Origin of the sequence: Prosthecobacter algae, assembly GCF_039542385.1 — a bacterium.
Classification (GTDB): domain Bacteria; phylum Verrucomicrobiota; class Verrucomicrobiia; order Verrucomicrobiales; family Verrucomicrobiaceae; genus Prosthecobacter; species Prosthecobacter algae.
In genome coordinates this window covers 1-57,671 of the sequence record NZ_BAABIA010000001.1, presented here as the reverse complement: position 1 = coordinate 57,671, position 57,671 = coordinate 1, and the positions used below count along the sequence as shown (strand labels likewise).

Here is a 57,671-nt window from a genome sequence, read left to right as displayed (position 1 = left end):
AGAGCGCGGGTGTGGTTCAGCGATTTGCCAAGCAGGGTGCTCAGCTTCAGCGCGGCCTCTTGCTCACGGGCTCCATTGGCAGCCAAGGTGCGGGCGAGAACGTCGGCCATCATCCACGCCCCGGCCAGTTGCTGCCCCAGGTCATCATGCAAATCCTGACCGATGCGGCGCTGCTCACGCTCGCTGATGCGCAAGATTTCCTCCTCGAGCTGCCGCCTCGCGGCGATCTGGCCGCGCAGCTCTGCCGTGCGTTCTTCCACCCGGCGCTCCAGTTCTGCATTCAAACGCAGGATGGTTTGCTCCGCCTGTTTACGCTCGGTGATGTCGCGTGAGATCTTCGAGAACCCGGCCAGGCGGCCATGGGCATCGCGGATGGGAGAGATGGTCAGCGAGACATCCAGAATGGCTCCATTTTTATGACGGCGCTGCGTTTCGTAGTGATCAATGCGGAGCCCGCGCTCGATCATGCGCTTAAAGACCGCCTCGTCATCTTCGGCCTGGGGTGGCCGCAGGAAGGACATGGTCCGGCCCACCGCCTCTTCCTGGGTATAACCAAAGATGCGCTCTGCACCGGCATTCCAGGTATCAATTTCACCGTCCAGATTCATGGTGATGATGGAGTCGTCTGTGGTCTCCACCACCGCCGCCATGCGTCGGTTCATGGCCTCCGCAGCCTCACGTTCCGTGATGTCACGGGCGATGCCACCGATCTGGTGCGGGCGGCCATTTTTTCGCGAAAGAATGATCCCACGGTCTGCCAGCCAGCGCACTTTGCCATCCTTGCCCTGCACGCGGTAATGCACCTCGTAATGATCCGTTTTGCCCGTGAACCAACGCCGCAAAGCGGCACGCACCGCCTTTTGATCATCGGGATAAATGGATTCTTCCCAGAGCTGAGGCTGCTCTCGAAGCTCCGCCAGACTCACACCCCAGACACGCTCAAAAGCCGGGCTGACATACGAAAAACGCGGCGGGTCCACCTCACGAAACCAAAGCACATCCCCGATGTTTTCCACCAGAAGCCGGAAATGCTCTTCATAAGAATCGGTGACGATTTCAGGTAGGCTTTCGCGCTTGGGTAGGCGCGGAGACTTGGTGGCAGCTCGCTTCTTCATAGAAAGCGAAAACTAACCACCGGAGGCTCCGCATGCCAGCGCGGTTTCCCACCATGAGCTTTTTTCTTATATCCGACTCAATAACGCTCATTCGTCCGGCTTGAGAGGCCGCTCCATGAAGCGGACGGGTTTCTCATAGATCGCCAGCACGATGCACCCGGCCTCACTCACCACGCTGTGATACGTGCCAGGGGGATGGATGCGCAGAGAGCCTGCATGAATGATGCCATTTTGATCCCGCTGGCTACCGGCCAGGACCAAGATGTGCTCCCAGCCTTCATGCAAATGCATGGGCACACGTGCTTCTTTGCGGAAACGAATGAGCGCCGCCGTAGGGCCCGTGATGCCATCTCCATAGAAGCGATAGATATCTACCCCGTCACGAAAATAACTCCAGGGAATGTCCTCCTCCTGAGCTAAAATATTGAAGATGTCCTTCAGCTCAAAGTGAGGAAAACTGAAGCTAGGCGGGGGAGAGGGATCGTCTGGATTCACAATGGAAGACTCGGTAAAAAAAGCCGGGATGCCTGCGATTAAAAACTGGGGAAGATCGGTGACTAGAGATGGTTTAAGAAGTGATCGCTCGGATGAAGGCAGCGGAGTCGCTCACGGCTCCAAACACACCGCCCTGCATTTTGATCATTTTCAGCGCAGCAAGATGGTTGCCATGATCGGTGGCGCCGGTGCAGTCAGACAGCATGAGGCATTCAAAGCCACGATCATTCGCCTCACGCATGGTGGTGTGCACGCAGACATCCGTGGTGATGCCTGCGAGGACGATGTTTTGGATGCCCTTTTGCCGCAGGAGCATGTCGAGATCCGTGCCGTAAAAGGAGCCTTTACCCGGCTTATCAATGATGGCCTCTCCTGGCAGAGGGTAGAGCTCCGGGATGATGTCCCACCCTGGTTCCCCACGTGTGAGGATGCGCCCACAGGGCCCGGCATCGCCTATGCCTGCTCCGATACGCTGGCTACGCCATCGTTTGTTAGCCGGGAGGTCTGAGAGATCTGGCCGGTGCCCCTCACGGGTGTGCATCACGTGGTAACCCTGAGCACGCGTAGCCTCAAAGACGCGCTTGATGGGCTCGATGGGCGCGCGGGTGAGGCTGAGGTCGTAACCCATTTTGTCCACGTAGCCACCGGGGCCACAAAAGTCGGTCTGCATGTCAATGACCAGAAACGCGGTATTCGCGGGCCGCAGGTCACCATTGTAGGGCCAGGGATAAGGATCAGCTTCGACGTAAGGCATGAGAAGGATTGTTTTGAAAAATTCTGTAGCAAAGAGTGAACCAAGTTCGGGTGGCCCTGCGGTTAACCAGACCGCAGAACCACCCGACTCTCTCACCAACACCTGAAGAAATCAGTCGGCGGCCATGGGAAGATGCCCGTGCAGTTCTTCCTCCTCGGCAGGTTTAGGAGCCACCACGGCGTATTTGGCGCAGCCCGCCAGCACCAGGCCCACCAGGACGTAGCTGCAAGCGATCACGGGGGATTCACCGATGCCTATCTTCTCCCCATGCATGAGGCCGAAGAAGGTGAGCAAGGCCCCAGTCAGGGCGAAGTAGGACCCAATGGCGAACTTCCGATCAATGACGAACACCGCGATGGCAGGGAGGATCACCCCACTCAAAATCGCTCCCCCGCCCAGCACCTCCAGGCCGTGATAGAGCACACCCACTTGGCCTAACTTATCCAGCCCCACCGCTGCTGCATTGGTGCCGGCTGCGCCTAGGGAATTATCAATGAGCAACTTGCCCCAGGCCGCCAAGTGAGGTGTGAGGGCCAGAATGACCGCAGGCGCATGGCTCTTCGGCGTTTCCTGGAAGGCCTGCGCCCCAATCAACATGCCGATGTAAAGTAAGATGGGTGAGATGGCCACGATGGGGATCAATGATGACATCAGCGAGATGATGCCAAAGGTGCAGAAGATAATGACCACCACCCCCGTGGCTGCCGAGTAGCCGATGCGCCCGCCCATGGACTTCCAACCCGGATGACCGATGTAAACGGCATTGATGAAGGGGTTGCCCAAACTGCAACCGATGAGGCTGATGACACCGTCTGCGGTCAGCACTCGTGTGGTGGGGAAATCATCGCCCGCCACCGCAGCGCTTTCCACATTGTCTAGGGCCTCGACCAAATCATAGATCCCAAAAGGAATGGCCGTGACGAGGATCACCCCGAGAAACTCAAAGCCGGAAAAGATGTGGCCAAAGGCAGGCAGCGGAATCGAGAAACCAAAGTTGCTAAAAGAACCCGTCAACTTGGCCAGAGTCATGTCACCATAATTCAGACCGAAGAGATTCGACCCCCAAGCGATGACGCTGCCCACGGCAATGGCGATCAGACCCGCCGGGATGCCTTTGTAATAACGCACGCCGCCGAACCAGCTCAGCAAAATGATGGCGAAGCAGACCACCCCAATGACAGGCGTGGTGAACATTTCCAAAGCAGGGCGCATGGAGATGAAGCTGATGGAAACCCCCGCAAGCGTGCCGAGCAAGGCGGCCCGTGGAGTAATCTTGCGAATGACTGGCGCGATGAATCCACCAATCATCAAGACGAAACTTTGGATAAAAACCCAGGTCAACCCAGCTTCCCAACCTTTGATCGGATCTCCCGTCTGCAAAGAAATGGGCAGCATGATGACAAACACCACCACAAACATGTGCGGCACACTGGTGCCCGAAGGCAGCGCACAGACATCATTGCGCCCGGTCTTCAGCGCCAGCTTGTAGGCTAGCCAGGCGTAGTAAAGCGTGCTGAGACAGAGCATGAGACCGGTGGCGGGCAGGATGCGGCCAAAGACGATTTCATCCGGCATCTTCAGCACAAAACGCAGCAGCGCTGTGAGGGTGAGCAAGTTGACAAGGATATTGGTCCCGAAGCCGAAAAAGGCATTCCAGTCTCCCGGGGTCCAGATTTTAGGTTTGTTATCAGAGGCAGTCATGGCAGAAGCAGAGGTGTTTGCGATCCATTGATTTCATCAGTAGTTAGGCCACAGCGGGAATGATCTTGGAAGAGTCTGAGACCCAGCCAAAGATCCCCCCTTGGGCTTTGATCATTTTCAGCCCCATCTCCTGAAAGATGGGGAAGTAGGAGGCCACACAGTCCTCCGGCACGAGACATTCGTAACCGCGGTCATTGGCCTCGCGCACGGTCGTATTCACACAGACCTCCGTGGTGACCCCTGTTACGACCAACTGGGTGATGCCCAGATTTTGCAAAATGGCATGAAGGTCCGTGGCGAAGAAGGCCCCTTTCCCCGGTTTATCTATGACCGGCTCCCCCCGGAGCGGATAGAGCTCAGGGATGATGTCATGTCCTTCTTCACCACGGATGAGGATGCGCCCCATGGGCCCTGTATCGCCGATGGTCTTCGCCCCGTGACCGCGGACTTTTTTAGCAGGTGGCAGATCCGCCAGATCCGGGCGGTGCCCCTCACGGGTGTGCAGGACCTGCAACCCCGCTGCCCGCCACGCCGAAAGCAGCTTTTGGTTAGGCACGATGGCTTGACGGAGCTGGGAAACATCATTGCCCAACATCTCGCCAAAGCCGCCGGGCTCCAAAAAGTCACGCTGCATGTCAATGATGAGCAGGGCACATTTAGCAGGCAGCAACTCAAAGACGTAAGGCTCTGCCTCGATGTGGATGGAGTCATTCATAGCAATGATCATGGGTTTCCGGTCAGAGGGCTTCAGCGCGGATAGCGTGCCGGGTTTTAAAAGAAGATGGAAACACCGCCGTGAAACTGCACGAGGTCACGCTTCCGGCTGCCATCGGCCCCCAGCACCTGGTTGCCATCCAAGAGACCGGGATTATTCAGGTGGTAGTATTTCACGCCGGCGTAGACGGACCAGAAGCCCATGCTTTTTGGCACGAAGGTCAGCGGCACTGTGGCCACCGCCCCTGTGCGAATCAACGCCACACCGGAACCACCGCCGGTGCCGTCGAACTGCTGGTAAAAGTCATTGTCCGAGTAATTCAGGAAAGTTGGAAACTCGAACTTCACCTTCTTCAGGTCAATCGTGGGTGTCATGCCGACGGTGAAGTAGTGGCTCTCGCTGGAAGTGGCGGGATTGAAGGCCACTGTGGCTTTGTTCTTCAACTCTTTCCAAAAGGCGATGTAGGGATTGATGGAGAAGACCTTGTTACCCGTGTAGGCAGCGTCGTTGAAGGACAGCTTCAGTTCCAGATGTTGCGAGGTCGGGAAGGCTGACACCATGCTCTCGAAGGCGGTGTAGTTGACATCGAACTGCCAGTATTTGGCGAATTTGAAAGCGAGTCCGGCGATGGGGTCGAACTCGTTCCAGTTGCCTTCATCCGGGCCGGACTCACGGCTGTGGATGGAACTCCACACGCCTGTGGTGAGAGTGACGTCATTGAGAAAGCCATCTGGATTCGAATACAGATTCCAAAACACCAAGAACAGCGGCTGCACGATGAGGCCCTGATTCTCCACATTCAGACCACGCGGCGTGATGTAGTGATCTGAAAAATCCACCTTCAGCAAGGCATGCACCCACTGGGAGGGAGGAGGCTCAACGATGGGGGAGATGACGGCTTTGTCGCCCGCTTGAAGCGAGCTTGGAGTGAGGGCCAAACAGGCTCCGAATGCGAGGAGCGCAAGGGTGCTCTTGAAGGGATGTGGGAGGGATGTTTTCATGGGAGTCGGGATGCTTCCGGTGAAGCAATGACTCCTCATGGCATTTGCGATGCCAACGCCACTCAACGATCCTTAACCCACTTAAAACCAACGCTTTACAAAATCACACCGCTTACTCTCAGCGTCCAAGGTTGAGGGTATCTGTTGCGCGGCGCAACACGTGCAACGCAACACCCAGCCTCCTCAAACCCGCGTAAGCTGACGGCGCAGGGAGATCTCAATGACGGTGATCAAAACGGCCAAGGTCATGAAGATGACCATGGCATTGATCCACAGGGTATCGAAGTCTGTACCGAAGTAGCGTTTCACCGTGCCGAAGAACACATTGGGCTGGATTTTACGACGGTAATCCGTGCGCTCCATTTCTGCTTTGGTGACGAGGTCCAGCACCTTGCGGTTCACATAGATCTCTTCCGCACTGATGCCGTCTTCCTGCTCCAGAGCGCTTTGCAGCAGCTTGGGCGTGACTCTGCCGCGCATGGTGGCATCGCGAATCTCACGCAGTTTGGCTGCTGCCTCGCGCTCCGTTTTCGCATAGAGACCTGAGACCACCGCCAGACCTTGTTTGGCCGCATCCAGATCACGCTGCTGGTCCGACGTCATCTTGATGTCCTTCGGCAGATTCACCAATTCCTGAATACGCGCCTCGAGCTGGTCTTGCGCAGCCGTGAGGGGATTCAATTTTGCCTGAGAAATCAGCATGGCCTCATAGCTCCAGCGCAGGGGCATGAACTGGCAGATGAAGGGGACCTTGAGCTTGCTCGGCTCGCTCTCCTCCGTCACACCGGCTTTGTCCAACCAGCGCTGCATGGAGTAAACGAAATCGAGGTTCTTGTTCATCTCCTCATACTTGATAAGTGCCCCGCCGAGAATGATCTGCGGGATGAGGATGAGCGGGATGGCATTGATGGCGGTGCGGTTATCCGTCACCACGCTGGAGATGAGCAGGCCTAGACAGATGCCGGTAAGTGCGGTGACAAACATCCACCAGAGATGGACAAAAAACATGTCTCGTATCTCCAGCACGTTGTTGCCGATGAGCAGGTAAATGAAGCACTGAATGAGCGCAAAGGTGCTCAATGAAATGATCTTGCCACTGAGGTAATAGAACGTGCGCAGGTTATGGTTACGCTCTCGACTCAGGGTGTGACGGTCACGAATGATCTCATCCGCACTGTTCGTTAGGCCCAGGAACATGGCCACCACCAGACTCATGAAGAGGTACGTGGGGATGTGGAAGGCGGTGGCGTAGGTGTAACTTTCCTCCTCGCTGTATTTCAGCACGCTGGAAATGAGGAAGCCCAGCAGAGGTGCCTCAAGCAAGGTGGTGAGCAGGTTGGTGCGATTGCGCAGTTTGCTCAGAAAGGCGCGCTTCAGCAGGGTGTAAAAGAGGATACTCTCTTCCCGCAGTGTGTGTTTGGGAGGTTTGGGCATGGCCCGTGAGCGGCCCGTGGTGTGGGTATCTTCTCGTGGACGGGCGATGAGATTTGTGCTGCCAGGGAAGGCCTGTGCCTTCGCCATGCTCTCCAGCATGAGGTGGCTCTGGTAGCGGTCGCGCCAGAAATTCGGCGGGAAACGCCGGGCGGCGACGAGGTGGCCATCGGCACTGCGTTCCTGGATGATGTCACCGCTGATATCGCGCAGAGGCGTCTCCAAAACATCGAATACAAAGTCAGGCGTCAAGTTGCCCGGCATCTCGGCTTCGCGCTGGCCAGTCTCGTCGTTGTAGGCCTTCCAGAAATACTCGATCATGCCCTGCGGCGTGCCGAAGTAGGCTAGCTTCCCGCCTTTATCCAGCAGCAGGGCTTTATCAAACATCTGGAGCAGCCTCATGCTGGGCTGGTGGATGGAGGTGAGAACGATCTTGTTACGCGCCAGGCTGCGGATGATCTCCAGCACGTGCTCACTGTCCTTCGAAGACAGGCCGGAGGTGGGCTCATCGAAGAGATAAACATCGGAGATGCCGATCATGTCCAAGCCGGCATTCAGACGTTTGCGCTCACCGCCCGAGAGGTACTTTTGCTGCGGGGTACCAGCGAGGCGTTTTCGCATGTCTGCCAGGCCTAATTCGGCCAGCTTGGCCTCCACGCGTTTGCGCCGCTCTTCTGTCTTCAAATGCGGGCAGCGGACGGCAACGGAGAAGTCCAGGTTTTCCTGCACCTTCAGCAGTGGGTCAAAGGCATCCTCCTGCGGGATGTAGGCGATGTAGGGGGTGAGATTGTGGAGATTGTTATACAGCGAGAGGCTGTTCATCAGCACTTCCCCACCCCGAGTTTTAAGCTGCCCGCCGAGCACGCGCAGCAGGGTGCTTTTGCCACAGCCGCTGGGGCCCATGACGCAGATCATTTCCCCACGACGAGCGATGAAGCTGATGCCGTCCAGGGCGGTATCGCGCCCGTCAAAGCGGTGGGCCAGTTCGCGCACTTCCATCTGGCGGATAGTATTGCGCTCTTCCTCGATGATGCGGTCGCTGAAATGACAGCGCAGAAACTGCCCTTCCCCCAGCGTGATGGTATCGCCATCGCTGAGCATGATGCGGTCACGAACGGGAATCTGGCCGACGTAGATGGGGCGGGAACTGCGCAGCACCTCCAGCTCGCCCGTTTTCTGGGAGTAGTTGCACTCGATGCGCAGGAGGATTTCCCCCTCGGTGTCTTCAGAGAGGAGAATGTCTCCTTCATCCAGGAGCTCCGGTTTGTTAGAAACCAGGTACGTATTGCGGCTGCCTTCCAGGCGGAACTGACCGCCAAATTCCTGGGCGCGCACTCGCAGATCCCGCAGGGAGATTTCGATCTCGCCCTGGGCGATAATGCTGTCTTCAATGGAGGCCTCGACAATGGTGCCCTCTTTAAGAGCCACGCCATTGATCGTCGCATCCGTACTGCGCAGGGCCTCCACCGTCACGCCGAGACCGAAACTGACGCGCAGATTCGTCCCACGTCCGCGCTGCTGGGCGATTTCGGCATCGCCTGTCTCAGTGAGGGTAAGGTAGAGCTGAGAGCCGGTGACCGTCTTCTTCGAATTGAAGTATGAAATGAGGTCGTTGTAATCCAGCGTCACGTCCTCTAGCACCACGCGCTCGCCCGGATAGAGGCGGGAGAAATCCCCCGGTGGCTGGCGGCGGCTGCGCACCAGGATGGGGATGCCGCCAGTGTTCTTCAGCAGCACCAAATTTTGAAAGCGGAAGGCGACGACGGAGCAGTCGGCGGAAAGTGACCGCAGCAACACATCGCAAGCATCACCCGAGCCCACTCGCAGCGTTTCCAAAGGCTGGCCACTTTTGCTGGCGAAGTCCTCTTCGGTCGGCTTGTCTCCGGCATTGAGCTGATAGACGATGTCAATGGCCTGGGCGGCAATGCCCAGATTGGTCATGAAGAGGTAGAACTCCACCATCTGCCGCTGATTTGTCAGCGAGCTGGAGATGAGGAGGTAGAGCTGCACACAGAGCAGGATCTTTTGCTCCATGGTCAGCTCATTGCTCAGTTCCTTCGCCCGCTGGGCCAGGTCCTGAGGCTGCTGCAAGGCCTCAAAATAAAGGCGGCGCATGTCCGCATAGATGGCCCCGCTGTAATCATAACGCAGGTAGCCCAGGGAGGACTCGATTTCCTCCTCCTCCACCTCGCCATCCAGTTTGGAAAAGCCTGCAAAGACCTCGATCAACACGGGCAGCATGGAATTGCGCGTGGAGGTGGTGAGGATGGAGCTATCCTCCCCCTTCCACAGTTGCCACCAGTGCTTGGGCTTCAGCCAACTCAACGGCTCCTGCGGCGCATTCTCAGGCCGCCGGTGCAGGGGTGGTCGGGACATTTGGGCAGTGCTCATGCAGAGGAATGCCCTGGGTGACTCTCCCAGGGCGCGCGACTATCGGCGGTCTGAGTCACGTAGCAACCCAGACTGCGGAAGAAAGCATGGAATGAAACAGGAGGCAGAAATCAGGCCAGACGGCTGTCGATGTCCTTCTCCAGCCAGGTCCACATGCTCTCCAGCGAGGCGGAGACGCGGGTCTTCGCCGCAGCCAGTTCATCCGCGGTGAGCTTTTGCCCAGCCGCAGGCACCTGACGGCCAAACATGTAGTATTTGATCTTCGGCTCCGTGCCGGAGGGACGCACGGCAAAGCTGCGGCCATCGGCTAGGTCCACAAAGAGCATCTTCTCCTTGGAAACCACTTCGCCTTCTTCGTCGCTGATCTCGTCCTTGCGGAAATCGCGCACATTGACCACGGCGCTGCCGTCCACTTCCGTGGGAGGATTCGAGCCGTAAGTGTCTGCCAGTTTGGCGATCTGGGCAGCACCGCTGGCACCTTCAAAGACTTTGCTCTGGTTTACTTCCAGGAAGTAACCCACCTCGCTGTACACCTCGTCCAGCAGCTCCACCACGGTCAGGCCACGGGAGGCCGCGTAGGCAGCCAGTTCGGCGAACATGACCACCGCGCCGTTGCCATCCTTGTCGCGGCTGAAGTCATCGCCCATGTAGCCGTAGCTTTCCTCACCGCCGAAGACGAGGAACTTGCTGTATTGGAGACGAGCGGCGCGGGATTCTGCGGCGGGCAGGTCGCGATATTTCGCCAGGATTTCCGCTGGCAGCGCGGCTTCGTATTTCGCCAGCTTGGCGCTGATCCATTTAAAACCGGTCAGGGTATTGATGCACTGCACGCCATACTTGGCGGCGATGGTGTCCTGCATCGGGCTGGTGACGTAGGTCTTGAGGAAGACAGCGTTTTTACGCGTTTCGTCGTTGAGGATGCCGAGATCCGTCATCGTCTTCAGGCGATACCAGCCCATGAGGGAACCGGTCTGGTTGCCAGTGAGCAGCACCATTTCACCCTGCGCATTGCGCACACCCACGCCCATGCGGTCGCAATCGGGGTCTGTGCCGATGACGATGTCTGCGCCTTCTTTGTTCGCGAGATCCACAGCCATTTTCAAAGCTGGGGCATTCTCTGGATTCGGCGATTTCACGGTCGGGAAGCGGCCATCGCGCACGTCCTGCTCAGGCACGGTGAAGAAATTGAAGCCGAGACGCTTCAGCAGCACGGGCACCAGCACGCCACCTGCTCCGTGAAGGGCGGTGTAAACGATCTTGAGGTTTTTGGCCTTCTCGTTCTTCAGCAGCTCCGGCTGCAGCATCATGGTCTCCACACGTTTGAGGTAGATCTCATCCAGCTCTTCGCCCAGCATCGTCAGTTTGCCCTGCTGATCTTCCGGCAGCGGATTGTAGGCCTCATCCACGATGGCATTCACTTCCTTGATGATGCCGGTGGCATGGGGTTCCACAATGCCTGCGCCATCGCTGTAATTGACTTTGAAACCGTTGTCGTGGGCTGGGTTATGAGAGGCCGTGATCATCACGCCGGCATCGGCTCGCAGGTGGCGGACAGCGAAGGACATTTCTGGCGTGGCGCGGCAACCATCAAAAAGATAAACATCCGCCCCGTTGTCCATCGCGATCTGAGCACACTTCTGGGCGAACTCGGCGGAGAAATGGCGAGTGTCATGGCTGAACACGATACTCGGCTTGCCCGTCAGGCCTGCGGTAGCGCGGTAGGTCTTCGCATAGGCGACGAGGCCACGTGTGGCACGGCCCACGTTGTAGTAGTTCATCGAGTTCGTGCCCACACAGGGATGATCTGGGCGCTGATCTGCGGCCGCGTTGCCGCGCTCCGCGATCGTCACCACTTTACCCACCGTACGTCCACGCAGACCACCGGTGCCAAATTTGAGAGCTTGGAAAAAGCGATCGTTCAGCTCATCCCACTGGCCCGAGTTCGCCAGCTCTTCGATGCTGGAGCGATAGACCGGATTCTCACTGGCAGAGAGAAGCGCCTGGATGTTTTCAAGGCTGGATGGCAGGAGCTTGCCGGATTCGGCGGCGGACTGGAGAGTGGCTTCAAGGGACATGGTGTGGCGAGAATAGCGGGAAGCCCTCGTTTGGCAATGCGTTGCAGTGGTGAATTTACCTGCTGTGCAAAGTCGGGTGGAGGATACAGCCAATTCAGGCTTGGCAGGCGATTCGCCCCCGCTCACAATCCAGGTGAATCATCACCCTCATGCCAGCCACCCTTACCACCCGCGCAGCGACTGAAGCCGATGTGCCCACCATCCTGGCGCTGATCCACGAACTGGCCGAGTATGAAAAACTGACTCACGAGGTGGTGGCCACGGTGGAGAGCCTGCTGGAAACGCTCTTTTGCCCGAACCCCTGTGCCGAGGCGCTGATGGGCTGCGTGGATGGGAAAGCCGTGGGCTTTGCGCTGTATTTCCAAAACTACTCTACCTTCCTCGCTAGGCCAGGCCTGCACCTGGAAGATCTTTATGTGCAGCCTGCGCATCGTGGCTGTGGCCTGGGCAAGGCGCTGATCACCGCCGTGGCCCGCATCGCCTATGAGCGGGGCTGTGGGCGTTATGAATGGACGGTGCTGGACTGGAACACGCCTGCCATCCGCTTTTACGAAAGCCTGGGCGCTGAGATGAAAAGCGACTGGCGCATCATGCGCGTGACAGGCCCCGCGCTGACCGCCATGGCGAAACTTTCCACCTAACAGAAAGCATGACCTGGATCGACTGCGGCCCTCAGCACCTGGAAGCCATCCGCGCCATCTTCAATGAGGCCATCGCCAACTCGACGGCTCTTTATGAGGATGAACCGAGATCGGTGGCCTTCATGGAAGCGTGGTTCGCCGCCAAACAAAAAGCTGGTTTCCCTGTGATGGGCCTGATCAATGACGAAGGGGTGCTGATGGGCTTCGCCAGCTACGGGCCCTTTCGCTCGCATCCGGGTTACCGCTTCACGGTGGAGCATTCCATCTACCTGGATGTACGCTTTCGTGGCCAGGGTTTGGGCACGCTTTTTTTAGAGCGTCTCGTGACCACTGCGCAAGACCAGGGGCACCACCTCATGATCGGCGTCATTGATGCCGACAACGTCGCTAGCATCCGCCTGCATCAGCGCCACGGCTTCACCCCCTGCGCCCACATCCGCGAAGCCGGATACAAATTTGGCCGCTGGCTGGATGTGGTGATGTACAGTATCCATCTCTCTCCGAGAGATGGGCTTGGGGGATCGAGAAAAGGGTGAGCGTTGAGGGGACGAAGATGAAGATTGGAATTAGGGACGTCGCCCTGGATCGCATCACTCGGAGAGTGATGACTACTGTACGGGACCCAGGCTCTGAAGATAGGCCATGAGGTGGATGACTTGCTCTTCGCCCAGGGCGGTGAGCAGACCTTCGGGCATGAGGCTCATGGAAAGCTGCTGCTGCTCGGTGATATCGCCGCGCTCCAGCGTCAGTCTTTCGGCGGGAGTCTGGACGGTGACGGTCTTCGGATTTTGCTCGGGGATCACGCCGGTGATGGTGCGCCCATCCTTCAGCTTGAAGACGGTCATACGATAGTCCGCCGGCACGATGGCGCTGGGATCCAGGATGTTTTCGAGGAGGTAGGTCAACTTGTGACGATCTCCACCGGTGAGGTCGGGGCCGATCATGCCACCTTCGCCGTAAAGCTTGTGACAGGCGGCACAGGCGGCCATGAAGACCATCTTGCCTTTAGGAGCTTCACCTTTGGCTAGGGCGGCCGGGGTCAAGGCGGCGGTCCACTTGGCCATCTCGGCTTTCTTGGCCTCTGGGGTATCGCGCAGCTCGCCCCAGACTTCGGTCAGCCTTTTGGTTAGGGCTTCATTCTTCAAGCTGACGATGGCACGGGCTTGATAAGGTGAAATGACGGAGGCGGGGACCTTCCCGGCTTTGAGGGTGTCCAGCAAGGCATGGGCATAAGCGGGACGGCTGATGAGTGTATTCACCGTGGCCGTCTGCTGCTCCAAACTGCGACCGGGCCAGGGCTGAAGCAGGGCCTTCGGAATGCTCGGGTCATCATAGGCAGCCAGGGCACTACGGGCTTCGGTACCGATGACTTTGTCATTCACCAGACCGCGAATGAGGGGCAGTAGCTCGGGCTTCGCACTGCGGGTGAGGCTGGCGAAGGCATTGCGACGCGCGGAGGCATCGCCTTCCGTGTCTTTGATGATGGGGATGAGTTCCTCCATCGGGCGACCGCCGCCAAAGACGGTGGAGAGTTGCTGGGCCGACTTTTGCGACTCATCCGCAGTCAGGGTTTTCGCCACTTCATCCCAGCCCTTCGGTTTAGGGGCTTTGTTCCAGCCATTCAGCGCGGCAGACATGCCATCGAGAATGTCTTTTTGCAGCTCGGGCTGTTTGCCAAGCAGGGCCACCAAGGCTTCCACCGCCGCAGGCTGTTTTTCGATTTCTTCCGTGATGCGACGGGCCACCAAACGGCGCACCGTCGGGATCTTGGCGCTGGCGATGAGTTCCACGCCGCGCATCGGATCGGCCGCCACGGCAGGCTCGATGCCATACCAGATCATGAGCGGCTGCTGGCGATCATTGGCGTCTTCAGCATGTTGAGCAAGAGCGGTGGCGATGGGCCAGCGGTCTGCCAATTCACGACGCTGCATGGAGGAGGCCAGACGAAGTCTGTCCAGGCCATCTTTGCTTTCAGCAGCACTCAATGCCGGCAAGGCAGTAGGCTGTGGCCCCGAGGCGTTTTCATACGCTTTGAGCAATGCCGTCCTTGTCTGCCAGTTATTCTTGGAGGAATCCCCTTTGTCTTTCCCGTCATACACAATCTTGTAAATGCGTCCGCTCGTCCGATGCACGCCGTCGTTGTCGTGGCACTCACCGGAGTCACTCCAGTCGGAGACGAAGACGTTGCCATCGGGGCCGGTGATGAGGTCGAGGCCACGGAACCAGGGGTCTTTGGCCTGCATGAAATCAGGGGCGTGTTTGCCGACGTAACCGCAGCCTTCGCGCTCCAGGGTGTCCACATTGATTCGGCGTCCGTGGAGGTTGCAGGTGAGCATCTTGCCATGGTACTCTTTCGGCCAGGTGCCGCCCTGATAGATGAGCATGCCGACGTGGGCATGGCCGCCGCCGAGTTCCAGGGTCTTGTTACTGATGCCGTTGCGGATGTCGCTCCATTTTTCAGCACCGGTGTCCCAATGGAAATGGTCGGCCGTCTGCTCGATCACTTCATAAACATGCGGGTTCAGGTGGGTGCCGAACATGCGGCGATAGTAGGCCCCTGGAATCACATGCCAGAGGTGGCCGATGACGGTATTGATCATGAACAGCTCCCCTTCCGCGTTCCAGTCATGGCCCCAGGAATTGGTGCCGCCATGGGCCACGGTCTCCAGGACTTTGCGCGTGGGGTGATACCGCCAGATGGCGCAGTTCATCTTTACACGCTTTTCGTTAGGCGTTCCGGGAGCCCCCACAGCGGAAGTATCGGTAATGCCGTGGCGGCCATACAGCCAGCCGTCCGGTCCCCAGCGCAGGCCGTTGACGATGTTGTGGCCGATGGTCTTGGTGTTGAAGCCGTCCAGCAGGATCTGCGGTACGGCATCTGGCACGTCGTCGCCATTTTTGTCGGCGATGAAGCTCAGGGTGCCGTCGTTTAAAATCCAGGCTCCGCTGTGGCCCCACTCCACGCTAGTCAGATAAGCGCCCTGGTCCCAGAAGACCTTGCGGCCATCGTGTTTGCCATCGCCGTCTTTGTCTTCCAGGATGATGATGCGGTCGCGCAGCTTGGTGTCCCAGCGGGCGGGGTTTTCTGCATAGGTGTAGTTTTCTGCCACCCAGAGGCGGCCCTTGGCATCCCAGGTCATAGCGATGGGCTGCTGCACATCCGGCTCTGCGGCGAAGACCACGCACTTGAAGCCCGGTGGCAGTTGCATCGTGGCGGCGGCTTCCTCGGCGGACATGGGATCGCCTTTTTCGGAATTGAAAGGTTTCGGGAAATCAGCAGCGAACGCCGAGGTGGCGAGCAGGGGCAAAAGCAGACGGTTCATAGGCAGGGCAAAGCAAAACGGGCGAGAAGGAGAAAAACTCACGTCGCAGTATGAATCTTCTCCCCACTTCAACAAAAGCCTTCTTTCTGCGGAATGAGGGGCAGGTGACAAAAAGGCACCTCACCTAGGAATTGACATTTCACCGCCGCGATGGCAGCCTAACGACATGATTCGGATTGCCCGCCCCAAATTTGACGCCCTGCCAGGCTCTCGCCTGGCTGGACAGGGGCCTGTGGCAGGCTGAGTGCACCGAATCTGACGACACTCCCACCACGGCTCCCCTCACCCCGGGCCGTGGTTTTTTTGCGCCGCTGCCCGTCCCTGCACTCTCCCCCAACCTTTCGCGGCAGCGTTTATGCATTCCTCTCTTTCTTCATCGCCTGTTACACCGCCACCTCAGCCGTGGCCCACCTTTGCCCAGGAAAACCGGGCGACATTAAAACTCGCGCTCCCCCTCATCTCCGGCCAACTCAGTCACATGCTGATGGGCGTGTCTGATACGGTGATGATCGGCAGTGTGGGGGTCGTCTCGCTCGGTGCGGCCACCTTTGCCAATACCCTGCTGGCCGTGCCCTTTGTGGTGGGCATGGGGCTGCTGAGCTCCGTCTCCGTGCGGGTCTCGCAGGCGCATGGGGCCAAACAACCCGAAGATGCCAAAAGCGCCGTCATTCACGGCACCTGGCTGGCTCTGGGCCTGGGCCTGGTGGTGGTTCTCGCCACGCTGTTGCTCATCCCCTTACTGGGCCATTTCAGCCAGCCGGGGGATGTCACGCTGCAGACGCCCATTTACCTGCTGCCCTGTGCGGTTTCCCTGATCCCCTCGCTCATCTCGCTGGTGTGGAAAAACCATGCCGATGCCCTAAACCGTCCCTGGCCTCCGTTCTGGATCACGCTGGGGTCGGTGTTTCTGGACATCCTGCTGAACTGGCTGTGGATCCATGGCAAGTGGGGCTTCCCCGCCATGGGGCTGGCAGGCGCAGCTTACTCCACCCTGGTCTCGCGCACGCTGTGCATGATCGCGCTTTTTGTTTGGCTGAAAAACAGCCGGACGCTGCACCTCTGGACACCGCAGAAGTGGTGGGTGCGGTGGCAGAGGTCCGAGTTCGCCAGCCTGCTGAAGATCGGCATTCCCACCAGTTTTCACCAGTTGGCGGAGGTCACGGCCTTTGTGCTGGCCTCGCTCATGATCGGCTGGCTAGGCGTGGTGCCGCTGGCCTCACATCAGGTGGCCATCACCTGCATCGCCACGGCCTACATGGTGCCTTTGGGCATCTCCATGGCCACGACCGTGCGGGTGGGCGAGATTGTGGGGGCGAATCAGCGGCCGCGTTTGCATCGGGTGCTCCTGGGCAGTTGGATTTTTGCCACGTCCTTCATGTCGTGCTCCATGCTGGTCTGCTTCCTGTGGGGCGAGCCCCTGGCGCGGGCCTTTGTCAATGAACCGGAGGTGATCAAACTCACCGCCTCGTTGCTCCTGGTCGCGGGACTTTTTCAACTCTTCGACGGGCTCCAAGTCGTCTCCGCCGCCGCCCTGCGTGGCGTGGATGATGTGAAGGTTTCCGCCTGGATCGCCGTGCTGGCTTACTGGATCATCTCGCTGCCTTTAGGCTGGGTGCTGGGCATTCAAAGAGGCTGGGGGGCCACCGGCATCTGGGCCGCCCTGGCCGTAGGTCTCGGCATCGCCGCCGTGCTGCTCATGTGGCGGGCGTGGAAGTTGCTGGGGGTGGGGAAAGAAACGTCCGACAACCTCTTGGTGGAGATCGCCGACTCCTGATCACACCCCCGCATCCGACTTCGGATCCAGGGCATCGCGCAGGGCATCGCCGATGATGTTCAGCGCGAGCAGAGTGGCACTGAAGAAGAGACCAGGGCCGATGAGGAGCCAGGGGTAGGTTTCCATGCTGTCGGCGCCTTCGCGGATGAGGACGCCCCAGCTAGCATCAGGCGGCTGGATGCCCAGGCCGAGGAAGCTCAGCGTGGCCTCCAGCAGCATGACGCCGGGGACGGTGAGGCTGGCGTAGATGATGACCGGCCCCATGACATTCGGCAGCATGTGCTTGAACAAGATGTGCCAGAAACCTGCGCCACTGGCCCGGGCGGCGAGGACGAATTCCAGGTTTTTCAAAGCCAGCACCTGCCCACGCACCACCCTCGCCATGGTTAGCCATTCCACAGCCCCGATGGCGACAAAGATGAGCCACAGCTCCCGTCCAAACACAAGCACCAGGATGATGACGAAGGTGATGAACGGAAAGGCGTAGAGGACATCCACCAGCCGCATCATCAGCGCATCCAGACGGCGCGTGGTGAGCCCTGCGATGAGGCCATAACCGACGCCAATCACCGACGCGACACCCGTGGCGAGAATGCCCACGAGCAGCGAGATCTGCCCGCCTTTCAGGATGCGCGTGGCGAGGTCGCGCCCCAGTGGATCCGTGCCTAACCAATGCGCAGCGGAAGGGCCTGCGGCCTTGAGATTCAGGTCCTGGTCACTTTGCGAATAAGGCGACACTAGCGGCCCTAAAAGACAGATGCCCACAAGCGCCACCATAAACAGCATGGCCGCCACGGTGATGCGGCTGCGCGTCAGCCGCCGCCAGGCGCGCTGGCCGGGGGATTCTGAAGTCGGTGACCGCAGGGGCACCAAGACCGCTTTGTCGGCTGAGGGCTGGAATCCCTCGTTGCTGGGAATCACATCGCTCATGATTTGAATCCGATGCGGGGGTTCAGCAGCGCTTGGAGGAAATCCACCAGCAGATTGAAACCGATGATCAGCACGGCGTAAAAGGCAGCGGTGGCCATGGCGAGGACAAAATCCCGGTTCACTGCTGCACCGACGAAGTGCTGACCTAAACCGGGAAGCTGAAAGACGGTTTCGATGACGATGGAACCCGTCATCAACCCAGCGGCGGTGGGGCCGAGATAGTTCAGCACGGGTAGGCAGGCGAGCTTGAACGAGTGACGGAAAACGATAGCCAGTTCAGAAGCGCCTTTGGCCCGAGCCGTGCGGATGAAATCCTGCGCCAAGGTTTCCCGCAATCCCCCGCGAGTGAGCCGGGCGATGTAGGCGCTGTAGATGATACCTAACGTCAAGGATGGCAAGACCCAGTCATCCCAATCATACCAACCCGCCGCATTGAACCAACGAAGTTTTAACCCTAGCACCAACGCCACCAGTGGCCCCAGGACCATGCTTGGCGTGCAGATGCCCAGGGTGGCCATGAGCATGCAGGCGCGGTCATCGAAGGTGTTTGCACGCACCGCCGCCAGGGCACCCATGGGGATGCCGATGCCGATGGCGATGGTGAGTGCTGCCAGGGCAACGGTGGCCGAGACCGGAAAGGCCTGCACGATGATCTCATCCACCCCACGTCCTGGATTCTTCGTGGAAGCCGGAAAATCGAACGTGGCAAAGCTGACGAGGTGCCGCCACAACTGCACGTAAACGGGCTGGTCCAGCCCGAGGGCGATGACCTGCTTTGCACGGATGTGGTCCGGGATGTTTCGTTCACTCTGCAAAGGCGAGCCGGGGGCCATCTTCAGCAGAGCAAAGGTGATCACCAGCACCCCAAGGATGACGGCAAGGCCCTGCAAAAGGCGGCTGAGGAGGAAACGGAGCATCGGCGGGTGATTCAATAGGCAAGGCGGTGCAGCATCAATGCCAAATCACGGTTCAGGCCAAAAGCTTTTCCAGCGCCTCCTTCGTCGTCACCGGGGCCAGGCAGGCGTAGTTTTGGCACACGTAGGCGGCGGCTTTTCCCTCCACGGGTTTCATGGCGGCCAGGGCCTCGTTTTGTTTACCCAGCCAGGCCTGTGCTTCGCCGCCATCGGCATGGAGCAGCACGGCCTTGGGCAGCAGGCGACGATGCACCACGGCGGCGAGGGCTTGGAATTCGGGCGAGGTGGCATCGCCCGCGAGGACGATCTGCTGCTTGCCGCTCTCCAAGAAGTCTGCCGCCATGACCAGCACTGGCACGGCGGAGGGGCTGGACTGCAGGGTATTGCCAAAAAGCGTGGTGATCTTGGCCGCTTGCAGGGCATACCCCTGGTGATCCAGCATGGCCGCGAGGCGAGCGAGGTTCAGCGCCGCGAGTGAATTCGGCGAAGGCTCCGCGCCATCGTAGTCTTCTTTGATGCGCAAAACGGAGTGCGCCATCTCGGTGTGGACGCTGTAGTAACCGCCGTTTGCCTGGTCCAAAAACAGGCCATCCATCTCGGCTTGCAGGGCGACGGCCCACTGCAACCACTTCACGTCAAAACTGGCCTGGTAGAGATCTAGCAAACCGTGGATGAGGCAGGCGTAGTCGGTGGCAAATCCTTTGGGGCCACGCTCGCCAGCGCGCCAGCTCCGGTGCAGCCCCTTGCCTGGAGTTGCACAGAGTTCATCATGCAGGAACTGGGCCGCCTCAGCCGCCAGTTTGAGAAAGCTGGGCTCTCCAAGGGCCGCTCCAGCGCGGGCTAGACCAGCGATCATGAGACCGTTCCAGGCGGTGATGATTTTGTCATCCAGATGCGGGCGCGGGCGCTTGGCGCGGGCTTCAAACAGCAGCTTCAGCCCCCTGCCCTGGATGGCCAGGACTTCCTCTGGGGTCTTCTTGAAAAACTCCGCCGTCTTTTTCACCGAGTAGGCGCGGAAGAGGGTGTTCAGCCCCGTCAGTTCCCCGTGAGGATCGCTTTCTGGGCGGGCATTGCCATCGCGCCGAGCGCCAAAGGAATAACGAAAGATGCTGCCTTCTTCCTTGCCCAGCAGTTCATCAATCTCGCTGGCCTTCCACACATAAAAGGCCCCTTCTTTTTTATGGTCGTCTCCTGCCTGAGCATAGCTATCGGCGTCCTCGGCGGAGAAAAAGCCGCCCTGAGGGTGGCGCAGGTCCCGCTGCACATAACCGACGATCTCCCGCGCGGTATCCGCTAGGAAGGGCGAGTTTGTGATGAGGTAACCCTCCGCATAGGCCCAGAGGAGCTGGCCCTGATCATACAGCATCTTTTCGTAATGCGGGATGTGCCAGTAGCTATCCACAGCGTAGCGATGCATGCCGCCGCCCACGTGATCCCAGATACCACCATTGGCCATGGCGCGCAGGGTTTTCACCGACATCTCCGCCGCCCAGTCGGACTCGCTTTTGCGCGCGGCATCCTTCAGCCAGGCCTGGTGGATGCGCAGGAGCAGATTGATGGAACTGGAGCGGGGGAACTTCGGCGCGCCGCTGAAACCGGCCTCGTGGTAGTCATAGCTACTGGCCAGGTCATCGTAGGCTTTTTGCACCACGGCGTCTGTTTTGACCTCGGTCTCGGCATTTTCACCGTCCAGATGTTCCTGGAGTTTGGCGATGGAGCGCTCTGAGCTTGCCTGCAGTTTGGCCCGATCTTCCATCCAGGCTTTGTGCAGCTCTTGGAGCAGGTTTTTAAAACCGATGCGGCCCTGGGCATTTTCAGGTGGAAAGTAGGTACCACCAAAAAAGGGCTTCAACTCTGGCGTGAGAAAGACCGACATGGGCCAGCCGCCCCCGCCCGTGGCTGCCTGCACGTAGGTCATGTAGGTGAGGTCCACGTCGGGGCGCTCCTCCCGGTCCACCTTCACGGGGACAAAGTGCTCATTGATGTAGGCAGCGATTTCCTCATTCTCGAAGGATTCACGCTCCATGACGTGGCACCAGTGGCAGGTGGAGTAGCCGCTGGAGAGGAAGATGGGCTTGTCTTCAGCTTTCGCCTTGGCGATCGCCTCATCTCCCCAGGGCAGCCAGTTCACGGGATTGTGGGCATGCTGGAGCAAATACGGCGACTTTTCGCGGATGAGGGCGTTGGTGTGTTTGGGGGTGGAGTCGCTCATAATAATTAGACAAACGTGGCGATGGGGGCCGGGGTTGCAAGCGGCGGACGGCTTGGGGGTTGCGTTTGGGGTGGTATGTGCTTGTTTCTGGCTCCTAAAAACCTAGCCATGTCTGCGCATTCCCACTCTCCCTCCGAAGAATCCGGCTCCATCTGGAAAATCCTCAATGTGATCATCGCCCTCGTTGTCGGCGGATTCACACTCTTTTGGGGTGCCACCCTGCTGATCGGCGTGAAGGATGCCGCCTCTCCGAAAGAACCTGTGGCTGAAGTGGCCGCCCCCACCGCTCCTGCTGCGGAAGCTCCCGCTGCACCCGCGACTACCCCTGCCGCCGCCGCTCCAGTCGCTGCTGCCACCGCCGCCCCGGCCGCATTCGCCGGCCCTGCTGCTGAAATCACCATCAAGCCCGATACCGCCAATCCCCTGGCTTACGACTTGAAAGAATTCAATGTGAAGGCTGGCCAGAAGGTGAAGATCACCTTCAACAACACCCACCCTGCCGTTCCCCAGATGCACAACATCGTCATCGGCACCCCCGGCAGCAAAGACAAGATGATGGCCCTGGCCATGCAGATGGTGGCCGCCCCAGATGGCATGGCCAAAGGCTACATCCCAGAGGGCCCAGAAGTCCTTTTCCACACGAAGCTGCTCCAGCCGAACCAGACCGAAGTCCTGGAATTCACCGCCCCTGCTGCCGGTGACTACCCTTACCTCTGCACATTCCCCGGTCATGGCGCGATCATGAACGGTGTCATGCACGTGGAGTAAACCTCTACGGATTGACCGATTCTCACAAAAAAGCCCGGGTTCAGCACCCGGGCTTTTTTTGTGGCCAAAACCTGCACTCCAACTTGAATCGCAGGCTCTGCCACCTGGCCATGTGATGACGATAGGAAGAATGACTCCCAACAGTTAATTTCTACACAGGGCCAGCCCTTTAGAAGGTCGTTGACGTAAACCATCCAATGACTGGATTGAGGCGATAGGAATCAGAAGGTTGCCAAGTATCGGCTGCCATTGCGGAGGCAATTTCATAACCCATGGCAGCGGCATCCTTCAATGTTGTGATACACTTTCCCCCAGCAGAAGAGCCGTCGGGGAGAAGGTCGTTGTGGTTGCCGTGACGCGCTTTGAACTCTTCGTTTTCTTGAATGGCATTAAGTACTTCTTCGTCGCTCAAGCTATGTATCGAAAACCTCCGATTGGTGGCTGTGTCTTCACTAATTTCAAAATAGCATAGCCGTCCTTGCCAGCTTGCGAAGCCAGATAACACGCCGTCGTAGTATCCGGTAACCCAGTGAAAGGTAAGCTCGCCAGTTTTAATTTCGCTTGTCACTACAGTATTCACGGGAGGAACGAATAGGGCCTAGCATTGTTGAATTCTCATTGTGTGAAAAAGATCTCCTTGATGATGACGATTAGAAGTCCAAGCAGCAGACCTAATATCATCCGCTTGCCTCGGGAAAGCTCCAGCTTCCACCAGGGCTTCTCTTCTGTTATGCGTGAATTGCGTGCATTCTTCTGGGAGTTCCAGTCGTTCTGCGTGCCCAAATCAGTTTCAGTAGCAAATGTCTCGCCCTCATCGCCGGTCACCACTCCGTCAAAGTGTGGAGCAATGGATACCATGTATTCAATGATTTGCGGTCCATCAGGATTCTTTGTAAACACTGAGGCAGACTCCGCAGAATAATGAAGAATTAGATTACTGTCCCGAAGAAGCACAGCGCTGATAAAATGCGCATTCTCCTCAACGACCTCCAACTCGGGGCGGCTCGCCAGAAAGTCTCTCCACTCTTGAGGGGTAATTCCAGAGCTCGGTTCCGATTTGCTGAGAGTGATATGGTACGACATAATGATGGATCCCCCACAAAAAAGATGCCCGGGTCATCCCCGGGCTTCTTCAATTCAAATGATCAAGGCTGGCAGAGCCACGTCAAGCAAACAGCTTCGTCACGGGCTTGGCCTTCACCAGTTCGCGGGGCTGGTTGAGGTGGTTGTAAACGATGGTCTCCGGGTCAATGCCGACGGCGTGGTAAATGGTGGCGAGTAGCTCGGTCGGGTGCACCGGATCTTCCGCTGGGGAAGAGCCTGTCTTGTCCGATTTGCCGTGAACATAACCGCGCTTGATGCCTGCCCCGCCGATGATGGCGGTGTAGCAGTAAGGCCAGTGGTCGCGGCCATCGGCACTGTTGCCATTGCCGGAGGTAGACACGCCTTTTTCGGGACTGCGGCCAAATTCACCCAGGGCCACGACGAGCGTCTCATCCAGTAGGCCACTGGCGTCCAGATCTTCAAAAAGGGCGCTCAGGCCCTGGTCCAGCATGGGGCCGCTCTGGCTTTTCATGCGCTGGGTCAGGCCCACGTGATGATCCCAGGAATGATTGTCCGAATTCGCCACCTTGGGCCAGATGAGCTCCACCACGCGAGTACCAGACTCGATGAGGCGGCGCGCCAGCATGCAGCTTTGGCCGAAGGTGTTGCGGCCATAACGATCGCGCAGTTTCGGCGACTCACGATCCAGGGCAAAAGCATCCCGTGCGCGGCCACTGGCGATGAGGTTCAGCGCCTGGTTGTAGTAGCTGTCCAGGCTCAGGTCCTTCACCGCTTCTTCAATGGCAGGCATCTGGTCATTGATGGCATCGCGTAGCTTGGCGCGGCGCTGGAGCCGCACGCTAAAAAGGTCGGGCCGCAGTTGCAGATCTTCGATCTTGATGCGGTCCATCTTGCCCATGTCCAGGTCATCCCCATCGGGATAGAGGGTGTAGGGATCGTAAGCCTTGCCCAGGAAACCCGCGGTGCCGCCTTTACCCACGACGTTGGATTCCTGAAGCGGGCGAGGCAGCATCACGAAAGGGAGCATCGGCTCATCCATCGGCTTTAGGCGGATGATGTTGCTGCCGAAGTTCGGGAAGTCCTTTGCATTCGGCGGCTCGAGCTGACCGGAGGGGCTCACCTTATCAGTGGTGTAGCCGGTCATGATCTGGTAAATGGCCGCCGTGTGGTTGAACAATCCGTTAGGCGTGTAGCTCATCGAATTGATCGTGGTGAACTTGTCATTCACCTTCGCAAGCTGGGGCAGGATCTCGGTAAAATGATGGCCAGGGATCTTGGTTGGGATGGTCTTGAAGGCGGAACGCACCTTGTCCGGCACGTTTTCCTTCGGGTCCCAGAGGTCCAGGTGGCTAGGGCCGCCCTGGAGGTAAATCATGAGCACGTGCTTCGCTTTGCCCCAGCCCACACGACCGGCCGCAGCGGAGTTCACCGAGGCGGCCTGGGCGCGGAACATGTTGTTCAGGGTCAGGCCCATCATGGACGCTCCGCCGATGCGCAGAATGTCCCGCCGGGTCATGCCCAGGTCTTTGTCACAGAGGTCTTTGCCGAGGGCTCCAGGGATGCGAAACATGGCGGTAGAGATGGTGGATGGGGAAAGCTTACTCCTTCTGGCCTAACCAAGACAAGAACGAATGGATACTCCGCCCTTACGAAGATAGGGAGCGCATCTTGCCAAAGGAGGCGAAATCACCCAGGATTCCCCTGGAAAGTCCATTGCACGGATGGAATCAGCCATCCGCTTGAACATCGGCTGCCCGAAAGACATCCAAGCGATTCACCCCTCATGCGCCTTCCCCTGCTCGCTGCCCTTACCCTTTTCACCGCTTCCTCTGGGGCGGACACGCCTGAACGCGCTGCCGCAGCCCGCGCTCGACTTCCCACTTCCGATACCAACTTTGCCAGCCGTCTCTGCCATGCTGCCCTGGACCGCACGGCGAGCACGGTGCGGTATGATGGGGCCTACGTGCGCATCCCCTACCCTGGCGGCGATGTACCCGCCGACACAGGCGTGTGCACGGATGAGGTCATCCGAAGCTATCGTAGCCTGGGATTCGACCTGCAAAAGTTGGTGCATGAGGACATGAAGCGGCACTTTTCCGCCTATCCTAAAAACTGGGGCCTGGCCAAGCCGGATCCCCATATTGACCACCGCCGCGTGCCGAATCTGCAAACCTTCTTCAAGCGCCAAGGAGCCGCCCTCCCCATCACGCAAAAGGCTGCCGATTACCTCCCGGGCGACCTCATCACCTGCACGGTGGAAGGCAAACTGCCGCACATCGCCCTCGTCGTGCCTGCGCCCGATGGCGGTGATACTCCCTGGATCGTCCACAACATCGGCAGCGGCCCCCAGCTAGAAGATCGTCTCTTTGAGTTCCCGCTGACAGGACACTACCGCTGGCATCCAGTGAAATAGAGAAACCTCGGCAGACCGACCTCGTCCCTCTTTTGGTTAGGCTCTCCTTTCTCTCGCGAGAAAGCTTGCCCTTTTCCAGCATCCACCGTTAGCCTGCGGCCCATGAAACTGCTGAAGGTCCTTTCTCTTTTTTCCGCAACCCTCATGGCGGCGGAAAGACCCCTCGCCGAATCAGCCTCCGAGGCGGCTAAAAAGCTTAAAGCCGGAGGCATCGCCACGGCGGAAAGTCTGAATGGCAAGGTGGCTTTTGCAGGCTTTGCCTCCCCTGCGGAGAACTCGAAAGACTACCATGAAAAGGTGCTGTTTGAGATCGGCTCCATCACCAAGGTTTTTACCGGCCTGCTCTTAGCTCAGGCCGTGGTGGAGGGAAAGGTAACCATGGAGACGCCTGTTTCCAAGCTGCTCGATTCGCGACTGAAATTTGAAGATCCGCGCATTGCCGCCATCACGCTGAAACAGCTCTCCACGCACACCAGCGGCCTGCCACGCCTGCCAGGGAACCATGCCGCTGGGGTCAAAGATGGCGATCCGTATGCGGGGTATGATGAAAAGCTGATGCTGGATTTTCTCACCCGCACCAAGCTGGAGGGCGAAGGCCCTTACCCTTGCAGCTACTCGAATCTTGGCGTTGGCTTGTTGGGTCATTTGTTAGGCAAGGTCTATGGCACGTCTTGGGAAAAAGCCGTGGTGAACAAGATCTGCCAGCCGCTGGGCTTGCAGGACACGCGCATGACGATCACAAGCAACCTCTTGCCTTTGGCGGATCCTCATGAAGACGATAAACCAGCCAAGTCCTGGCACTTCGATGCCGTGGCCGGGGCAGGAGCATTGCGATCGACCACCACTGATCTCGTCAAATTCGGCCAGGCCATGGCGAAACCCGAGTCCTCTCCCTTGGCCAAAGCCTTTGCGCTCGCCATGCAATCCCATGCCGAAGTCCCTGGTGATGGCCACATCGGCCTCGGCCCCTTCATCTCGAAAAGCGATGGCCACCTCAGCTACAATCATGACGGCGGCACGGGCGGCTATCGGTCAAGCTTGCAGGTCATCCCAGCGACGAACACGGTGCGGGTGGTGCTGATCAACAACACCGAGTTGGATGGCGGGGCGGTCATCGCTGGCCCCCGTGTGGAAGTGCCGCGGGTCATGCCCCAGGAGATCATGCTGGAGGGCGAAACGCTGAAGGAATACCCCGGTGTGTATGCGCTGAGTCCTGACGCGCGCTTCACCATCCTCCTGCGTGAGGGCCAGCTCTGGGCACGGCTCACCGGACAGGCTTTCCTGCCGATGTTTGCGCGCGAGAAGGATCGCTTTTTCCTGAAAGTGGTGAATGCAGAAATCCACTTCACCCGGACGGAGGGCAAAATCACCTCCCTCACCCTTCTGCAAAATGGACGAGACCAATCTGCCACGCGCACCGATCAAGCAGAGCCCGCCATCATCCTCCACAAAGCGGATGACCTGAAACCTTACGTTGGCACTTACTCTTTGTTCGGCATGAAAGACCTCTTCATAAGTCTGCGCGGCAGCACACTCTACGCCCAGCTCACCGGGCAGGGAGCCGTACCGATCTTTGACATGGGTAAGGACCGCTTTGAATACGATGTGGTGGTGGCTTCTCTGACTTTTAACCGCAATGACCAAGGCGACATCATCGGCCTGATTCTCCTGCAGAACGGGTTTCCCGTGCCTGGAGCCCGAAAAGACAAATGATGGAGCGACAAAGAGCGTAGAAATCAGCCCGCTAACCCGTTCATGCATGCATGATCAAAGGGTTTGTTTTTCTAGTCTCGCTGATGACCACCTTGGCTTTTGCCGGGGAAACAAAACACGCGGGGCCGCAAGATTATCGCAAGGTTTTAGGTAGCTTGGTGCCAGGAGACACGCTGGTTTTAGCCGCAGGGGTTTACAACCGTGGCCTGCCCGTCACTGATTGCCACGGCAGGGCCGATGCGTGGATCACCATCCAGGGGCCGGAACAGGGCATCGCCGAGATTCGCCAAACTCAAAACGCCAACTGCGTGGAGCTGCGCAAATGCAGTTATGTGGCTTTGAAAAAGCTGTCCATCCTGGGTGAAGGCCCCACGGGTATACCCGGTGTGTTTGGCATCAGCGCTCAGGGAGGGCTCAAAAACCTCGTTCATCACATCTTGGTTGAAGACTGTGTCATCAGCGATTGGAACACATCCCAGCAAGCGGTGGGAATCTCCACCAAAACCCCCACCTGGGACTGGATCATCCGGCGCAATATCATTCGCAACTGCGGCACCGGTCTGTATCTCGGCAATTCAGATGGCACTGCGCCCTTTGTACGTGGCCTCATTGAAAACAACCTTGTTCATGACCCCATCGGTTATTGCATGGAGATCAAATATCAAAAGGCCTACCCCGATGTGCCAGGGCTGCCAACCACCCCGTGCAGCACCCTCATCCGGCATAATGTCTTCCTCAAGAACGATCAACCCAGCCCAGATGGGAATCGGCCTAACCTCCTCGTCGGTGGCTTCCCAGATAGCGGCCCGGGCTCCATGAATCTCTATGAGATCTACGGCAACTTCATCTGGCATAATCCCCGTGAGTCTCTGCTGCGCGCATCAGGCCGGGTCTCCATCCATGACAATGTCTTGGGCGATTGCCCCGCCGCACAGCATGAGGCCATCACCCTGCGCAGTCATGACCTGCCTTTGAAGCTAGCTCATGTCTATCACAACACCATTTATTCCACCGCGCGCGGCATCCGGGTCGGTAGCACCGCCCAAGAGGGCCAAGCCATTACGGGCAATGTGCTTTTCGCCACCGAGCCGCTGCTGGATCAAGCCACGAAGAACGCCTCAGAGAATGTCACCGCGCCCGTTGAGGCAGCAGCAGAACACCTCATCCATCCGTCCCTGACTCTCGGCCAACTCGACCTCCGTCCCCGCCCCGGCCACTGCGAAGGCCCACCTCTAGACCTCTCCCCGTTTCGTGGTGAAACCGACTTCGATAAGGACTTTGAAGGAGCACCAAAAAGTAGCACGCGCGGCGCTTATGCTGGGGGTAAGACAGAGCTATTTTGGATGCTTCAGAAGGCGATCAAGAGTCACTAATTCATTTCACATCCCGCCATAGCCACGTGAGGGCTTCGGGGAGTTTGGGGGCCATGCCGCGGCTGCCGTGGAAGCATTCGGTCCAGTCCATGCGGTAATCATAATTCATGTACTTGAGGCTGGCTTCCATCATGCGGTTGGCCAGGGGCCAGTTGCCGAATTTGTTATCGAGGTCGTTGACGCCATCCAGGAGATAAACGCGGATGGGTTTGCGCTCGGTCACGCGAACCAAATACGGGTAGGCATTGCCGCCCCGGATATCTACAAAGGTGCCCACCCAACTGAGGACCTTGTGAAATTTATCCGGTCTTTCCCAGGCGGCGGTGAAGGCGCAAATGCCACCGGAAGACCCCCCGGCAATGGCCCAGGCCTGGGGATCTTGGCGGAATTTGACACCGTAACGCTTTTCCACCTCAGGCAAAATTTCAGTGAGCAGAAAACGGGAGTAGGCATCTCCCAGACTGTCATATTCAAAACCCCTATTGCCTGCTTGATCTCCAGGCTTTTGGTTAGACTTGCGACCGGGATCAATGAAGACTCCGATGGTCACGGGCATCTTTTTCTGGTGGATGAGGTTGTCAAAGACGGTGCTGACACGCAGTGAGCCATTCGGGTCCACATGGCGGCCGCCATCCTGCCAGACCATGAGGCAGGCTTCGCTGCCTGCCTGGTATTGCTGAGGCACATAGACGGTGACCCCGCGCACGGTGTCTGGGAAAACTTGGCTTTGAGACCAGTCGAATTTCTCCAGGCGGCCCACGGGCACCCCGGGCTGCTTTTCACTGTCGGCCGTGTAGTCGTAGTGTTCCAGGTGCACCGTGCCCGCCACACGGGCCATGCCATCCACCTCGATGCGGTAGCCAAATTCCTGGAAGTTTTCCATCTTCTGCACCAGCACCTGCAGGCCATCATCCCCCACGCGGACCATGTTGCCGATCAGGGTGCCATTGCCACGGACCACGACAGCGGGGTTCATGTCCATAACAGCCCAGGCCACCGTGGTGGCTTCGACCTTGGTGCCCGGTTTGCCTTGCAGCAGGCGCTGGCGACCGAACAGACGGATGACTTCATCATGCAGCTTCGCGAGCTGTGCGGCATCGGGAGAGGCTGCAAGGGTCTTTTGCAGACTGGCCAGGGAGACTGGAGCTTGCTTAGGGGCCTGGGCCAAAACGAACGAGGAAAGAGCGAGGGAAAAAAGGAACAGGCGCCAGAACATGTGCTCAGGTAAACGACGGCAAGACCCTGTACTTTCGCTGAATGCAGGGGAAAAGCCGATTCGGACTCTGATGCCCAGGCTAGGCCTTCGATTCGGTCACCTCTTCCTTCGGGGTTCCGCTGATTTTCTCCGCCAGGGTCTGCACAATGACATAGAGCCAAGGGATGAAAAAGACGCCGATGACGGTGGCCGCGGTCATGCCAAAGCAAACCGCCGTACCCAGGCTCTGGCGGCTGGCGGCCCCTGCCCCGCTGGAGATGACCAGTGGCACCACGCCGAGGATGAAGGCCAAAGAAGTCATGATGATGGGCCGCAGGCGCAGACGCGCCCCCTCCAGGGCCGCTTCACGGATGCTCATGCCCTGCTCACGCCGACTGCGGGCAAACTCGACAATCAGAATGGCATTCTTTGCTGCCAGCCCGAGCAGCATCACCAGACCGATCTGCACGTACACATCATTGGTTAGCCCGCGCAGCCAGGCGGCCATGAAAGCTCCAAAGATGCCGATAGGCAGGCCAAAGAGTACCGCAAAGGGCACGGCCCAGCTTTCATACTGAGCAGCGAGCACCAGGAACACAAACAGCAGCGCCAGGGCAAAGATGGTGGCTTGCTGACCTCCCGCCTCCTTTTCCTGAAGGGCAGTACCGGTCCATTCATAACCGTAACCCGCGGGCAGGTTTTCTTTCGCCAAATCTTCCATGGCCGTGATGACCTGGCCCGAGCTCACCCCTGGCTTGCCGGTGGCCGTAATTTCAGCCGTTCGATAGACGTTGTAATGCGGCAGAAGGTCCGAACCCGTGGTGGACTCCACCTTCGCAAAGGTGCTGAAGGGCACCATGCCACCTTCGGCATTGCGCGTGTAGATGCCATAGATGTCCTCGGGCTTCATGCGGTACTCAGGCTCGGCCTGCACCTTCACCTGAAAGCTGCGGCCAAAGAGCGTGAGGTCATTCACATAGATCCCCCCAAGGTAAGCCTGGAGCGAGCTAAACACACCATCCAGAGGGATGCCCAGCGTCTTGATTTTATCGCGGTCCAGCTCCACCAACGTCTGTGGCACGCGGGTGCTGAAGAAGGTGAAAACGCGGGCCAACTGAGGATGCTGCGAGGCTGCCACTAGGAAGCGATCCGACACCTCTTGCAGTTGCTGGGGCGTGCCACCGCCTTGATCCTGCAGCTCAAATTGCACCCCACCTGCATTGCCCAGGCCCTGAATGGGCGGTGGAGAGGTGGGGATGACCATGGCCTCAGGAATCTGGCTGGCGCGAGCAAAGATGCTGGGGACGATCTGCGCCACTTGCATGGACGGATCCGTGCGTTCCTTCCAATCTTTGAGCGAGACTATGCACACCCCTGCACTGGAACTCCGCGCCCCGCTGAGAAGATTCAGCCCGCCGATGGTGATGACGTCCTGCACGCCTGGCGTTTTTTGCAGGATATCCTCCACCTTGCGCAGCACACGATCGGTGCGCTCCTGGGAAGCCCCATCTGGCAGCGTGGTGATGACAAAAAGATAGCCCATGTCTTCATCCGGCAGGAAGGAAGTGGGCAGGCGATTGAGCAGGCCGATGATGCCCGCGTAGATGCCAAACAATAGCACTGCTGTGATCAACCCAAAGCGCATCATCCAACGGCACACACTCACGTAACTTCCCGTCAAGCGATCAAAGGTGCGGTTAAAAGCTCCCAGCAAACGGCCAATCGGCCCCTTGGAGGTCTTGCGTGGGCGCAGCAGCATGACACAAAGCGCGGGCGTGAGCGAAAGCGCCACCAGGGCCGAAAGGATGACCGAGACAGAAAGCGTCATGGCAAACTGCTGATACAGCTTTCCCGTGATGCCCCCCATGAAGGAGACGGGAATGAAGACCGAACACAGCACCAGAGCGATGGCAATGACGGGCCCGGAGACTTCATCCATGGCCTTTTTGGTCGCCTCCAGCGGACTCAGCCCATGCTCAATGTGGTGCTCCACCGCCTCTACCACCACAATGGCATCATCCACCACAATCCCGATGGCCAGCACGAGGGCAAAAAGCGTCAGCGTATTGATGGTGAAACCCATGACCCCGAACAGGGCAAAGGTGCCGATGAGAGACACTGGCACAGCCAGCATGGGGATGAAGGTGGCGCGCCAGTTACCCAGGAAGACGAAGACTACCAGCACCACGAGCACAAAGGCCTCCACCAATGTGTGCATCACCTCCTCCAGCGAGGCGGTCACAAACAGCGTGGTATCAAAACTGACCTTCGCTTCCATGCCGGGAGGAAAACTTTTTGCCAGCTCCTCCATGCGTTCGCGACAGGCAATCGCCGTATCCAAAGCATTGGCCGTGGGAAGCTGGAAAATCCCGATCAAGGCGGCGGCCGAACCATTGATGCGACCAAAACTGGCGTAGTCTTTGCCACCCAATTCCGTGCGTGCGACATCATTCAGCCGTACCACGGTGCCGTCCGTTAACGTGGTGATGACGATGCTGCCAAATTCCTCCGCACTCACCAAACGACCTCGAACGTTGACGGAAAACTGAAACTCCGTCCCCTTCTCCGCTGGCGGCGCGCCGATCTGGCCGGCAGCGGCCTGGATGTTTTGCTCCTGCAAAGCGCGCGTCACATCCGTCGCTGTGAGCCCCAGATTCGCCAGCTTGTCAGGCTGCAGCCAGACCCGCATGGAGTAATCCTTCTGCGTGAAAATATTCACCGCGCCCACGCCCGGCACGCGAGCCATCTGCGGCTGCAAATTCAGGAAGGCGTAGTTGTTGAGAAAGAGATCGTCATACTCGCCATTCTTGGAACTGAGCGCAAAGACCAGCAGCATGTCGGGCGACTGTTTGGTCACCGTAATGCCGTTTTTCACCACGTCCGCAGGTAGGCGCGATTGAGCACGAGCCACGCGGTTTTGCACATCCACAGCCGCATCGTCAATGTTCTTACCCACCCGAAAGGTGACCTTGATGGAGGCCTGACCATCACTGGTGCTGCCGCTGGACATGTACAGCATGTCTTCAGCGCCATTGATCTCCTGTTCCAGCGGGGAGGTCACGGTCTCTTCCACCACTTGAGAACTCGCGCCGGGATAGGTCGCCGTCACCTGAATGGTCGGCGGCGTCATGTTGGGGTACCGGGCGATGGGCAGCGTGCGCAGCCCGAGCCAGCCGACCAGCACGATGAGGATGGATAACACCATCGCAAAGACACGGCGGTTGATGAAGAAGTGGGCCATGGCGGTGAGTCCTCGGTGAAAAGATTACTTCGCTGCCGGGGCGCTGGGCTCTGGCTTTGTTGGCGCAGGGGCTGGGCTTTCCGCTTCAGGCTCGGTTGGATTCACCACCATGCCGGGACGCGCTTTTTGCACACCTTCGATGATCACTCGATCCCCTTCATTCAGGCCGCTGCTCACAATGAATTGGTCGTTGTAGCGTCCTTCAGTTTTCACCGGTTTTTGGATCACCTTGTTACCTTCCCCCACCACCAGGACGGACTGCAAACTCTGAGTTTCGATCACCGCCCGCTGCGGCACCAGGAGGGCATCGGGCCGCTCCTCAGGCTTGGCTCGCACGCGAGCAAACTGGCCGGGGCGCAGGAGGTGTTCTGCATTGGGAAAGCTGACGACGATTTTTAAGGTGCCGGTCCTTGAATCCAGGGCGCGATCGGCAAATTCAAAACGGCCTTTGTGCTCATAGACCTTGCCATCGCTGAGGATGAGCTCGAACTCCATCTTCGAGCTGTGTTCCTCTTTGGCGACTTCATCACCCATGAAGCGCCGCTGAAAGCGCAGGTAGTTTTGCTCCGCCACATTGAAGCTCACCCGCATGGGATCCGTGGTGGAAACGGTGGCCAGCAGCATGGTATCCGCACTGCTGCCCACGAAGTTGCCCACATCCACATTGCGCGCACCGATCATGCCATCAAAGGGGGCCACCATCGTCGCGTAGCTGAGGTTTAACTCCGCCGTGGCCAGGGCGGCTTTGGCGGCTAGGAGATCGGCCTCCGCCACTTTGGCCGTGGTGCCTGCGGTATCGCGATCTTGTTTAGAAATGGCGCTGGCAGCCACCAGGGGCTCCAGTCGTTGCAGGTCGCCTTTGGCCCGTTCCAGAGAGGCTTCCGCCTTCGTCACATTGGCCTTCGATTGGTCCACCACCGCTGCGTAGGAGCGAGGATCAATCTTGAAAAGCAGGTCGCCCTTTTTAACCAAGCTGCCTTCTTTAAACGGAGCTTCCGTGATGAATCCACTCACTCGAGCGCGGATCTCCACTGTTTCCGAAGCCTGCGTCTGACCCACGTTTTCCACGTAGATGGGCACCGTCTGTTTCGTCACCTTTCCCACAATGACCGCAGGCGGCGGTGGGGCTGCCGCAGGGACTGCCTGAGGAGGTTTACAGGCGGGCATCAGCGAGATGCCTAACAATGAAAGCACACTACACCAAGCGGAGGGAAACAGTCTCGCATTCATAACAAAGAGAAGAACACACGAGCACAAACTTGGCCAGTGATTCCCACAGAAATAAACGCCACTTCCGGGGCTCTCGCCGCAGTTTTGCCCCGCAAGTTTTTAGGCATCCAGCCCTGCCGCCAGGTGCGATTACAGAGATGCTGTCATCGGGCCACGAAGGCTCTTTGCCGTGACTTGATAGACCTTTGTCTCGATGTCTTCCACCATGCGGCGCACGTGCGGCCATTTGGTGCGATCCCGCATGATGTCCATGCTGCGCTGGTAGGAGCCCCACTGGATCACCTCGATGTCCACATGGCGCACCCCCCAGTCATTCATCTGGCATTGAGTCGGCTTGTAGAGATCAATCGTGCCCGTTCCTACCAGAGCGCTGCCATAGTCATCCACCTCGTAAACCACATCCGGCTGGCCCGCGATGCGGAAACGCGTGCCCACGGGGTAGCGTGACCAATCGGCCGCCGCACTGCGCACGGAGCCAAATTTCAAAGGCGTGCCCAGGGCATTCTTGACCCCATAGACGATGTGGTCATCTTCATCATGACAGTAGGCCGTCGTGCGCACAGTCATCCTCCGTCCAGCCACCTGGGTGGCAGCCATGAGTGGTGGACGTGGTGCATCCATCATGAAGTAGTAGCGTTTCATTTCCTGCGGCCGGAAAGGCACGCCTGCGGCCAGGGCCTTCCTAACTTCATACCGCACACCGGCTTGCAAAGGCGATCCTGCTTTCGCTTTCGGCGATGCCCAACCGACCGTCTCAAGCGGTGCCAATGCACAGGAACTCAAGGATGAAATCGTCACCACAGTGGCGAAAGACCAGCAAAGGAGGCGCGGTGTGCTCATGATAATATTTATGATTTCGAGATATTTTAGTGAATATTTAATCGAATTTCAATATAAAAACCATAACAACCATCATTTTTAATCTTCTTTGGTATTTAAAAGACCTTAAAAAATCACTTCTTTAGGTCGCGCTTTGGGCCATTCGGCCCTCGTGCCCAGCATTCCGCTAACGAGCCGCCTTCTCGCAACTCGGTGCGCAGCCTTCATCCGCCTCTGCCTGCCAGAAAGTTCGCCGAAACAACCTCCCGGCACGGACGTTTCACAGACACTTTGCCCTCCTTTATGAAGCGACTCTCCTTTGCCCTCTTCCTTTCCCTTTGCGGGCCTGCTTTGGCCGATGAGGCGACCGACCTCCTCCAGCAGTCGGGAGTCAAAGGCGGCATCGTCGTGCATGTCGGTTGTGGAGATGGTCAGTTGACCGTCCGCCTCAAAGCTAACGAACGGTACCAGGTGCAGGGCCTGACCCAAGACCCGAAGGAGGTGGCAACCCTGCGCGAAGCTTTGCACAAAACCGGGCAGTATGGAGCCGTGGCGGTGGAAAGCTGGAATGGCAAACACCTGCCTTACATTGAGAACTTCGTGAACCTGCTGGTGGTGGAAGACCCCGCTGTCAGCAAAGAAGAGATGGACCGCGTGCTCGCCCCCCTGGGTGTGGCGATGGTGCGCAAAAATGGGGCTTGGGAAAAGACGGTGAAGGCCTGGCCCACGGGCATGGATGAGTGGACGCACTACGCCTATGACTCCAAAGGCAACACCACCTCCAAAGACCTGCTGGTGGGCCCGCCTACCCGCATGCAGTGGGTGGGAAATCCGCGCTGGAGCCGCCACCATGACCGCATGTCCTCCGTCAGTGCGAAGGTCTCCTCGGGCGGGCGCATTTTTTACATCATGGATGAGGGCAGCCGCATCTCCATCCTCATGCCCGCGAAGTTCATGCTCATCGCGCGCGATGCCTTCAATGGCACCATCCTCTGGAAGAAACCGATCCCGCAGTGGAGCACGCACCTGTGGCCGCTGAAGTCCGGCCCCACCCAGCTCACCCGCCGCCTGGTTTCCATTGGGGACAAAGTGTATGTCACGATGGGTATCGCAGCCCCCATCTCCTGCCTGGATGCAGCCACGGGCGAAGTCATTCGCGAGTATGCGCAGACCGCTGGCACAGAAGAGATCCTGTATCGCGACGGCACCTTGTATGCCTTGGCCAATCAGGAACCTTGGCGCTTGAATGAGGAGTTTGCCGTCAAGGCGCAGAGCGATCAAAAGCGCGTGGAGACGGAGTTCAACTGGGATGGCAAACCGCGCAATCTCTTCGCCATTGAAGCTGAAACGGGCAAGACGCTTTGGAAAAAAGAAGACCGCATCGCCCCCGTCACGCTCTGCCTGGATGACAAACGCATCGCTTACTACAATGGCGATGGCCTGGCCTGCCTAGACGTGAAAACGGGCGAGACGAAATTTGCCGATGTGCCTGCTCAGCGCCGCAAGCTCTACGAGTTCAACTTCGCCCCGCGTGTGCTCCTGCACAATGACGTCATCCTCTACGCGGGCGGTGATGGCAGCATGAAGGGCGTCCATGCAGACACGGGCAAGGACATGTGGACCGCCTCTCATGAAAAGAGCGGCTACCGCAGCATGGAGGACCTCATTGTGGCGCAGGGCTTGGTCTGGAATGCGGGCACCACCAGCGGCAACCAGAGTGGTGAATACACGGGCCGCGATCCACTGACCGGGCTGGTGAAAAAGAAATTTTACCCGGATGTTCCTGAAGGCACTTACTGGTTTCACCATCGCTGTTACCAAGCCAAGGCGACGGAGAAGTACCTCATGCCGTCCCGCACGGGCATTGAGTATGTGGACATGGAAAAACAGCACTGGGATCTCAATCACTGGGTACGCGGGGCCTGTCTCTATGGAGTGCTGCCTGCCAACGGCCTCACCTACGCGGGCCCACACAACTGCGCCTGCTACCCGGAGGCGAAGCTGGATGGCATGAGCGTGCTGGCCTCCCAGCCCCGTTACCCCATGCCCGCCTATACGCCTGATGCGGAGCGGCTGAGCCGTGGCCCGGCTTACGCGGAGGCGGTGGAAGAAAAAGACGCCGATGCCAAAGACTGGCCCACCTACCGGGCCGACAATGCCCGCAGCGGCTCCTCAAACCAGGACCTGCTGCCAGACCTGGGCCTGGCCTGGGAGGTCAAATTGACCCCACCTCTCAGCACCAGCTCCAGCGCCGGGGGCCTCACCTTTGTCGCGGAGGTGGATCGCCACACCCTCCACGCGTTTGATTCCACCACGGGCCAGGAGGCCTGGCACTTCATCGCCGGAGGCCGCATTGACTCGCCGCCGAGTTACTGGAAAGGCCGCGTGTACTTTGGCGGCAAAGATGGTTATGTCTATTGCCTGCGGGCGAAGGATGGCGCGTTGATTTGGAAGTTCCAAGGGGCTCCTACCCAGCTCAGTCATGGTGCTTGGGAGATGATGGAAAGCGTGTGGCCGGTGCATGGCAGCGTGTTGGTGGAAAATGGACTGGTCACTTTTGTCTCCGGGCGTTCGTGCTTCCTGGATGATGGCCTGTGGTTTTATCGTGTGGATGCTAAGACTGGCGAGATGAAGGTGAAGCAACACTACGATGATCGCGATCCCGACACCGGGGGTGATCTCAACGACCGCCACAAGACCCTGCAAATGCCCGTGGCGCTGAATGACATCCTCAGCAGCGATGGCAAATGGACCTATCTGCGAACACAAAAAATAGGCAACGATGGCAAGCGCGTGGAGGTGGGCCCCGTGTCCGGCGATTTTGATAAACAAGGCGGTGCCCACAAAGGCGAAGGCCAGCACCTGTTTGCGCCCATGGGTTTCCTGGATGACTCCAATTTCCACCGTAGCTACTGGGTCTATGGCAAGAGCTTCGCCGGTGGCCATGGCGGATATTTCCAGGCGGGCAAGTATGCCCCCGCTGGCCGCATCTTGGTGCACGATGACAAAAACGTGTATTCCTACGGACGCGAAGCCCAGTACTACAAGTGGACGACCACCATGGAGTACACCCTATTCTCCACACCCAAGGCGCCCCCCGAACAGGCCTACGACACCGAAGGTGCCAAGACGGAACGCAAAGGAAACTCCGTGGTGCTCGGTCCTGATGGCCAGCCCCTCGCCGTGCAACCGACCAAAGAAACGCAGGTGGGCCACAGCGAGACGATGAAGGCCAATGCAGCCAAGAAAAAAGGCAAGGGCAAAGGCGCAGCGAAAGGCAAGGCCGTGGCCAAAGGCCAGCCCGTTCCCGGCTCCGTCCAGTTCCCTGACATGGACGTGCTGGACCCAAGCCAAAAGGCGCTTTCCATCGAGGCCTGGGTGCTGCCAGACACCGCCAGCGGCACCCTCCTCCACCACGGTGGCCCGCTGCAGGGCGTCGTCCTGGACATTCGCGAAAAGAAACCGCAACTGCACGTCCGCAGCGGGGGCAAAGTCACCACCATTGTCTCGGCAGAAGCCTTGACCGAAGGCTGGCACCACATCGTGGGCACTCTGTCACAAGAAAAGGTGATGAACCTTTACCTGGATGGCAAACTGGTCGCCCAAGGCACAGGCGACCTCATCGCCGCACGGCCCAAAAATCCCCTCATGCTGGGCAATGGCCAGGGAGCAGCGGAAGGCAGCGCGGGAAGCTTCAGCGGGCTGATGGATCAATTTGCCCTCTATCACAAAGCACTCACCCCTGCTGAAGTGGAATCACGTTTTGCCGCGCCTGATACCCAGCCCAAGTCGGCGATCCTGGTCTGCAACTTTGACAATGGCGACTCCCGCGATAGCTCAGGCAATCAAGTCCACGGCGTGGGAGCAGGTGTGGAAACGGGTAAGGGCAAAGTAGGCGCGGCGCTGTGGTTCAAAGGCGGCGCCAGTGGCGGTGGCAAAGCGGGAGGCAGCTTTGTCAAACACACCTGGGACCGCTACGTGCCCATCGTGGCGCGCAGCATGGCCCTGGCCGGAAAGACCCTCTTTGTCAGCGGCCCACCCGATACCATTGACGAAGAGTATGCCTTTGAACGCCTGGCTGCACGCGATCCTGAAATTCTCAAGGAACTGGCCGAGCAAGATGCCGCCCTCAGTGGTGAACGCGGAGCCAAGATGTGGGCCGTGAATGTGGAAACCGGGGAGCAAAGCGCTGGCCTGGAAATCACCAGTCCGCCCGTCTGGGATGGCATCACCGTGGCTCAAGGCCGCGTGTACGTGAGCACCATGGACGGCCGGATCCAGTGCTTCGGCAAGAAGTGAGTGGCCTCGCCGCCCCGTCCGCCATGGAGCGCACGCATCTTGCGTGCTGAGTTTCGCGTCCTCGCGGAACTCCCATGTCGTGCCCCCTCCCCCCCTTGCAAATCCCACGGAGAACGGAATTCCTATTCCGCTGTAGGTCGCCAGCCCCCAGCACCAAGAGCTTCCTTACCCGCTCCACCCGTCTTCCACGTCCGTCCCCCGATTGCACTTCGGCGTCGTTTTTTGGCAATTCCACATTTCACCTCCTAACAACCCACTGCGGAATAGGAATTCCGCGCTCCTTCCAGCGGCGGCGCTCGCCGCTCATCCACACCTTCGAAGAAAGGCACACCGCAAGAGAGAGGAAACCCACAGAGAAAATTCTCCTGAAATTTATATCTGCGATGTAAAACTCTGGGCGGTTCACACCTCGTTCGCTCTCCCATCCAGAGTCCCCAAAAACGACCTCCAACGTCCCACAAACCAATCCCACTTTTAGTTAGCCAATCATTTCGGCTCCACGACTTCCGGTATGATTAGCGGTGCACTTTGGCCGACCCGCCCGCTGTAGAGATCAATGGTGCGGCGAGCCAGGATATCAATGATGGCGGGTTGCAGGGTGCGCGCAGCCACGTTTGAGACCGCTACCCCTGCCCACACCATGGGGGATTTATACTTCACCACCTGCCACACGGGCAGAAGGCGGCGGTACCACTTCCCAGCCGTCTGCATGGCCTCATGCGTGGCGATCTTGTGCGTCACTTCCCAGGTCTTTAGCGCCGTGCTGGCGCTGACATCCACCAGGCGACCGATGGAGCGTGTCTGCAAAAAGTCAGACACATCCTGCGCTGCCAAATGCACCGCCCGGCTGAATTGGCTAAGACCCGGTGCCAGCAGCGGCTCCGGGTGCTGCGGGTGGTAGATGCGGGCGATGTCCCGCACCAAACGCGGCACCTCATCCACCAGCGGTGGCAGCCACTCCGGATTTACTTTCTTCTGCCAACGCAGCCGGTTTTTGCAGGCTTCCACCGCCCTCCGCGCCTCCACATCTTTAGGGGAGTCCGCAGCATTCAGGTAGCCCGCCACCGTGGACTGCGCGGCCTTCACATCCATGATGAAGCGAAACGCCATCCACAGCAGCCAAGTCGCCTTCCCACAGATGAAACCCGCCAGAAAGGTGAGGAGGTAGGTCATGGGAGGAAACGCGCCAGAAAGGAAAGCTGGGCCGTGGACTCTCGATCTACGCCCTGAGGAAAGTTGCAGCCTCGCGCTACATCTCCAGGAAGTTTTTCAGCAGCTTTTTCCCTTCCTGAGTGAGGATGGACTCCGGGTGGAACTGCACGCCATGGATGGGCAGCTCCTTGTGCCGCAGGCCCATGATCTCACTCTCATCATCGCCCGCCACTGCCGTGATCTCCAGGCAATCCGGTAGCGTATCCCGCTTCACCAATAGGGAGTGGTAACGCGTGGCCGTGAAGGGCTGCGGCAGACCTTTGAAGACGGATTCTCCCGTGTGCTTGATGACGGAGGTTTTACCATGCATCAAGCGCCCCGCGCGCACGACATCGCCACCGAAAACGTGGCCGATGCTCTGGTGCCCCAGGCACACGCCCAGAACGGGGATGCTCTGGCCAAAGGTGCGGATGACATCGCAACTGATGCCCGCCTCTTTCGGCGTGCAGGGCCCGGGGGAAACACAGATGTGGTCCGGCTTCAGCTTCGCAATCTCTTCCAGGGTGATCTGGTCATTCCGGTGGATCTCCATCTGCGCCCCCATCTCGCCAAAGTACTGGACGAGGTTGTAGGTGAAGGAGTCGTAATTATCGATGATCAAAAGCATGGCTGGCCAAACCATCCGCGCCCAAGGGGGAAATGCAAGCTGCGGCCTCACCTCACAGCATCCCACTTTCGCGAAAACTAAAATACGGCTGCCCCCGGTTCTCCCCCGGCAGGCCGATGATGACATGGTCCACAAAGTTCAGTCCCAGCACCTCCGCGCCCTCCTTCAGCCTGCGTGTCAGGCGCTTATCCGCATCGCTCGGGCTGGGATCTCCCGAGGGGTGATTGTGCACCACCGCGAAACCGTAGGCTTTGTGAACGATGGCCGATTGCAAAATTTCACGCGGATGGGCCACCGTCTCATTCACCGTGCCGCGAAAAAGCTCCTCATCCCGCTGCAAATTCAGCCGGGTATTCAGCAGCAGCACACGCATGGACTCATGGGCCAGGCATTGCATTTCCGCCGCCAGGTAGCGGTAGATCAGCTCGGGCGAATTCATCGGCGTATCCCGCGCCCACTCGCGCTCGGCCCGTTTGCCGATCTCAAAAGCCGCCGCTAGATGCGCCGCCTTCGCCGGCCCCAGAGCACGCGAAGCGGCTAGCTCAGCCGGACTGGTGCGGGAAAGCTGCCGCAGCGTGCCCACCTCCCGCAAAAGACGCTGAGCCACCTGGATGGCATTTTCCCCCTTCACCCCGGTATTGATAAAGATGGCCAGCAGTTCCGCATCTGTCAGGACGCCGGGGCCTAGACGCAGCAGGCGTTCACGAGGGCGATCTTCCTCCGGCAGGTCATGAATGCGATGGGACATCCCCCATGAAGGCGTGAGTCAAGCACACTGAAAAGCAAAAAAATCATCAGGACGACCTAGGTTGCTCCGTTATGCTAGCCGCCCCCATGCTGAAAAGCCTCCACAGTCTCTTGCTAGCTCCCCTGCTCCTCCTGCTGGGCCTGCAGGAACTCATGCCTCAGCTCCTGGGCACGCTGGATCTCCAGATCCTGGGCGAGGAGATGCTTTCAGGCTTCCGGCACATCTTTCCCGAGGGGTTGGACCACATTGCCTTCATCCTCGGCTTGTTTTTCCTCTCCCGCACCCTGCCCATCCTGTTGGCGCAGACCACGCTTTTCACCCTGGCGCACTCTCTGGTCTTAGGCATCGTCGTCATCAGTGGCCTCGCCGTACCAGGTCATTGGGTCGAAATAGGAGTTGGCCTCAGCATCGCCCTTCTGGCGCTCGAGGGCCTTTACCCCACCCGTCTTGAGCGCTGGCGTCCCCTCATGATCCTGGTCTTCGGCGTCATCCACGGCCTGGCCTTTGCCCACAGCTTTGTGCAGACGGAAAACATCCGCCGCAATCCCCTCTCCGCCCTCTTCGGGTTCAACCTCGGCGTCGAACTCGGCCAACTCGTCCTCATCGCCGCACTCGTCATCGTCTTCAGCCCCTGGTGGCAACGCGCCTGGTACCGCCCCCGCATCTGCCTGCCCGCCCTCAGCCTCATTGCCCTCTCCGGCCTTCACTGGGCCTGGGCCCGTTGGTAAAAAGTGCGCCCGGCTGGATTCGAACCAGCGACCATCGGATTAGAAAGCCGTTGGTCTTATCGAATCTAAGCACCCAAAATTGAAGTGTCGCCACTTTGTCGCCACTAAAAGTTGCATTTCGGCGCATTTCCTCGCATCATCGGGACATCATGAAGCGCCCGCTTGTCACTCTCAGGAAGATCAAACATAAGCGTTATACCCATGTCGTTAGCTGGTGGCGAGGTGGTACCCGTGAACGCCGTTATTTTAACGCCAGCAATAAAGCCGAATTGAAGGAAGTCGGTGATTTCGCCAACGAGAAGGAGCGGGAATTAACCAACGAAGGCCGCCGCCACGGTGAAATGACCGATGCGGAAAAAGCCGCCGTCATTCGGGCGCGGGAAATGGCAGACCATTACGCAACGCTTGGCGTGCAAGACTTCACACTAGAAGCCGCCTTAACCCACTATGCAGCCCACCTAGACGCCCGCCGTGTCTCCGTCGCCATGCTCACCGCCTACGATGAATTTCACGCCGCCAAAGGCCGGGAAAGGAAAAGCGCCCGTTATCTGCAAGACATTGAAACCACGCTGCAACGCTTTGCCACGGCTCACAAAAAGAAGCTCGTAGCCGAATTGAGCGAGAACGATGTAGAGCGCTACTTGCACCGCCTCAAGCTGGCACCCGTTACGGTAGGCAATCACCACCGCCTGATTTCCGTCTTTCTCTCCTGGTGCCAGGGGCGAGGCTACACGGAGCACAACGCCGCCACCCGCTACAAGGTGCCCACCTCACACGCTGAGGAACCCGGCATCCTCACACTAGAGCAAACCGCCGCCCTGTTAAATGCAGCCGCGCCCGTCATTGTCCCTGCCCTTGCCATTTCACTTTTTGCAGGTCTAAGAGCCTCAGAAGTGGCCCGCCTAGACTGGCAAGACGTGGACGTTCTAAACGGCTCCATAACGGTCAAACCACGAAATGCCAAGATGCGCCGCCGCCGTGTCGTCACCATGCCAGACAACCTCAAGACGTGGCTAACTCCCCACGTCAAAACAAGCGGCCCTGTCAGCCCTTCCCCTCAGATCATGCGCAACCGATTGAAGGAGGCACGCAAGACCGCAGAGATTACCAAATGGCCCCACAATGCAGGCCGCCACTCTTGCGCCTCCTACGGCTACGACTTCCATCAAAACGCCCCTCTTGTAGCCGTGCAGTTAGGGCATGACGTGGTCACACTTGAAACCCATTACAAAGGCTTAGTGAAGCCAGGAGAGGGCAAAAAATACTTCGCCATTCTGCCCACCGCAGAGACGCCTAGCAACATCATCTCAATCAAGGAGGCAGCATGAAGAAACAACCAACCACCCGGCCCGATTCTCCCGCTCTTGTGACTCCGCCCTATGAGCTACCCACCACCTTCCAGCTTGCACAACTCGCCGCAAGTTTGCTGATTGGCCGAGAGTTCTGTTTTTCAGATGCGCAAGTTGCGGTCTGGAACGCGGGTTTTCTATGGGAGCAAGCGTACCAGGGCGTTTGTGGAATACAAGCCCAACGCAGCCGCCAAGAAACGGTAAATTTCTTGGAATCAAAACTCCCAAAGATCATAAATGAATGGCCAAAAGACGCCAACGAAAAGCATTGCGTACTAAGTTACAACGAAGGGATTGTGGCGATGTTCCCTCATGACAAAGCAAACAGCAGGGATGGCCTCATGCTGGAGTTGCTGGTATTCCTTGCGAAGGACGAGCCAGACAAAGAGCTAGGCCGCGAAAACTGGCGGCGATTAAAGAGCAATGGCTTCACTTATCAGGAGTTCCTCAATATCTCCTACTCTTTAACCTCTTGGCGCTCTGAACGCATATCATCGGCAAACAGCGCGAATGCAAAGAAGGCAGTTAAAAAAAAGAAAAAAGAGCTTGGTGGGTAGTGGCCGGGAAATCGCACAGAGTCACATCTCAAAGCCTGCCGGATTCGCTTTCATCACATCCTAAAATGAGGGCAAATTGCAGATTCTACGCGTGGCATAGTTAGGTGCATCAGAATGCTTCATTCGGCGGCATGTCCCCCGACGAACATACCGAACCCGCCGCTTCCAGCCTCCCAGCCAGGAAGATCACCCGCCACCAACTAGCCGCCCATTTTTCGCTATCGCTGCGAACCGTGGACGAACTCACCCGCAAGGGAGTGCTGCCATTCTTCAAGATCGGCAAAAGCATCCGTTATGATTTGGCAGAGGTCGAATCTGCCATGCACGAACGCTACCACGTCCGCGCTAAAGCCCGTAAAACTCATGCCAAAGGCTAATGGACTACATCGTCCATTCTAAGCCTGCTAGAGCCTCGCCAGAGCCTAGCAAGGGCAAACGCATTGTGCCACCCCGGCCAAAGCCAGGAGAGCGCAAGCCACGCCCTTATTCATCGGATGATTTAGACGCCCTCTTTGCCACCGCACACTCTCACGACTGGCAAGCAATGGTTACTCTCAACCCGCCGCAATCGCAGCGAGTCACGACCACAGAAGCCTTGCAGCAAACGCTTCATGCGCTCAAGCAAACCCTAACCAACTGGCACCGCAGGCATGGATTTCCGCCCGTTCTTTTGGTGACAGAATTTGACGCTTTTGGGGAGGCTCAAGAGCACTGCGCAAACTTTCACCTTGGGCTTTTAGTCCCTCTCACAAATTCACAGCAAAAAAGATTCTGTGACTGGTGGCTGAAACGTCATTCCCTGCCCGATAACAAAGGCCGCGCATTTCAGCACGACGCAAAAGGGGGAGGGAAAGAACTGCAACAGTATCTTTCCAAAGACATCAGCAGCCGAGACAGAAAAAGACGATACGTTAAATTCCCTGCCCCTTGGCTACCAGAGAGAACAGATTTCCGCCTTTGGTTTGTCATAGGGTGCAAACGCAAACGGGCCGATTCAGGAGCCAAGCAACGCGCCCAAAGAGGTCTAAGGAGAAGCCGCTTTGACAGTGAGCACGGGAGAACTCAGTCCCCCTCTTTGACAGAGAGCACGGGCACGCCTGACAGTGAGCACGGACTCACATACATAACCACAGAGGCAAAAGCAGACGCCCCCTTGGCTACGCCGCTCAGTGCCCCCGCCGAATCATCCGCCCAACCTCGCCAGGAATGCCCCGTTTGCTGGACTCGCTGGGGCCGCTCTCTTTGGGCAGGCTCCTGCAAATGCAATCCCACCTTCCCAAATTGTTAGAGCCGGATACTTGAGGGGTTGACGCCACCTGTATGATCTCGGCTTTATGACTCCCGTCGAAATTGCCCGCGCCATCCTCGAACAAGAACCTAAAGGCTTACATGTGTCTGATATCGCGCAAAAAGCCCTTCAGACAAACCTCGTAGAGCAATCGGATTTCGATGCGTTTTCAAAAAAACTGCAATCGGCTTTAGCACAGAACGTCAAAACGAGGGAGCCGATCTTCAGAAAGACGAAGATCGGTGGCAGAAAAAAGGGGTGCTATGGATTGGCATCAAAGCTCGCAAAGCCTCAAAGGATTCGTCTTGAACCAGACGAGATTGTTTTAGAGAGCACCAATTATTTTGGAAAGGCGGGGGAATACGCCATTCACAGTGAACTACTTTTTCGTGGCTTCAATGCCTCCATTATGACCGTGGACGAAGGTGTTGATATTATCGCATCCAAGAATAACCGCTTTTTTTACCTTCAGGTTAAGACATCAAAAGACACTAATGGAACCTTTGTCTTTAGCATCAGGAAAGCCGCATTTACAGCCAACTTGAACGGAGGGACTTTTTACATTTTGGTTGCACGCCGCATCATTCAACGGCGACACCTTTGTGATTACGTCATCCTTCCATCCTCTTACCTCCAACACCTTATTTCAATCGGAGCCATCACAGGTTTGAACGGCTACACGCTCAAGCTTGTTATTACCGATGCCGGACAGTTTTTGTTAAACAAGGGTGAGGATGTAACCACTTTCGTGAACCGATTTAGCTTGATCGTTTAATAGCCCTTTGATTTCCCGAAATGATTACTCTCAAGCAGCTTGTAACGGCAAAAACCGTTACAACACGGCAGGCGAGAGTGTGCCGCTAGAACGCTTCAAAAGCTGCAAGCAGCCGGAATCATTGCCATTCATCTGAAAGGCCAGCAAAGGGCAAAGAATGTGACGGCAAAGGCGACCCTTTAGCGGTGATTGCACTTGGCTGAATGAAATGTGATTAAGCGCCTTCCAACTCCTTAATCTTAGCCCGTTGCTCCAGCTTCTTTCTTTGAATCCACAAGGAAAACAAACTATTCTCGGATGGTCCCGCCATGAGTGCCCACACACTCACCAATGGACAAAGAATCATCAAAGCGGCAAAAGCCAACTCCCATCCATCAGGCATGCCTTGTTTGGCGAAGATGACAAAAAAAACGATGATCTGAATGGAGCAAAGAATAATGGCCGCAGCTTTCATGACGGGCGCACGTTACAGCAAGTGTCAACACCACTTCATTCTCCATTCTAAGCCATCGCTATGCGTCCCCCGATCCTTAGCCGCGAACGTCTAGCCCGCATTCTCCTCGTTCTGGATAAAAACGCCGGAACTCTTCCTATTCGTGAAATCACCCGCACATTTAGCGTTCGGAAATGGGAGATTGAAGCCGCCGCCGCTTTAGGCTGGGTGGAGATCATCACGCGAAAGCCACCCATAGGCCGCCCTTCCCGTCTGGTTTTGAAAGTTAACAATTCTCAGACCGCGAAACTCCCGCCATATCGCAGCGAGATTGAAAAGCCGATCAGCATTAGACACGAACGCTTTGCCCTCTTTTCCACTCATGCAGTGCCCTATGGCAGCCGATTTCTCGCCCGCCACGGTTTAGGCTTGCCGTGCATCACGGATGCTTACCAGCGAGCCTTTCCAAGCGCCACGAACCGCAGAGCCGCCGCCGCCAGTGCTAGCCGTCTCAAACGCCGCTACGACGTGAGAATAGCCCGCGCCTGGTTTTACGCCCGCTTTGACGGTGACATTTCCAGAGACGAACCCATGCCAACCACCCCTAGAGCCATCTGGCAGCGCCTCAAGCAGGCCCGGAGTTGGAGAGTCTGAGGAGATCACTGGCTAAATTCTAAGGGGAGGGACAAAAGTTGTCGCCACTTTGTCGCCACTAAAAGTTGCATTTCGGCGCATTTCCACGCTTTTGAACAGTGTTCAATCCTAACATGACCCTAATTATGGTATTTGCATTAAAGCGTTCATAATCAGCGATTTAACCCACTTTCAGGAGTGCGCCCGGCTGGATTCGAACCAGCGACCATCGGATTAGAAATCCGGTGCTCTATCCACTGAGCTACGGGCGCTTTTGCTTTGATTTACAAGGGTTTACGTTTGTTCCACATGCTTTGACACTTGCTTTTTCACGGTCATTTTCTACGGTCTGGCTATGAAGGACGCCAATCCGACCGTGAAAACGTGGGAAAAAACTCGGGTGCAAAACCTGAAGAGACATAAATCCGGTGGCTACTATGCGCGGTTGTTCCTCAATGGCAAAGAAGTTTGGAAGTCACTCAAAACAAAACATTTCTCAGTAGCCGAGGCCCGCATGGCCGACGCGCAAAAAGAACACCGCCACCGCAAGAGCAAACAGGACAGTTCCTCAAGTGCCAAGATGACCTTCCAGCAGGCGGCGGATGCCCATCTTCAAAAGCTGGATGAGAAGGTCAGCATCAAAAAGCGCACCCGTGAATACTGGCGTGAAATCCTGGCCGCACTTTTGAAAAGCTGGCCCGAACTTTCGGAAACTGAAGTACGCAAAATCACAGAATCAGGATGCCGTGAATGGGCTGCGAGATTTGCCAAAAAAAGCAGTCCTAACCGCGTTTTCGATTCAGCGACAAGACCCTTGTTGTAACTTTCCAAATGAACCTCTCAATTAACTTACTATAGTATTGATAAAATACATTATCAATACCTAGTTTGATATTATACTATAAATAAGCTATTTGCTAGAAATGTCGAAAAGTGGACTCTTGCGTAACAGAGCTTCGGCACGATGAGATTAGCCGAAGTGCTTGGCTGATCATGCCCCATCCTTCTGTATTAGGAAGCTTTGTCGACGACGTAGAGTGGCTCAAGAAGCTGAACGACCATTCAAAGACTACGCCACTGGTGCGCCTCGTGGCGGCTCGGGACCGGGCTGGACGAGTTTCTCACACCGAACAGCTCAATCTTCAAGATTGCTCTGACTTGCGCGGGAGGCAGGGAAGCGGACTCTTCGTGCCTTCAAGCACCAGAGCCGAGAAGCTCGATTTAGAATTCTTAAAAGCAGTCGAATCCGCGCAATCCAAAAACCGCGTCTCGCAGCAGCTTGCGAACGAACTCCGGACACAATTCTCCGAATTTGTGTCGATCTACGGCACTGCAATTGAAGCGCTCAATAATTCCGACATCCAGAACCCGGCACTCGACCAGCAGGCCAGCGCTTACGGCGCGTTGCTCGAAGCAGTTTCGCTGCAAGTCACAGCCGATGATTCGCGAAACGGCATGCTTCGACCGCTTCTTGAGATCGGCATAGCCAATATCACGGACAACGGATCGACCAAGCCGCTCGGAATTGTTTGCCCGTGGCATCCGCTTCGCCTGCAAGCCTTACACGCTCGAGAAATCCAGCTATCACGCACGTTCCAGAGCCTGCTTGGCGGCTCCAGTCCGGATTTTACGGACCAATCGGGGCGGCTGTATTTTCGCGACCTTGAAACTCAGCTCCAAAATACCGGAAGCCCAGAGGTGGCAATATTGTGGAAAAAAAACACTCCAAAGGTTGTCGCGGACGTGGCGAGTTTCGGCGATTATACCATTGTTGAACCCCCGATCAGGGATGTCAAAGAGCACTGCCTGACCAACGAAAATCCTGAGCCTACGGCCAGAAAAATTGCCGAGATCATCAAGTCCTACTTGGAGTTACAGCCTCATGAACGAGATAATTTCTCGATCGTCCTCTATAACTGCGACTCTGCGGGCCTGCCCACAGCGGTCGTAAATGCTATCCGCGCCCCCGATGACGATTCGGATCAAGACACCACCTGCCAGGTTATTCTGACACACCGCGATCATGGAAAACTGGCGCAAATTTACGAGAACATCGCGGCGCAGGAGAGCGATGATGACGCATTCCACGTAAGTGAAAGTTCCAAGGATTTTATGGCGCGAGTCCGCATCAATATCATGGTGAATGAGATCGCTCTCGGGAATTTGAAGTCTGAACAGCCGACCGACATCGCGTTTTGCCAGGATGTCATATCTCGTGAGGCGGCTTTGGATTTTCCAGATGTTCCGCGAGGGGGCGGCCACACAATACCTGCTGCCGACCTAAAACCCACTCTTTGGTCCCGTAGGCGTGAAATGCGTCCCGGAGATAGTGAATCTGTCGTTTACTTGGCTTCTCCGGTGCAAACTGAAGCAGGTTGGAAGTTTCTTCTGGCACTCGCGGTCGCTAAAAATCGGAATTTCGCCCGCGGCACTTGGGAGAGCGGCAACTGTTTGATGCCAGCTCGCAAACTCATGTTCGAGAAGGACGAAACTGCTGAAATTTTCCAGCAGACTCATGCCTTGGCAAACTGGGTCGTCAATTTCGACGACCTTCTTGACCGACGGCTCCTTCGCCACAAAGAGGTAAAGATTATCCGCTACAAGCAGTCCACTTCGGAAGGCCGCAACCTCATAATCTCGTCCACTGCGGAGGATCATCTTCTGCGCGTGACTATGAAGCAGAAGCTTCGCCCCTTGCTTCCGCCTGATGCGTCTAATGACACACTCAATCTCTTGTGCACTCGGCTGATTAACGATGCCAATGACATCTCGGGAAATTTGGTCCTGCGGGCCGCCAAACGCGGCACCAACGCCAATGAGCTGATCGGACTCGTTCTCAGCAGGCACCTTGTCGAGCAGGAGCTGGGCCTGAGAACAGTTTGTCTCCTCTTGGATGATTATGCGGAATGGCTTGGTCAGAAAGAGTCGAAAGTTGCCGATCTTCTTTTGATGGCGCCATCGCGAAGCGATTCAGGGGAACTGCGCGTCGATATCGTCGTGACTGAGGCAAAATTCATAAGCATTGTCGCAAGTTCGAGTTCAGATCACGTGCGCGACTCCGGCAGGCAACTGCGTGATTCCCTTCGTCTCTTAGAAAGGGCGCTGACCGCTCCCCATGCACCTTCAGACCAAGAGCTATGGCTTTCGAGAATCTCCGACCTTCTTTTCGAGGGGCTCCAGAATGCCGAAGAGACGTTCTGCGCCGCCGAGCTGCGAACGGCATTGCGTGAGCGGAAGTGTAAGATTTGCCTGCGAGGCTATTCCCACGTGTTTATCTATGCCGCCGAGGGCGACAGCGACGGAACGGCCTATACTCGAATCCAGGACACCAGTTTTGGACATCAGGAAGTATTCGCTCGTTCCGCGGTTAAAACGTTCATCAGAAACCTCGTCTCGCCGGAAGCGGCGACGGCACCAACGCCGTTGCGTGTTCTGAGCAGCGGGCACGATTTTGTGAATCGACTTTATACTGATATTTCGCACCCTGTAGCTTTGCCTCTAGCAGGTTTGAAACCGGCTTCACCAGCCGAAGCGCCGCCCTCCAATGCACCGGTGGTGCTGCCTGCGCTCGAAGCCAGTGACGGGAGCGCCTCGACCGTGGTCGTCACGGAGCCTCCTTCGGCGGAAGACGAACACAATGACGACGAAGCCGAAGACAGCGGTGGCGAGCCTATTGCAGGTGATAGCCCTGTTGCCCGCACGCCGGTTCCTCCTTCCACCGGCCTCAATGCTGCGCTCGGTGGCATGCTCTCGCAGCACGCTGGCGATGGCGATACCACCATCACCGATGCGGCGGATGAGGAGTGGCTGAATCAAATAGCACAGAAAGTCCGTGATGCTTTTCTGAAGCGCAACATGACTGCAAAGATTGTTGAGAAGCGGACAACGCCAAACGCGGCTCTCCTACGATTTGAAGGCTCGGCAAAGCTTACAGTGGCAGCCATCGAAGCAAGAAGGGTCGATTTCAAGACCACTGACGGCATCGACATTTTGGGAGTCAGACCGGAAATCGGAGTGATCGCCATAATTGTCGCCCGCCCTAAACGGAAAGTTCTTTCTCTCTTCGAACTTTGGCGTGACTGGAATCCCGATATCGCGAACGGGAACACGAGCCTGCTTGTCGCACAGCAAGAAAGTGATGGTTCTCCGCTCTTTCTGTCGCCAAAGGTCAACCCGCACACGTTGGTGGCCGGACAAACCGGAAGCGGAAAATCGGTGCTCATGCAGAACATCATCCTGGGCATCGCGGCCACTAATACACCTGCGCAGGCGCAGCTCGTCATTATCGATCCGAAAGGTTCTCTCGATTACCAGTTTCTTGCTCCCCTCCCACATTTTAGAGAGCCCATCATTCTGCAGATGGGACTTGCGGTATCAGCCCTTGGAAAGTTGGTCGCGGAAATGGAACGCCGCCAGCCGTTGTTCCTCTCCGCACAGGTGCGCAACATCGACGAATACCTCAAGAAAACCGGTCTGCCGTTGCCTCGAATCTGGGCCATCCACGACGAGTTCGGCGACTGGATGCAGGTGAAAGAATATAAAGAGGAGATTTCTGGCTTTGTGAACCGCCTCGCTCAAAAAGCTAGAGCGGCAGGTATCTATCTCATCTTTGCATCTCAGCGGCCTGAAGCCTCGATTTTCCCGATGGTATTACGCAGCAATCTCGGTAATCGCCTCATCCTCAAGGTCGATTCATCTGGAACGTCTGATTTGTCGCTAGGTGTTAAGGGGCTGGGAGCGGAAAAGCTTTTGCCCCACGGCCACATGTTGGCCATCACCGGCGAGACCAACGGCCCTGTTTACTGCCAAGTTCCCTACATATCGGAAGAAGATGTCATTTCGATGGTTTCGGTAATTCGTCAACGGTGCGAGACTTTGCTGAACAATCTATCTTCGGGAAACTGATATGACTTACCTCGACAACAACGCAACGACTCAGCCGACTGCGCGCGTTGTCGAGGCCATGCTCCCATACCTGACCGAGTGTTATTTCAACGCCTCAGCTTCGACAGCCACCTTTACCGGAGCCGACAAACCCCGGCGTGAAGCAGCGGCTGCGATGTCCAAGCTGTTGAACGCTGAGGAACCAGATTGCTTCATTTTTACGTCTGGAGCTACGGAGTCGAACAACTGGGTTTTCTCGTCGTTTGCCAGAGGACGCAAGGCTGGGCGCGTTCTCGTTAGTACTATCGAGCACGCTTCAGTTTCGGAGCCGGCTGCTGAACTTGCCCGCGCCGGCTTTGAGGTCGTTGAAGTTCCCGTAGACGCTCAGGGCGTCGTCCGAATAGATGCACTGCGCGATGCTCTGAGAGAGGATACCGCTCTGGTTTCCATCATGGCCGCCAATAATGAAACGGGTGTATTAGAACCCATCGCAGAAATTGGGCGATTGATTCGCGAGCTTTGTCCAGCGGCTCTCTTCCACACCGACGCCACCCAGGCAGTTGGCAAGATCCTCGTCGATCTTCAAGGCGACTGGCAGGATGTAGACTTGCTTTCATTTTCTGCCCACAAGTTTCACGGCCCTAAGGGAATCGGCGGACTATACATTCGACCGGGATTTGAGGTAGAGCCGATGATTTTGGGTGGTGGACAGGAGCAAGGCCTTCGCTCTGGGACGACCAACACGCCAGCTCTTGCGGGTCTCGCCTCGGCTGCATCTGAAGCTCGCAACTTAAACTCCCCGGCGATGTGCTCTCTGAGAGACACCTTTGAGGCTCGGCTGCAGGACGAATTTCCCGAGGCGGTAATTCACTCCAGAGGCGTTCCAAGACTGCCTAGCACGAGCTGCTTTTCACTGCCGGGAATGCTTGGTGAAGAGATGGTTGGAGCATTGGCCGCCGCAGGAATCATCGTGGGGACGGGTGCCGCGTGCTCTGCTGGTGCAATTCAGTCTTCCAAGACTCTGCGCGCTATGGAAGTCGCTCACGAGATCGCCGTTGCAGGATTACGCGTGAGTCTTTCCCGCTATTCCACGATGCAGGAACTCACCGAAATAATCGTTCAACTCAAAGCGATTCGGCAAGAGCTTCCACCTGAGTAGGTTAAGCCTTTGAATTGATCCGTCCCGCCAGTTCCTTCATTTGAACTGGGGTCATGCCGTGCGGCCAGTCTTCAGGTTCAAGACCAAGTATTTGCAGCTTTCGTGAAAATCTTTTGGCTTCCTTATATGCAGGGTGGGTATTGGCCAGGTACCGGTCTTTGAAAATTAGAAACTGGCGATTGTCGTGTGTTCCATAAGAGAACACCTGAACACGTCGCGTCCGCAGAGAAATCTTGACCCTGCTGCGTAATTCCGGGACCTGCTTTTCCAGGAATCCTTCAAAGAACAGAAGCGATACTTTACCACTCTTCTTGTGGATCTTGATCAAGTCGGACTGATGCGGGTCGCCATACAACAACGAGGCGCATTGAACGTAAATTCGTAGCACTGGTGGAAGATCATCCAGAAGGCTCTCGTGCAGAGTGAAGTGGTCCGGTTCGTTGCAACCGAACTCACGTTCTTCTGCTAGTTGCTGAATGTTTTCAGCTTTTCCGGCGGCAAACAGAAGTTCGCGTGCCTGCTGATTGGCGGCTGCAAAGGATCCGAAGAGGACCCGAACATCCTCCTTCAGGGCTGCTTCGAGCTCCTTTAACTTTGGCTTGCCGCGAAAATGAGTCATGGCCAGGTAAACGAGCACATCTTCTATTCGGCGATTTCGGGCTAAGCTTAGTGCCTCAGTGTCGAAAAATGCAGCGCAAAGGCGGTCCAAGGTCCGTTTGGATCCGACCGCCTTAAGCAGAGTTTCCAAGGGCGCAAATTCTTCGGATGAGGGATAGCGCCCGAGCTCCAATGTGCGCTGCCAGAGCAGGTCTAATTGTTCTCGATTGCGCTCCGCAAGCAGCTCCAACCGCGTGTGTCTTTCGCTTGGCGCATCAGCGAGCCTCAAGCGAGGGATGGTCGCGAAGTTCAGCACTCGACGTCGGCGGACACGCCGCAGTAGAAACGTCTGGCGATCGGCTGGGTCTCGAAAGACGACGAAGATTCCAACATTGATGGCATCTGCCTCGTATCCTAGACACTCCTCAATGAGGAACTGAAGTTCAGATTGCTCAAAATGCTTTTGAAACGTGTTCCTCTTGGTGAGAATCCCATCTCCAAACTCACGCGTTGTGGTGGTGTAAGATTCCTGTCCAGCAACCATGGTCGATACAATCAATATGCGATTTGCATGATGCCAGGCGTCGATCAAGGTCTCAGTCCTCTCTGCTGGATCTTCGATTACATTCAGGACGTACCCAAGATTGACCACATCTGCCTTTTTCTTTGACTCTATCTGTGCATGAACAGGATCCCAACCGTCGGCGCTGATACCCATTTCTCTGACAAGTTGCACATCGGCGCCGTGGCCGCATCCGTAGTCGAAAAAAGTCAATTCACGATCAAGGAGACCAAGCTCCATCAGCATCCGCACCGGTCGCGAAAGCTCATAGCGGACCAATGCCGTGCGGTGACGATGAACCGTGACAGGCTTTCCTCGAAGAACCGAGGGTAATGAAGCAGCGAGATCTTGAAGGACTGTGTGTGAAACTTGATCAGGTTGTGGGGACCATCTGGGGCAAATTTCTGACGAATGGCAGAAACGAGCGTGGCCAGAGGCTCCGGTAGATGCGTGTCGGAATCCGCGAAGACATATCGAGCCGTCGGAAGTTGCTTTCCATACAGCAGCTCCTCAACGGCCTGTTTGTAATCTGTGAACGTCATTGATCTGTGCGTAATGATGCTTCAAATCTCAGGAAATCAAACCATGTCCCACCTCATCCTCTATCAGTTCAGCCTGGATCGTGTGGAAGCCGGAGATGCCAAGGATTTTCTGTCCAGGTTTGGCAAGAGCAGCTGCCGACAGGCAAGAAGCTGACCGCCAGCCTCATAGCTCCCGCAGGCAGGATAATAACGCATGGCAGGGCGTAAGAACAATCAGGCAGATAGCCAAACCATATCGGCCCGCCCACCCGCCCTTTGGGCTCCGCGCCAGCCAGCCCCAAGCTTCCCACCACATACCAGCTTGGATCAATCCCAGCACTGCCAAGTGGCCAGAAGCTTCCCCGCCGCCCTCCTTGAACAGAACCACGGCGCTTACTAGGCGGCAACCAACTGCCCACCTTCGCCCACCATTTCTGTTGCCTCTCTTGCCGCTTCTTTGGTTCCGTTCCCTTCAAAACCAGGCTCCTATGGAGCAGCACTCACTGAGGAGTTTTTCAGTTTTTTAGTCCTAATCTATCTCGTCCTTGCCCTTCATTCGGGGCCGGGCACCTTTTGAAGCATATGCGGACGCCTAAACCAGTTTGCCAGAATCCCGAGTTTCCGAGTTGCTGGGCTGGCGCTTGAGATAAAGTGACATCTGGCAAGGGCTCGTAGCACACGCATGTCGCTATGTCGCTATGTCGTTATCGAAGGATTCCAAGCCAGAGACTCAGAAACATCCAAACGCTGGCAACCTTCTCCCCTTGTCTTTTGATGAGGCTGTTGCCAGCGCTTGCGTAGATTGAATGACAGATTTCTCACCTGGAACCTTGTCATTCGGCTTAGTTCTTTTAGCCGTTTGCTTTGCTCTACCCACGAACTGCTGTATCTCTTCACACGGTTTTTCGATATGCCGAATTGCGTGAACATTTTGTTCCACTGCGGCGATCTGCAACTCTTTACTCGGTTCTTTGATATACTGAATTGCGCGACCATCTTTTTGCACTGCGGCAAATTGAATGTTTTCACTCGGTTTTTTAATATACTGAATTGCATGACCATTTTGTTCCACTGCAGCGAGTTGAACTTTTTCACTTGGTCTTTTGATATACTGAATTGCATGACCACTTCTTCGCACTGCAGCGAGCTGTACTTCTTCGCTCGGTTCTTCGATATGCTGAATTGCGTATGCCCATTTTCCCACAGCAGCAAGTTGAACCTTTTCACTAGGAGCCTTTATATACTGAATTGCGTGACCATTTTGTTCCACTGAGGCGATTTGCAGTTCTATATTTGGAATTATATTACCATCTGATACCAACATCTTAATCCTGCCTTTACATATATTATATATTTTATATATATTTTAAATTATTAAATAATAATTTGCAATAGACATTATTTGTATGTCTATTATTAATTAACCATTTTTGACAAAAGTCTTCACGACTTTGATACAGTCGTGTGGCAAAATCTGGATGAGCTGCTTGACCTTCATCCTGTGCCGGGCACCTTCTGAATCACGTGCGGACGCCTTAATCAGTATGCCAGGGTCCTGAGTTTCCGGGTTGCTAGGCTGGCGCTTGAGATCAAGCGCCATTTGGCAAAGGCGCGTGAAGACAAACGTTCACGGATTTACATCCTCAACAACATCTGCCCGACTGATTACGCCGATGTGGTCATTCAGGATGAAGATGGACTCGCAGTTGAGCGGATGCGCTTCGGGCTTATTCCCAACTGGGCACGAGGCTCCAAAGCTGAAGTGTCCAAGAAATTCACCCGCACCTTTAACGCACGCTCTGACAGCATTTTTGAGCTGGGCTCATATCGTCAAGCCATCCGCAAGCGGAGGTGCATCATTCCGGCAAAGGGCTGGCATGAATGGCCAGACCGCACGACTCCCGTATCCGTCAAACGAGGACCCGTCCCTTGGAGGTTGACAGTGTTTGTCTGCTACAGTGAGGCCACGCAGTTCTTTGCCTGCGCTTGGTGTAGAGATCTTTGTTCGGCTGCCCAGGCTTTGGGCGTGA

The 57,671-nt window shown here is 57.0% G+C and carries 44 protein-coding genes and 1 tRNA gene (1 of these 45 running past the window's edge); 18 read left to right on the top strand and 27 right to left on the bottom strand.

Annotated features, from left to right (window positions below):
- The 8 genes from ABEB25_RS00225 to ABEB25_RS00190 all read right to left on the bottom strand — a co-directional run.
- A protein-coding gene (locus ABEB25_RS00225; protein WP_345734357.1) for a PAS domain-containing sensor histidine kinase crosses the window boundary here: on the bottom strand, nt 1-1,115 show its 5' portion. Its footprint begins 466 nt before the window's first position; the window shows 1,115 of its 1,581 coding nt (coding positions 1-1,115); its start codon is at nt 1,113-1,115; its stop codon lies off the left edge, out of view.
- An 87-nt stretch (nt 1,116-1,202) separates the two neighbouring features.
- Nucleotides 1,203-1,610, bottom strand: a complete 408-nt coding sequence (locus tag ABEB25_RS00220; protein WP_345734356.1) for a cupin domain-containing protein — start codon at nt 1,608-1,610, stop codon at nt 1,203-1,205.
- 73 nt (nt 1,611-1,683) lie between these two features.
- Complete coding sequence (gene biuH, locus ABEB25_RS00215; protein ID WP_345734355.1) at nt 1,684-2,364, bottom strand: biuret amidohydrolase; 681 nt, start codon at nt 2,362-2,364, stop codon at nt 1,684-1,686.
- A gap of 111 nt (nt 2,365-2,475) precedes the next feature.
- Entirely contained in the window at nt 2,476-4,065 is a 1,590-nt protein-coding gene (locus tag ABEB25_RS00210; RefSeq protein WP_345734354.1) for a regulator, read from the bottom strand.
- A 43-nt stretch (nt 4,066-4,108) separates the two neighbouring features.
- The gene (locus ABEB25_RS00205) at nt 4,109-4,780 is read right to left on the bottom strand and encodes a cysteine hydrolase family protein (RefSeq protein WP_345734353.1); all 672 of its coding nucleotides are present in this window, start codon (nt 4,778-4,780) and stop codon (nt 4,109-4,111) included.
- A 56-nt stretch (nt 4,781-4,836) separates the two neighbouring features.
- Nucleotides 4,837-5,781 carry a hypothetical protein gene (locus tag ABEB25_RS00200; protein ID WP_345734352.1) on the bottom strand — a complete coding sequence of 315 codons (945 nt, stop codon included), beginning with the start codon at nt 5,779-5,781 and terminating at the stop codon, nt 4,837-4,839.
- 183 nt (nt 5,782-5,964) lie between these two features.
- Nucleotides 5,965-9,588 (bottom strand): ATP-binding cassette domain-containing protein, encoded by a 3,624-nt coding sequence (locus ABEB25_RS00195; protein WP_345734351.1) that lies wholly within the window; start codon nt 9,586-9,588, stop codon nt 5,965-5,967.
- Between the two features lie 125 nt (nt 9,589-9,713).
- Nucleotides 9,714-11,678 carry a phospho-sugar mutase gene (locus tag ABEB25_RS00190; protein WP_345734350.1) on the bottom strand — a complete coding sequence of 655 codons (1,965 nt, stop codon included), beginning with the start codon at nt 11,676-11,678 and terminating at the stop codon, nt 9,714-9,716.
- A gap of 149 nt (nt 11,679-11,827) precedes the next feature.
- Between ABEB25_RS00190 and ABEB25_RS00185 the strand changes: the two genes are divergently transcribed.
- Nucleotides 11,828-12,319 (top strand): GNAT family N-acetyltransferase, encoded by a 492-nt coding sequence (locus ABEB25_RS00185; RefSeq protein WP_345734349.1) that lies wholly within the window; start codon nt 11,828-11,830, stop codon nt 12,317-12,319.
- 8 nt (nt 12,320-12,327) lie between these two features.
- Nucleotides 12,328-12,855, top strand: coding sequence for a GNAT family N-acetyltransferase (locus ABEB25_RS00180; protein WP_345734348.1), 528 nt, complete (start codon nt 12,328-12,330; stop codon nt 12,853-12,855).
- 72 nt (nt 12,856-12,927) lie between these two features.
- On the opposite strand, the gene ABEB25_RS00175 is transcribed toward ABEB25_RS00180, so the two are convergent.
- Nucleotides 12,928-15,642 carry a PVC-type heme-binding CxxCH protein gene (locus tag ABEB25_RS00175; RefSeq protein ID WP_345734347.1) on the bottom strand — a complete coding sequence of 905 codons (2,715 nt, stop codon included), beginning with the start codon at nt 15,640-15,642 and terminating at the stop codon, nt 12,928-12,930.
- 355 nt (nt 15,643-15,997) lie between these two features.
- Between ABEB25_RS00175 and ABEB25_RS00170 the strand changes: the two genes are divergently transcribed.
- On the top strand, nt 15,998-17,416 hold the full coding sequence (locus ABEB25_RS00170) for an MATE family efflux transporter (protein WP_345734346.1): 1,419 nt from the start codon (nt 15,998-16,000) through the stop codon (nt 17,414-17,416).
- Here the strand turns inward: ABEB25_RS00170 and ABEB25_RS00165 are convergent, their stop codons facing one another.
- From ABEB25_RS00165 to ABEB25_RS00155, 3 genes are read right to left on the bottom strand one after another with little or no spacing between them, the layout of a single operon-like run.
- A complete protein-coding gene (locus ABEB25_RS00165; protein WP_345734345.1) occupies nt 17,417-18,346 on the bottom strand; it encodes an ABC transporter permease in 930 nt (309 codons plus the stop codon).
- Nucleotides 18,343-19,263: an ABC transporter permease gene (locus ABEB25_RS00160; RefSeq protein WP_184207635.1), complete on the bottom strand. Its 921-nt coding sequence runs from the start codon at nt 19,261-19,263 to the stop codon at nt 18,343-18,345. The genes ABEB25_RS00165 and ABEB25_RS00160 overlap by 4 nt, the downstream gene beginning before the upstream one ends.
- Nucleotides 19,264-19,315: 52 nt before the next feature.
- On the bottom strand, nt 19,316-21,472 hold the full coding sequence (locus ABEB25_RS00155) for a thioredoxin domain-containing protein (protein ID WP_345734344.1): 2,157 nt from the start codon (nt 21,470-21,472) through the stop codon (nt 19,316-19,318).
- Between the two features lie 108 nt (nt 21,473-21,580).
- Here ABEB25_RS00155 and ABEB25_RS00150 point away from each other — a divergent pair, with 108 nt between their 5' ends.
- The gene (locus ABEB25_RS00150; RefSeq protein WP_345734343.1) at nt 21,581-22,240 is read left to right on the top strand and encodes a plastocyanin/azurin family copper-binding protein; all 660 of its coding nucleotides are present in this window, start codon (nt 21,581-21,583) and stop codon (nt 22,238-22,240) included.
- Nucleotides 22,241-22,409: 169 nt separating this feature from the next.
- On the opposite strand, the gene ABEB25_RS00145 is transcribed toward ABEB25_RS00150, so the two are convergent.
- From ABEB25_RS00145 to ABEB25_RS00135, 3 genes are all read right to left on the bottom strand, one after another.
- Nucleotides 22,410-22,820, bottom strand: coding sequence for a hypothetical protein (locus ABEB25_RS00145; RefSeq protein WP_345734342.1), 411 nt, complete (start codon nt 22,818-22,820; stop codon nt 22,410-22,412).
- 35 nt (nt 22,821-22,855) lie between these two features.
- Complete coding sequence (locus tag ABEB25_RS00140; RefSeq protein ID WP_345734341.1) at nt 22,856-23,323, bottom strand: hypothetical protein; 468 nt, start codon at nt 23,321-23,323, stop codon at nt 22,856-22,858.
- 82 nt (nt 23,324-23,405) lie between these two features.
- Entirely contained in the window at nt 23,406-24,875 is a 1,470-nt protein-coding gene (locus ABEB25_RS00135) for a DUF1501 domain-containing protein (protein ID WP_345734340.1), read from the bottom strand.
- Between the two features lie 213 nt (nt 24,876-25,088).
- On the opposite strand from ABEB25_RS00135, the gene ABEB25_RS00130 reads away from it, so the two are divergent.
- The 3 genes from ABEB25_RS00130 to ABEB25_RS00120 all read left to right on the top strand — a co-directional run bounded on the left by ABEB25_RS00130 (nt 25,089) and on the right by ABEB25_RS00120 (nt 28,804).
- Nucleotides 25,089-25,718, top strand: a complete 630-nt coding sequence (locus ABEB25_RS00130; protein ID WP_345734339.1) for a DUF1287 domain-containing protein — start codon at nt 25,089-25,091, stop codon at nt 25,716-25,718.
- Nucleotides 25,719-25,820: 102 nt separating this feature from the next.
- Nucleotides 25,821-27,431, top strand: a complete 1,611-nt coding sequence (locus ABEB25_RS00125) for a serine hydrolase (protein WP_345734338.1) — start codon at nt 25,821-25,823, stop codon at nt 27,429-27,431.
- Between the two features lie 50 nt (nt 27,432-27,481).
- Nucleotides 27,482-28,804 carry a hypothetical protein gene (locus ABEB25_RS00120; RefSeq protein WP_345734337.1) on the top strand — a complete coding sequence of 441 codons (1,323 nt, stop codon included), beginning with the start codon at nt 27,482-27,484 and terminating at the stop codon, nt 28,802-28,804.
- Nucleotide 28,805: 1 nt separating this feature from the next.
- Here the strand turns inward: ABEB25_RS00120 and ABEB25_RS00115 are convergent, their stop codons facing one another.
- From ABEB25_RS00115 to ABEB25_RS00100, 4 genes are all read right to left on the bottom strand, one after another.
- Nucleotides 28,806-30,020 carry an alpha/beta hydrolase gene (locus tag ABEB25_RS00115; RefSeq protein WP_345734336.1) on the bottom strand — a complete coding sequence of 405 codons (1,215 nt, stop codon included), beginning with the start codon at nt 30,018-30,020 and terminating at the stop codon, nt 28,806-28,808.
- A 79-nt stretch (nt 30,021-30,099) separates the two neighbouring features.
- Nucleotides 30,100-33,240 (bottom strand): efflux RND transporter permease subunit, encoded by a 3,141-nt coding sequence (locus ABEB25_RS00110; protein ID WP_345734335.1) that lies wholly within the window; start codon nt 33,238-33,240, stop codon nt 30,100-30,102.
- A 24-nt stretch (nt 33,241-33,264) separates the two neighbouring features.
- Nucleotides 33,265-34,470, bottom strand: coding sequence for an efflux RND transporter periplasmic adaptor subunit (locus tag ABEB25_RS00105; RefSeq protein ID WP_345734334.1), 1,206 nt, complete (start codon nt 34,468-34,470; stop codon nt 33,265-33,267).
- 129 nt (nt 34,471-34,599) lie between these two features.
- On the bottom strand, nt 34,600-35,310 hold the full coding sequence (locus ABEB25_RS00100) for a 3D domain-containing protein (protein WP_345734333.1): 711 nt from the start codon (nt 35,308-35,310) through the stop codon (nt 34,600-34,602).
- Between the two features lie 282 nt (nt 35,311-35,592).
- Here ABEB25_RS00100 and ABEB25_RS00095 point away from each other — a divergent pair, with 282 nt between their 5' ends.
- On the top strand, nt 35,593-39,588 hold the full coding sequence (locus tag ABEB25_RS00095; protein WP_345734332.1) for an outer membrane protein assembly factor BamB family protein: 3,996 nt from the start codon (nt 35,593-35,595) through the stop codon (nt 39,586-39,588).
- Nucleotides 39,589-40,074: 486 nt separating this feature from the next.
- Here ABEB25_RS00095 and ABEB25_RS00090 read toward each other — a convergent pair whose 3' ends face one another.
- The 3 genes from ABEB25_RS00090 to radC form a co-directional block, all read right to left on the bottom strand.
- Nucleotides 40,075-40,761 (bottom strand): hypothetical protein, encoded by a 687-nt coding sequence (locus ABEB25_RS00090; protein ID WP_345734331.1) that lies wholly within the window; start codon nt 40,759-40,761, stop codon nt 40,075-40,077.
- Between the two features lie 76 nt (nt 40,762-40,837).
- Nucleotides 40,838-41,407: an anthranilate synthase component II gene (locus tag ABEB25_RS00085; RefSeq protein WP_184207899.1), complete on the bottom strand. Its 570-nt coding sequence runs from the start codon at nt 41,405-41,407 to the stop codon at nt 40,838-40,840.
- Nucleotides 41,408-41,459: 52 nt separating this feature from the next.
- Nucleotides 41,460-42,155: a RadC family protein gene (gene radC / locus ABEB25_RS00080; RefSeq protein WP_184207897.1), complete on the bottom strand. Its 696-nt coding sequence runs from the start codon at nt 42,153-42,155 to the stop codon at nt 41,460-41,462.
- Between the two features lie 71 nt (nt 42,156-42,226).
- On the opposite strand from radC, the gene ABEB25_RS00075 reads away from it, so the two are divergent.
- The 5 genes from ABEB25_RS00075 to ABEB25_RS00055 all read left to right on the top strand — a co-directional run bounded on the left by ABEB25_RS00075 (nt 42,227) and on the right by ABEB25_RS00055 (nt 46,852).
- Nucleotides 42,227-42,883 carry a HupE/UreJ family protein gene (locus tag ABEB25_RS00075; RefSeq protein WP_345734330.1) on the top strand — a complete coding sequence of 219 codons (657 nt, stop codon included), beginning with the start codon at nt 42,227-42,229 and terminating at the stop codon, nt 42,881-42,883.
- A gap of 149 nt (nt 42,884-43,032) precedes the next feature.
- Entirely contained in the window at nt 43,033-44,211 is a 1,179-nt protein-coding gene (locus ABEB25_RS00070; protein WP_345734329.1) for a tyrosine-type recombinase/integrase, read from the top strand.
- Nucleotides 44,208-44,789, top strand: coding sequence for a hypothetical protein (locus ABEB25_RS00065; RefSeq protein WP_345734328.1), 582 nt, complete (start codon nt 44,208-44,210; stop codon nt 44,787-44,789). The genes ABEB25_RS00070 and ABEB25_RS00065 overlap by 4 nt, the downstream gene beginning before the upstream one ends.
- 131 nt (nt 44,790-44,920) lie before the next feature.
- Complete coding sequence (locus tag ABEB25_RS00060; protein WP_345734327.1) at nt 44,921-45,166, top strand: helix-turn-helix domain-containing protein; 246 nt, start codon at nt 44,921-44,923, stop codon at nt 45,164-45,166.
- A gap of 957 nt (nt 45,167-46,123) precedes the next feature.
- Nucleotides 46,124-46,852, top strand: a complete 729-nt coding sequence (locus ABEB25_RS00055; RefSeq protein WP_345734326.1) for an HTH domain-containing protein — start codon at nt 46,124-46,126, stop codon at nt 46,850-46,852.
- A 214-nt stretch (nt 46,853-47,066) separates the two neighbouring features.
- Here ABEB25_RS00055 and ABEB25_RS00050 read toward each other — a convergent pair whose 3' ends face one another.
- Nucleotides 47,067-47,306, bottom strand: coding sequence for a hypothetical protein (locus ABEB25_RS00050; protein WP_345734325.1), 240 nt, complete (start codon nt 47,304-47,306; stop codon nt 47,067-47,069).
- A gap of 60 nt (nt 47,307-47,366) precedes the next feature.
- Between ABEB25_RS00050 and ABEB25_RS00045 the strand changes: the two genes are divergently transcribed.
- On the top strand, nt 47,367-47,939 hold the full coding sequence (locus ABEB25_RS00045) for a hypothetical protein (protein ID WP_345734324.1): 573 nt from the start codon (nt 47,367-47,369) through the stop codon (nt 47,937-47,939).
- A gap of 178 nt (nt 47,940-48,117) precedes the next feature.
- Here ABEB25_RS00045 and ABEB25_RS00040 read toward each other — a convergent pair.
- Nucleotides 48,118-48,190: transfer RNA gene (locus ABEB25_RS00040), tRNA-Arg, on the bottom strand.
- 83 nt (nt 48,191-48,273) lie between these two features.
- Here ABEB25_RS00040 and ABEB25_RS00035 point away from each other — a divergent pair.
- The 3 genes from ABEB25_RS00035 (at nt 48,274) to ABEB25_RS00025 (ending at nt 53,961) form a co-directional block, all read left to right on the top strand.
- Entirely contained in the window at nt 48,274-48,741 is a 468-nt protein-coding gene (locus ABEB25_RS00035; protein WP_345734323.1) for a hypothetical protein, read from the top strand.
- A gap of 170 nt (nt 48,742-48,911) precedes the next feature.
- Nucleotides 48,912-52,823: an FtsK/SpoIIIE domain-containing protein gene (locus ABEB25_RS00030; protein WP_345734322.1), complete on the top strand. Its 3,912-nt coding sequence runs from the start codon at nt 48,912-48,914 to the stop codon at nt 52,821-52,823.
- A gap of 1 nt (nt 52,824) precedes the next feature.
- Entirely contained in the window at nt 52,825-53,961 is a 1,137-nt protein-coding gene (locus ABEB25_RS00025) for a cysteine desulfurase family protein (RefSeq protein WP_345734321.1), read from the top strand.
- A 1-nt stretch (nt 53,962) separates the two neighbouring features.
- Here the strand turns inward: ABEB25_RS00025 and ABEB25_RS00020 are convergent, their stop codons facing one another.
- From ABEB25_RS00020 to ABEB25_RS00010, 3 genes are all read right to left on the bottom strand, one after another.
- Complete coding sequence (locus ABEB25_RS00020) at nt 53,963-55,366, bottom strand: DNA phosphorothioation-associated putative methyltransferase (protein ID WP_345734320.1); 1,404 nt, start codon at nt 55,364-55,366, stop codon at nt 53,963-53,965.
- A complete protein-coding gene (locus ABEB25_RS00015) occupies nt 55,360-55,662 on the bottom strand; it encodes a hypothetical protein (RefSeq protein WP_345734319.1) in 303 nt (100 codons plus the stop codon). The genes ABEB25_RS00020 and ABEB25_RS00015 overlap by 7 nt, the downstream gene beginning before the upstream one ends.
- Before the next feature lie 709 nt (nt 55,663-56,371).
- Nucleotides 56,372-56,965, bottom strand: a complete 594-nt coding sequence (locus tag ABEB25_RS00010) for a DUF4116 domain-containing protein (protein WP_345734318.1) — start codon at nt 56,963-56,965, stop codon at nt 56,372-56,374.
- A gap of 195 nt (nt 56,966-57,160) precedes the next feature.
- Between ABEB25_RS00010 and ABEB25_RS00005 the strand changes: the two genes are divergently transcribed.
- Nucleotides 57,161-57,671: SOS response-associated peptidase family protein (locus ABEB25_RS00005; protein ID WP_486360834.1), on the top strand; the 511-nt coding region annotated here is incomplete at its 3' end.

What these genes read in the sequence shown, in the direction of transcription:
- biuH (WP_345734355.1), bottom strand. Translation starts at nt 2,364, where the DNA reads ATGCCTTACGTCGAAGCTGATCCTTATCCCTGGCCCTACAATGGTGAC.
- ABEB25_RS00210 (WP_345734354.1), bottom strand. Translation starts at nt 4,065, where the DNA reads ATGACTGCCTCTGATAACAAACCTAAAATCTGGACCCCGGGAGACTGG.
- ABEB25_RS00205 (WP_345734353.1), bottom strand. Translation starts at nt 4,780, where the DNA reads ATGAATGACTCCATCCACATCGAGGCAGAGCCTTACGTCTTTGAGTTG.
- ABEB25_RS00200 (WP_345734352.1), bottom strand. Translation starts at nt 5,781, where the DNA reads ATGAAAACATCCCTCCCACATCCCTTCAAGAGCACCCTTGCGCTCCTC.
- ABEB25_RS00195 (WP_345734351.1), bottom strand. Translation starts at nt 9,588, where the DNA reads ATGTCCCGACCACCCCTGCACCGGCGGCCTGAGAATGCGCCGCAGGAG.
- ABEB25_RS00190 (WP_345734350.1), bottom strand. Translation starts at nt 11,678, where the DNA reads ATGTCCCTTGAAGCCACTCTCCAGTCCGCCGCCGAATCCGGCAAGCTC.
- ABEB25_RS00185 (WP_345734349.1), top strand. Translation starts at nt 11,828, where the DNA reads ATGCCAGCCACCCTTACCACCCGCGCAGCGACTGAAGCCGATGTGCCC.
- ABEB25_RS00180 (WP_345734348.1), top strand. Translation starts at nt 12,328, where the DNA reads ATGACCTGGATCGACTGCGGCCCTCAGCACCTGGAAGCCATCCGCGCC.
- ABEB25_RS00175 (WP_345734347.1), bottom strand. Translation starts at nt 15,642, where the DNA reads ATGAACCGTCTGCTTTTGCCCCTGCTCGCCACCTCGGCGTTCGCTGCT.
- ABEB25_RS00170 (WP_345734346.1), top strand. Translation starts at nt 15,998, where the DNA reads ATGCATTCCTCTCTTTCTTCATCGCCTGTTACACCGCCACCTCAGCCG.
- ABEB25_RS00165 (WP_345734345.1), bottom strand. Translation starts at nt 18,346, where the DNA reads ATGAGCGATGTGATTCCCAGCAACGAGGGATTCCAGCCCTCAGCCGAC.
- ABEB25_RS00160 (WP_184207635.1), bottom strand. Translation starts at nt 19,263, where the DNA reads ATGCTCCGTTTCCTCCTCAGCCGCCTTTTGCAGGGCCTTGCCGTCATC.
- ABEB25_RS00155 (WP_345734344.1), bottom strand. Translation starts at nt 21,472, where the DNA reads ATGAGCGACTCCACCCCCAAACACACCAACGCCCTCATCCGCGAAAAG.
- ABEB25_RS00150 (WP_345734343.1), top strand. Translation starts at nt 21,581, where the DNA reads ATGTCTGCGCATTCCCACTCTCCCTCCGAAGAATCCGGCTCCATCTGG.
- ABEB25_RS00140 (WP_345734341.1), bottom strand. Translation starts at nt 23,323, where the DNA reads ATGTCGTACCATATCACTCTCAGCAAATCGGAACCGAGCTCTGGAATT.
- ABEB25_RS00135 (WP_345734340.1), bottom strand. Translation starts at nt 24,875, where the DNA reads ATGTTTCGCATCCCTGGAGCCCTCGGCAAAGACCTCTGTGACAAAGAC.
- ABEB25_RS00130 (WP_345734339.1), top strand. Translation starts at nt 25,089, where the DNA reads ATGCGCCTTCCCCTGCTCGCTGCCCTTACCCTTTTCACCGCTTCCTCT.
- ABEB25_RS00125 (WP_345734338.1), top strand. Translation starts at nt 25,821, where the DNA reads ATGAAACTGCTGAAGGTCCTTTCTCTTTTTTCCGCAACCCTCATGGCG.
- ABEB25_RS00120 (WP_345734337.1), top strand. Translation starts at nt 27,482, where the DNA reads ATGATCAAAGGGTTTGTTTTTCTAGTCTCGCTGATGACCACCTTGGCT.
- ABEB25_RS00115 (WP_345734336.1), bottom strand. Translation starts at nt 30,020, where the DNA reads ATGTTCTGGCGCCTGTTCCTTTTTTCCCTCGCTCTTTCCTCGTTCGTT.
- ABEB25_RS00110 (WP_345734335.1), bottom strand. Translation starts at nt 33,240, where the DNA reads ATGGCCCACTTCTTCATCAACCGCCGTGTCTTTGCGATGGTGTTATCC.
- ABEB25_RS00105 (WP_345734334.1), bottom strand. Translation starts at nt 34,470, where the DNA reads ATGAATGCGAGACTGTTTCCCTCCGCTTGGTGTAGTGTGCTTTCATTG.
- ABEB25_RS00100 (WP_345734333.1), bottom strand. Translation starts at nt 35,310, where the DNA reads ATGAGCACACCGCGCCTCCTTTGCTGGTCTTTCGCCACTGTGGTGACG.
- ABEB25_RS00095 (WP_345734332.1), top strand. Translation starts at nt 35,593, where the DNA reads ATGAAGCGACTCTCCTTTGCCCTCTTCCTTTCCCTTTGCGGGCCTGCT.
- ABEB25_RS00090 (WP_345734331.1), bottom strand. Translation starts at nt 40,761, where the DNA reads ATGACCTACCTCCTCACCTTTCTGGCGGGTTTCATCTGTGGGAAGGCG.
- ABEB25_RS00085 (WP_184207899.1), bottom strand. Translation starts at nt 41,407, where the DNA reads ATGCTTTTGATCATCGATAATTACGACTCCTTCACCTACAACCTCGTC.
- radC (WP_184207897.1), bottom strand. Translation starts at nt 42,155, where the DNA reads ATGTCCCATCGCATTCATGACCTGCCGGAGGAAGATCGCCCTCGTGAA.
- ABEB25_RS00075 (WP_345734330.1), top strand. Translation starts at nt 42,227, where the DNA reads ATGCTAGCCGCCCCCATGCTGAAAAGCCTCCACAGTCTCTTGCTAGCT.
- ABEB25_RS00070 (WP_345734329.1), top strand. Translation starts at nt 43,033, where the DNA reads ATGAAGCGCCCGCTTGTCACTCTCAGGAAGATCAAACATAAGCGTTAT.
- ABEB25_RS00065 (WP_345734328.1), top strand. Translation starts at nt 44,208, where the DNA reads ATGAAGAAACAACCAACCACCCGGCCCGATTCTCCCGCTCTTGTGACT.
- ABEB25_RS00060 (WP_345734327.1), top strand. Translation starts at nt 44,921, where the DNA reads ATGTCCCCCGACGAACATACCGAACCCGCCGCTTCCAGCCTCCCAGCC.
- ABEB25_RS00055 (WP_345734326.1), top strand. Translation starts at nt 46,124, where the DNA reads ATGACTCCCGTCGAAATTGCCCGCGCCATCCTCGAACAAGAACCTAAA.
- ABEB25_RS00050 (WP_345734325.1), bottom strand. Translation starts at nt 47,306, where the DNA reads ATGAAAGCTGCGGCCATTATTCTTTGCTCCATTCAGATCATCGTTTTT.
- ABEB25_RS00045 (WP_345734324.1), top strand. Translation starts at nt 47,367, where the DNA reads ATGCGTCCCCCGATCCTTAGCCGCGAACGTCTAGCCCGCATTCTCCTC.
- ABEB25_RS00035 (WP_345734323.1), top strand. Translation starts at nt 48,274, where the DNA reads ATGAAGGACGCCAATCCGACCGTGAAAACGTGGGAAAAAACTCGGGTG.
- ABEB25_RS00030 (WP_345734322.1), top strand. Translation starts at nt 48,912, where the DNA reads ATGCCCCATCCTTCTGTATTAGGAAGCTTTGTCGACGACGTAGAGTGG.
- ABEB25_RS00025 (WP_345734321.1), top strand. Translation starts at nt 52,825, where the DNA reads ATGACTTACCTCGACAACAACGCAACGACTCAGCCGACTGCGCGCGTT.
- ABEB25_RS00020 (WP_345734320.1), bottom strand. Translation starts at nt 55,366, where the DNA reads ATGCTGATGGAGCTTGGTCTCCTTGATCGTGAATTGACTTTTTTCGAC.
- ABEB25_RS00015 (WP_345734319.1), bottom strand. Translation starts at nt 55,662, where the DNA reads ATGACGTTCACAGATTACAAACAGGCCGTTGAGGAGCTGCTGTATGGA.
- ABEB25_RS00010 (WP_345734318.1), bottom strand. Translation starts at nt 56,965, where the DNA reads ATGTTGGTATCAGATGGTAATATAATTCCAAATATAGAACTGCAAATC.